Origin of the sequence: Mesorhizobium sp. M1050 (assembly GCF_040318715.1) — a bacterium.
Classification (GTDB): domain Bacteria; phylum Pseudomonadota; class Alphaproteobacteria; order Rhizobiales; family Rhizobiaceae; genus Mesorhizobium.
This window is the reverse complement of the sequence record NZ_JAMYMV010000015.1, coordinates 1-55,849: the sequence shown is the minus strand read 5'-3', so window position 1 is coordinate 55,849 and position 55,849 is coordinate 1. Positions and strand designations below refer to the sequence as shown.

Here is a 55,849-nt window from a genome sequence, read left to right as displayed (position 1 = left end):
GCGGCAAACTGGCAACCGAAGCCGATCCGACGCAGAATGTCTATCTGGTTCCGGCTTTCGTCGGCCTCGGCGCACCGCATTGGGACGCCGATGCACGTGGCGCCATTTTCGGCCTGACCCGCAATTCCGGTCCGGCGGAGTTCGCCCGCGCCGCGCTGGAGGCCGTGGCCTACCAGACGCGCGATTTGCTCGACGCCATGCGCAAGGACTGGAAGGGCGCCTCAGCCAGGACAGTGCTCAGGGTCGATGGCGGCATGGTGGCGTCGGACTGGACCATGCAGCGCCTCGCCGACATCCTCGATGCGCCGGTCGACCGTCCGACCATTCTCGAGACGACCGCGCTGGGCGCCGCATGGCTGGCCGGCTCGAAGGCCGGTGTGTGGCCGGATGCCAAGAAGTTCGCGAAAAGCTGGGCACTGGAGCGGAGGTTCCAGCCGGACATGGATGGCTCCGTGCGCATAGCCAAGCTTGCTGGCTGGCGCGATGCTGTTCGCAGAACGCTGAGTGTGTAATAAACGGCCATCAGTGGTCGGTGATGGGGCGGGCTGACCGAAAAGAAAGGCCCGCGCCACTTCTGGCACGGGTCTTCAATGGAGCGCTATCGCTCCCACTCACTCAATCAGTAAGGCGAACGGCACTCACGGCGCGGGCCATAATTCGGCTGGAACGTGTTGTCCGAAGCACGGTAGCTGCGATAGTGATCGTAGCACCACTGCACATGCGAATTGCCCTCATAGACGCGATTGCGTTCGTTGTTGATGATGGCGCCGGTGATCAGCGCGCCGGTAGCGAAGGCCGCGAGCGGGAACCAATAATCGCCGTGGCGGCGATAGCCGGGGCGATATTCGCGATAGCCGCGATGGCCGTTCCAATAGATCACGCGATTGCGGGAAAAATTGCGGTCACGCGAAAAGCTGCGATTGTAGCGGTTCTTGCGCCACTCCTGGTACTGGACTGTCTGCACATCCGGCACCGCGACCTGGGATTGCGGCACATAGTTCGGTTGGGCGTTGACGGGCAGCGCCTCCGCCGTAACGAATGTGGCCGAGAGCGTGGCTGCCAGCATACCCACTGTGATTCTGTTCATTGCTCTTCTCCTCAAGGGTTAGCGGACGTCCCCGTGCTGGAAAAACGAGTGGCCTATGCAATTGTTCCGGGGACAGGATGCCGCTGCGGGCAAAACGACTGAGCTCCTTAGTTGCTCTCTCCGCTGATGCGACGAGAGAGTGCCGCGACGGGGCGAAGCCATGTTTACGAACCCTCTTTTTCCGGTTGACCGGTCGAGGCACTCTCCCTATGTTCCGCGCAATTTCGAGGGCGGCTTTTGAGCCCGCGGGAGCGCGTAGCTCAGCCGGTAGAGCAACTGACTTTTAATCAGTAGGTCATGGGTTCGAATCCCATCGCGCTCACCAAATCGCAATAAATCCACCATAGCCTGCGGGGAGACTTTCCCACGCGCACGGCAGCAGCATTACGGCTCCGATCGATCCGACGGCTGTTGCCATCGACCGGTTGCCGACTGGCACGAAGCGTCAGCGCTTCCAGAAATCGCGGTGCGGCTCGTGCAACTCGTCCTCGATTTCGGGGAAGGGGCCAAAGACCTCGATCTTTTTCTGGCCGGAGCCGAACACGGTGCGCGAGGAGAGGCTCATCGTCGGGTTCTCAGGGTGATCCCCGGTCAGCGCAAGGATCTTGGTCTCATCGCACCCGTAGACCAACCGCCCGATATTCGCCCAATACATCGTGCCAGCGCACATCGCGCACGGCTCAAAGGTCGAGACCAGCGTGCATTGCCACAGGAACTCCGGCTCGTAGGCCGCCGCGGCGCGCCGGGCGATCTCGGTCTCGGCATGGCGCACCGTATCGAGATTGCCCTGCCGCATCAGGATGCGGTCGTCCGGCCCGACCAGGACGGCGCCGAAGGGATGATGCCCATGCGCCGCCGCCTCGCGCGCGACTTCATCGGCGGCGCGGAGGTGGGCGAGCATCTGATCGCGGGTCATGGCAAAATCCTGGCGCGCCGGCATCCACTCGTTGAGCGGCTCTATGAGCCGAGATTGCTGCCGAGGAACGCTCGTGGCAAGAGCTAACCGCCGCTTGAGACCTTTGCGCTGGGATATCGGACCTTTGCCCTACAATCGCCGGCCGGTCTTGGCATCGAACAGGTGAGCACAGGCGCGGTCGATTTCGATGCGCACCGGCTCGCCCTGCTTCAGCGCGAGCCGCTCGCGGAAAAGGCAGGAGATCTCTTCGCCGCCACAATCCACCTTGGCGAAGATTTCCGACCCCGTCGCTTCCAGGAGCGTAACCTTGCCATCGATGCCTTGGACAGTCGCACGAATATGTTCCGGGCGGATGCCATAGACGAGGTCGTTCCCCGAAGCATGGGCGGGGTGGATGCCTTCCGGCAGTGGCAGGATCAGCCCGCCGGTGCTGCGGAAAACGCCTTCCTCGATACGGCCGGCAATGAAGTTCATGGCGGGCGAGCCGATGAATCCGGCAACGAAGAGATTGGCAGGGCGGTCGTAAAGGTCGAGCGGCGCGCCGATCTGCTCGACGAGGCCGTCGTGCAGCACGACGATCTTGTCGGCCATGGTCATGGCCTCGATCTGGTCATGCGTGACATAGATCGTCGTGGTGCCCAGTCGCTGGTGCAGCGCCTTGATCTCGCCGCGCATCTGGACGCGCAATTTCGCGTCGAGATTGGAGAGCGGCTCGTCGAACAGGAAGACTTGCGGATCGCGCACGATCGCGCGGCCCATGGCTACGCGTTGGCGCTGGCCGCCGGAAAGCTGGCGCGGGTAGCGGTCGAGCAGCTTGTCGAGACCGAGAATGCTGGCGGCCCTGCCGACGCGGCTGGCGGTGTCGGCCGGATCGGCTTTCTTGATCTTCAGGGCAAAGCCCATATTGTCTGCCACCGTCATATGCGGATAGAGCGCGTAGTTCTGGAACACCATGGCGATGTTCCTGTCCCGCGCCCGCAGATTGTTGACGATGCGATCGCCAATGGCGATCCTGCCGCCCGAGATCGTTTCAAGTCCGGCAATCATGCGCAGCAGCGTCGACTTTCCGCAGCCCGACGGACCGACCAGGATGACGAACTCGCCATCGGCGATATCGACGCTGACATCGTGAATGATCTTGGCCGTTCCGAAAGCCTTCTGCACGTTGTTGATTGTCACCGAAGCCATTGGGTTTCCTCGAAAAAAATTGGATGTAGGGTAGCGCTCAGCCGCCCTTGACGGCGCCGGCGGTCAGTCCGGCGACAATCTGCCTTTGTGCGAACATGGTCAGCACCAGCACCGGCAGCGTCACCACAAGTGCGGCGGCGGCGAGCGGACCCCAGCTGACTTGCTCGTAGGACAGCATGTTGTAGACGGCGACCGGCAGCGTGCGCGTTTCGCGGCTGGCGAGCACCACGCCGAAAACGAAATTGTTCCATGAGAAGATGACGGACAGGATGAAGGCAACCACGATGCCCGGCTTGGCGATGGGCAAGGCGACCAGGCGGAACACCTGCCAGGAGCTGGCGCCATCGATGTTGGCCGCTTCCTCCAGCTCCATCGGCGTGGTCTCGAAATAGCCGATCATCACCCAGACGACGATCGGCACGGTCACCACCAGATGGATGATGATTTGCGGCCATAGCGTGCCGAGAATGCCGACCCATTGGAACAGCAGAAACAGCGGGATGAGATAGGAAAGCCCCGGCGTCATGCGGGCGATCATGATGACGACCGCCGACCGTTCGGCCTTGAGCCGTGCGATGCCATAGCCGGCCGGCACACCGATCAGCAGTGCCAAAATTGTCGCCGTGCCGGTCACCAGAACCGAATTCCAGAGATAGAGCAGGAAGTTGTTCTCCTCGAACACCTTTGCATAGTTCGACCAGGCGAGATGTTCGGGGATCAGGATCGGCGGATAGGCGCCGTTGTCGATCTCGAATTTCAGCGACAGCGAGATCATCCAGAGGAAGAACAGGATCGCCGGCGAGACGAAGACAAGGGCCGCGAAAAACAGCCCGATCTGGTTGAGCAGGCGTGAACTCATCTATTTGCCCTCCACGCCGATCCACTGGGAGCGCTGGCGCAACATCAAGAGGATGAAGGACAGGGCGACGATGACGATGAAAAACACGACGGCCATGGCCGAGCCATAGCCGATGTCGTAGTAGGAGAAGGCGGTGTTGTAGAGATAGATGTTGATGGTCTCCGAGGCGGTGCCGGGTCCGCCCTGGGTCATCGCGTAGATGATGTCGAAGCTCTTCAGCGCATCGATGGTGCGGATGATCACCGCGATCATCAGGAACGGCGCGATCATCGGCAAGGTAAGATAACGGAATTGCTGCCAGGCATTGGCGCCATCGATCTCGGCGCTCTCGAATGGCTCGCGCGGCACGGACGCCAGGCCGCCCAGCACGATCAGCATCACCAGCGGTGTCCACTGCCAGGTCTCGACCGCGACCAGCGAGGGGATGACCGTGTTGGCGTTGAAGATCCATTCCTGCGCCGGGATGCCAACCAGCGACAGCAGGTAGTTGAGGACACCGAGCTGAGGATGGAACATCATGGTCCAGACCAGCGCCACGGCGACGGGCGTTGCCATCATCGGCATCACGAAAACGCCGCGCAACAAGCCGCGCAGCGGAAACCTGGCGTCGAAGATCAGGGCGGCGACAGTGCCGAGCAACATCGGCGCGGCAACCGAGAGGAAGGTGTAGCTCAAGGTGTGGAGCAGCGATTCCCAGAAGCGTTGGTCGACTGCCAGCCGAAAATAGTTTTCCATCCCGGCAAAGCTTCGTGACTGACCGAGCGTCCAGCGGTTGACGCTCATCCAGAGCGTGAAGGCCCAGGGAAAGACGATCACTGCGCCGACGACGACGAGCGCCGGAACGACGAAGGGCCAGTAGTTGGGAGCCAGCCGGATCGTCTGGCTCCCTTCGATGGCTTGCGTCGTCACCCCGGTGCGTTCTGGGGCGGTGGCGTACATCAGCCTTGCTCGCTCCTGTCGAGAACCGGCTGGAACTGTTCGGTGGCCTTCTTCAGCTCCTCCGCCGGATCGGCGCCGGCGATCAAATTGGTCAGCGCCACGCCATAGATGTCGCGGAACTCGGTGACCGGGATGATGACCGGAAGCGACAGCCGGCTGACGTTGCCGGAGCCGACCACCGCATCGAGCCAGCTCGCCGGCATGGTGACGCCTTCGCGGACTTTTGGATCTTCAAGCACCGACTTGCGGAACGGGACGCCGGCGCCTGCCTGCCGCCGGCGCGCGCCCATGACCGGCGACACTGCCCACTGGCAGAACAGATAGGCGGCCTCCTTCTTCTCGCTGGCGGCCGTCACGCCGATGCCGTCGCCGAACGTGCCCGAGGCGTGCGCCTTGGGGCCCTTGGGCATGACACCATAGCCGACCTTGCCGACCACCCGCGATTTTTCAGGATTTTCCATCGGCGGGGCAAAGCCCACACCGTCGAACCACATGCCGATCTTGCCTTGCAGGAAGGCGGACTGCGCTTCGGCCCAGTTGAAGCCGGTGACGCCTGGAGGCGCGGATTTGGTCATCAGCCTCTGGTATAGGCTGGCGGCCTCGATCGCCTCGGGCGACGTCGTGCGCAGCTTGCCCTGACTATCGAGTGGCGTCATGTCGTAGCCGAGCATCAGTGACGTCCACACTGGCGTGTTGGCGTTCTTGATGCCTCGGGCGACGAAACCGTAGGTGTTGTTCGACGCGTCGGTCAGCGCCTCGGCGGCGGCCACCAGTTGCTCGAAGGTTTCGGGATATTTGAGGCCCTTGGCCTCGAAAAGCTCCTTGTTCCAGTAGACGATCCAATAGTCGACCGAGAAAGGCAGCGAGCGCAGCATGCCCTGGCTGTCCTTGGCGAACAGCATGCCGGCATCGGCGAAATCACTTTCGACCAGGCCGGGATCGGTCAGGGCGGGGTCAGTGAGATAGCCCGATATGTCGGCAAGCCAGCTGCCCTTTTCAAACTGCCGCTTCTGCACATGGTAGCTTAGATGCACGACGTCGAAGCTCGGCTTGCCGGAGCTCAGTTCGATCACCGTCTTCTGGCGCTGCTGCTGTTCGGGCGTCGCCTCGGCATTGACCTTGATCCCGGTCAGGTCCTCGAACTCGGCGAGATATTTTATGAGGGTGTCGCTGCGCGGGCTTTTGACCAGATTGACGTCGAGCGTCGTGCCGGCAAAGCGCTTCCAGTCGACGGCGGCGGCAAAGCTTGGGCGGACGCCGGCAAGCCCGGCGGCAGCGAATGCCGCGGTTCCTTGCAAGAGTTGCCTCCTGGTTGGGTTGAACAGATTGGACGACATTTCTTCCTCCCGGTTGCTGTCGTTGTCGATTGCGCCGCGACCGCGGCGCGGCTCATGTTTCCTCAGATTTGCAGCGCCAGCCGGCGCGCCTTGTCGATGTGCAGGCTGATCGCCTCGACCGCCTTTTGCGGGTCGCGGCTCTCCATGGCTTCGATGACCGCGAGGTGCTCACGCATGACCGGCACGACGCGCCCGTCGATGCGGAAGCGCTCCTGATGGATCAGCCGGATCTTCACGGAATTGACCAGATAGGCCTTGGCGATGATCTCGTTGCCCAGCGCATCGATGAAAGTGTCGTGCATCGCCCAGTCGATCTTTTGGGCCTTGGCTTCCATTTCCGGCGTCGGGGTCTGCGAAAGGGCTTGCGCCAGCATCTCCTCATGTTCGCGTCGCAGGCGGGCAAGTTCCTCGTCGGGGGCGCTGGTGGTGAACAGCGCCACCGCTTCGCGCTCCATGAACAGTCGGAACTGAAAAGCCTCGCGGATCAGACTGATGTCTATATGGGCGATCTGCATGCCGCGCTGCGGGATCGTCGTCAGAAGCCCTTCGGCCTCGAGACGCGGCACGATCTCGCGAATGGCACCGAGCGGCAGGCCGGTGAAGGCAACCAGTTCGCGCTGCGACACGAATTGCCCCGGCAACAAATCGCGAGCCAGCAAATGCCGCGTGAAGCTGGCATAGGCTTTTTCCCTAAGGGTGGTCGGTTCGCTGCCGTCTTCCATTTCAGCGCGCTTCCCTTTGCCGGTCAGGCTGATTCCCTGGCAAACAGACTGTCATAGGCGACGGCAAGCTGTTGGCGCCCCTGCGAAGCGATCGGCTCCAGCGGTGGGCGGACCGCCAGCCAGCGGTCGTCGCCGGTCTTGCGCGCCACCATGACCTTCACCGCCGGCGTGACCGGATCTTTGAGCAATTCGAGCACGAAACGCTCGACGCGGGTATCATCGCGCCCGTCCTCGGCCATGGCGCGGATTTCGCCGGTAACGAAATTGGCCATGCCGGAGATGGCGCCTTGAGCACCAATTCGCACCGCTCGCGCCAGATGCCGTTCGTCACCGATCAGGATGACCAGATCGCCATGGGCGCTGAGCAGCGCCTCGCTGTAGGCCCAGTCGCCGCCGGAATCCTTGACCCCCGCGACGACATCCGGAAAGGCGGTGCGCAAGCGGCCGATCAGGCCAAGCGAGAGCTTCACCATCGTGACAGATGGGATGTTGTAGAGAAGCACGTCACGGGCGAGCGGACCGAGCGCTGCAAAAACAGTGGAAAACCAGCCGAAAAGGCCGTCCTCGCCGACATTCTTGAAATAGCTCGGCGGCGCAAGCAGAATGTTGCGGGCGCCGCGGTGCAAGGCATGCCGTGCCTGTTCGGCGGCGTCCTCGGCCGCATCGACCAGCACGCCGGCAACAAGCTGATGTGGCAAGATGCCGGCAGCCAGCATGGCTTCGGTCACCGACCGCCGCTCCGAGGCGCCCACCGATGCGCCTTCGCCGGTGGTGCCGAAAAGCGTCACGCTGGTGCACCCCTCCGCCAGGCAACGCCTGGCCTGGGCGATCATCGGCGCGATGGCGATCTGCCCGGAGGCATCAAAAGGCGTGGTGAGGGCGGCTGAAAGGCCAAAGCGTGATGTCACCGGGAAGTCTCCGAAAGATGTTCGAAGGCAGTGATAGCCCACTAACATGTCAGTTGTAAATCTGGTTGGTGCGTTTTTTCAAGGGCTGCTGGATGGTGATGGTCGGGCCCTTCACAGATCGTCTGGAAGACGGAGGGCTGGGCTCTCCGCTACTTGTGCCTTGTGGCGTTTCCCGACACGAGTCGCTGGGCAACAGGCTGCACATTTTCCTTGTAGGTAATGCACCTGTCGTAAACCTTGTTCACCACGCGCTCCTTGCCAATTCGCTCCCACTCCGGCGTCCAAGGCGCATCCCAGTCAAAGTGCTGCGAGATGAGGAATTCTCTGTCGAAGCACTGCGGATCCCGATCCAGAATCTGGCGCGCTTCATCCGCCAATGGCGTATAGGCTTTGACCGCAGCCATCTTCCTGGTGCGAGCAGCCGAATCCAGTTGAGTTTCCACTTCGATAACCCCCGGCACATTGGGGACTGCGGCAGTGCAAAGCTGCTTGCGCCCTGGCCGTGTGCTTTGCAGCAGCCTATTGAGGGCATTGCCGAATGCATATGCCAGATCGTGCATCGGATTGTAGCCATCGACCGCGTCCGAGACGATTTGCACGTCCTTCATATCAGACACATCGAGGTTGATTCTCGCCAGCACATCGGCAAAGACTCCACAGTCCCTAGCCAACAGCGCTTTATACCAGGCGGCGTCCGGAATATCGCCAAACACCGCCCCAGCGGTTGCGCCAACAGCTTCCACCACGTCGCGTGAATATTGGGTTCGGGCAGAGTGGCGGCCGCCTGAACCATCCGTCAAAAGGTAGATTCGCGGTTTCTTGAGCTCAAGCCAGTGATGAATCCTAAGCTCATGCCCGGGATGTGCAAGGATCAGCACATATTGCAACTTTTCGGACAAGCTACGGCTCCAATCCGGGTTTCGGCACACATCCGCGCCTTGGATCGCATCAAGGCGACTAGGCATCAAAGGTTCCCAACATCGAGTTGGCGCGGTTCAATTTTGTACAAGCTTGTCGGGTCAATGCCTTCAAACTAAGAACGCTGCCTAGCATCTGTTATCCTCGCAGCCAATGCGCTTGCGAAACAGCTAAGGAGGCGGCATTGCGGGTTCTCATTACCAATCTGTTCGCGTCGCAAAACAGCGGTACCGAAGCCGTTGTCGAATTGCTGGCCGACGGGCTTCGCGGTGCCGGTCATCAAACCATGGTGCTGGCTCCAACCCTTGGCGATATGGCCGACAGAATGCGCCGACGAGGACACCATGTGGTCGACCGGATTGCAGAAATCGTCGAAAAGCCCGACATCATCCATGGCCAACATTTGACGCCTTGCCTGACCGCGCTGGCGCGGTTTCCCGATGTGCCAGCCGTGTTTTCCTGCCACAGCGCTTTCTTCGAAGTCGAAGCTCCCATGCTTCATCCACAGATACGCCGCTGGATCGCGGTCGATGAAGCCTGCAAGGCCAAATGCCTGTCACGCGGCGTACCGGCTGACAAATTGGACCTCATCTACAACGCGGTCGACCTTCAACGTTTCAAGCCCCGCCTGCCGCTGCCTTCCAGACCCGCCAGAGGGCTGCTGCTGACCAAGAATTTCGAACACCAGCAGGCAGTGCGCGAAGCCTGCTCGAAAAGCAACGTTCACCTGGATGAGTTGGGTCCGGCTACAGGACGCTTTTCTCATCAACTCGAAAAGGATTTGCTCGAATACGACATCGTGTTTGCAACCGCCCGTATGGCCATTGAAGCCGCCGCGGTGGGGTGCTCAGTCGCCGTCTGCGACGCGCGTGGCTTCGCCGGCTTGCTGGATACGGCAAACATGAAGGCATGGCGGCAAATGAACCTAGGCGTTGGCCTTTTGACCAAGCCGACCACCGTCACAAATCTGATGGAAGCGATCTCGCGGTTTGATGCCGGCGATGCCGCCAAGGTTTCCGCCTATTTTCGCGAAGTGGCTGATATCTCGCACTTCGTCGATGAGCATCTCAGGGTCTACAATCAGTCCATTGAGGCCGATACGGATACGACCGCTGACGAACGCTCGCTGGCCACCGCGTGCTGGATCGAGGAAATCGGCGTATCGCTTCCGCCGCGCAGATGGGCCGCCATCGTGAAGGAGATGCATGGATGGCAGACTTCGCCAGATCAGGCCGCGCTTGTGGAATTGCTGCGATCAAACACAAAAACGTTGGAGAGCAACATCGCAGCGTTGACGGAGCTTGGAAAACAGGTCGGATCCATTGGACCGGAAATTGGAAAAATTGGCCCGATCCTGGATGTCTCCATTTCGCTCAACAGTGCGGCTCAGGACAACCGGGCTGCATTGCATCGAATTGACAAGGAGCTTTCGAGCCTTTCAAGTTTCGTCAGCGAGACGAAACGGCTCTACAACGGCATGATCCCGCTGCTTATGAGAAAAATGTTTCTTCGGGCTCGCAGGCGAGGTTGAAGGGTGTGTGACGACTTACGCGGCTACGCAATTTGCACATCGCCGAGATCTGGCAGTAATTTCCTGTGCCAGCATCTCAGTGGCACTGGTGTGCTTGGACACCCGCTCGAATATTTCAATTGGCGGGGGCGCCGGTTTTTCGACGATCCAGACTTTCCCGAAAATGTAGTCGGGCAGGTCGAAAAAATTCTCACGATGGGCGCAACTCCCAATCGTATCTACGGTCTGAAAATCTTTGCTCACCAGCATGATTGGATTTCAGGACAGATCGACTGGTTCGATGCGCTTCCGAATCTCCAGTTCATCTTTCTTTCGAGGCGAGACCTTCTCGGGCAGGCTATATCCTGGGCGAGAGCTCTCCAGACCAGTCAGTACCGATCGACTCAGCAATCGAGTCAAACAGCGGTGTTCGATGCTGAGCTGATTCAGAGGCAACTCGACGCGCTGGTCCGGGAAAGGGCGCGCTGGGAGATGTTTTTTGCCCGAACCGGGATTAGCCCTCTCCGGCTCGAATACGAGTCGATAGTCGAAACTCCACCGTATGCCGTCCGTCAGGTCGCGGACATGATGGGCGTGGCGCTTCAACGCAGCCCGGATTCCATCAGCGTTGGGATCCAACAACAGCGAGATTCGATCAGTCTCGAATGGGCAGATCGTTTCAAAGGGGAACGCGGCAATCCAAATAGACTGGACCTTGTATAGACCTGTCTGCATGCAGCGGTGACGAGCGCCGAGCGGATCAGGGGCCAAGCTGCCCTTCAGGAGCCTTCGAACACCAGCGAAACGTTGCCTCCTGCATGTCGCTCGAGGCGGCCGGCGAGGTCGAGTTCCAGCAGCACCATGAAGACCTGGGCCGGGTGCAGGGCGGTGTGGCGGATGATCTCGTCGATCGGCACGGGCGTCGGGCCGAGCGCCTCGATGACTCGGGCGCGATCGCTTTCGCCGGGCGGCGGCGTGACCGATAAGTCGGGCGGCTCTTCGAACGGCGGCACGTCGGGCGCCCGCATGCCGGTCAGCGGGGCAATCGCCCTGGAAATGTCCGATGCCTCGGTGACCAGGGTGGCGCCGTCCTTGAGCAGGCCGTTGGTGCCGGCGGCGCGTGGGTCGAGCGGTGAGCCCGGGACGGCGAAGACCAGCCGGCCCATTTCGCCCGCGAGCCTGGCGCTGATCAACGATCCCGAGCGTTGTGCTGCCTCGACAACCACCAGCCCAAGGGCCGCGCCCGCGACGAGGCGGTTGCGGCGCGGGAAATCCTGTGCGCGCGGCTGCCAGCCGAACGGCATTTCCGATATGACGGCGCCGCGCTCAGCGATTTCCTCGCACAAGCCGGCATTTTCGGGCGGGTAGGGCAGGTCGAGGCCACCAGCCAGAACACCGATCGTACCGGTCGCAAGACTGCCCTGATGCGCCGCCGTGTCGATGCCGCGCGCCAGGCCGGAGACGATTGCGTAGCCGTCGCGTCCGAGTTCCGCCGCCAGCATGCGCGCCATCTTGATGCCGGCCAGCGATGCGTTGCGGGCGCCCACGATGGCGACCCCCGGCAGCCGGAACACTGCGGCATTGCCTTTGACCGCCAGCAGCGGTGGCGGATTGTCCATGTTGCGCAAAAGCGGCGGATAGTCTGTCTCACCGATGCCGACAAAGCGCGCGCCAGCCTTTCTGGCCGTTTCCAATTCGGCCTCGGCTTCGGTAATGGAAGGAATGCGGGCGATGCGTTTGGCGCCGCCTGAAATCATCAGCTCCGGCAGTATTTCGAGCGCCACTTCGGCTGAACCGAAGCGGTTGATCAGGTCGCGAAAAGAGGCGGGGCCGACATTCTGGGTGCGGATCAGCCGCAGCCAGCTCAGCCGCTGCCGGTCGCTGAGGCGCGGCCCGGCAGCCGGCTCGCTCACTCCCTGGCTCCGATCTTGCCCTCGGTGCCGGCAAGCAGGCGCGAAATGTTTTCCCGGTGCTTGATAAAGACGATGATGCTCATCACCACGAACAGGGCGGCATTCTGCGGCGTGCTGAAGAGATAGAGGGCGATCGGCACGACGACGGCTGCCGTCAGCGCCGCCAGCGAGGAATATCGGAACAGGAATGCCATCACCAGCCAGACGATGGCGAAGATCAGCGCTACCTGCCAGGCGAGGGCGATCAGCACGCCGAGATAGGTGGCGACGCCCTTGCCGCCCTTGAAACCCAGCCATACCGGGAAGAGATGGCCGAGAAAGGCGCCAAGGCCTGCCCAGATCGCCAGTTCAGGCGAAAAATGGCCTGATATCAGCACGGCGGCCGTGCCCTTCAGTGCGTCGAGCAGCAGCGTCGCGGCGGCAAGGCCCTTGTTGCCGGTGCGCAGAACATTGGTGGCGCCGATGTTGCCGGAGCCGATCTTGCGCACATCGCCAAGGCCGGCCGCGCGGGTGAGCAGAAGTCCGAACGGAATCGAACCGAGCAAATAGCCGAACACGAGAGCTAGGATAAGGCTGTAAGTCATTGTTCCCCCGCGTTTCCCCCAAGCTGGCCGGATCAGGCGCGCGGTGGCCGGCTCAGACGGAAAACACTGTGCGGCCCGCCACCAGCGTTTGCAAGACCTTGCCTTGCAGCCGCGCGCCTTCGAAACAGGTGTTTTTCGAGCGCGAACGAATGCCGCTCTCGCTGACGATCCAGGGTTCGTCGAGATCGACAAGCGCAAGATCGGCGACAGCGCCCGGCTTCAGCGTGCCGCCGGGCAGTCCGAACAATCTCGCCGGGGCGGTGGACAAGGTTTCGACCAGCCTCAGCAACGGCACGTCGCCATTGTGGTAGAGCCGCAATGCCGCGCCCAACAGGGTTTCGAGCCCGATGGCACCGGCCGCCGCATCGGCGAAGGGCAGGCGTTTGGTGTCGACATCCTGAGGATCATGTGAGGAGACGATGATGTCGATCGTGCCGTCCCTGACTGCCTCGATCATAGCCAGCCGGTCTTCCTCGGCGCGCAAGGGCGGCGTCAGGCGAAAGAAGGTGCGGTATTCGCCGACGTCGTTTTCATTCAGCGACAGATTGTGGATCGCGACGCCTGATGTCACGGCAGCACCGTCGGCTTTCGCACGCGTCACGGCGTTTGCCGCCATCGCCGTCGAGATCTTTGCCGCGTGATAGGAGCCGCGCGTCAGCCGCGCAAGGGCAAGATCACGTTCCAGCGGGATGGATTCGGCTTCACGCGGAATGCCGGAGAGGCCGAGCCAGCTGGCGTAGAGGCCTTCATTCATCACGCCGGACGAGCCGAGGTCGGCGTCCTGCGTCTCATGCACGATGGTGGCGCCGAAGTCGCGTGCATAGGTCAGCGCTCGGCGCATCATCAGCGCGCTCGATATGGTGTGGCGGCCATCGGTGAAGGCGACGGCGCCGGCTTCGCGCAGCAGGCCGAACTCCGTCATTTCGCGCCCGTCGAGGCCCTTGGTGATTGCCGCCGCCGGAAAGACGTTGACGCTTGCCGTCTCCTTGGCGGTGCGCAGCACGAACTCGACCAGCGCCACATTGTCGATCACCGGATCGGTGTCGGGCATCATGACGATAGAGGTGACGCCGCCGGCTGCCGCCGCGACACTTGCCGACGCAATGGTCTCGCGATGCTCGCCGCCTGGTTCGCCGATGAAGACGCGGCCGTCGATCAGGCCTGGAATGATCGCCTTGCTGGCGCAGTCGACGACGATAGCGCCCTCGGGCGTGCCCTGGTTCAGCGCCGCCTTGCCGGCGGCAACGATTTTGCGGCCATCGACTATGACGGTGCCGACTTCGTCCATACCGCGCGAGGGGTCGACGATGCGGGCGCGCTCAAAGACCGTTGTGCTCATGCGACACGGCCCTCTTGATTGCGACCCTCCTGATTGCGACGGGGGTCGAGCAGGGCTTCCATGACGGCCATGCGTACGGCAACGCCCATCTCGACCTGTTCCTGGATGACGCTCTGCGGACCGTCGGCGATTTCCGAGGCGATCTCGACGCCGCGGTTCATCGGACCGGGGTGCATCACCAGCGCGTCGTCCTTGGCAGCCTTCAACTTCTCGGCATCGAGGCCGAAATAGCGGAAATATTCACGCACCGAAGGCACGAAGGAGCCCTCCATGCGCTCGCGCTGCAAGCGCAGCATCATCACCACGTCGGCGCCCTTGAGGCCCTCGGCCATCGAGCGGGTGACGATCACGCCCATCTTCTCGATGCCCGACGGCAGCAGCGTAGACGGTGCGACGACGCGCACCTGCGCGCCAAGCGCGTTGAGCAGCATGATGTTCGAGCGCGCCACGCGCGAGTGCAGGATATCGCCGCAGATCGCCACGATCAGCTTCGACAGCGGGCCTTTGGCGCGGCGGATGGTCAGTGCGTCGAGCAGTGCCTGTGTCGGGTGCTCATGCGCGCCGTCGCCGGCATTGACGACGGAGCAACCGACCTTCTGCGCCAGAAGGGCTGCAGCGCCGGCCGATTGGTGGCGGATGATCAGGATGTCGGGGCGCATGGCGTTCAACGTCATCGCCGTGTCGATCAGCGTCTCGCCCTTCTTCACCGAGGAGCTCGCCACCGACATGTTCATGACATCGGCGCCCAGCCGCTTTCCGGCCAGTTCGAACGACGACTGCGTACGCGTCGACGCTTCATAGAACAGGTTGATCTGGGTGCGGCCGCGCAGCGTCGAGGTTTTTTTCTCGGACTGCCGCGAGATCGCGACCGCGCGGTCCGCACGGTCGAGCAATAGCTCTATGTCGGCGGGGGAAAGATCGCGGATGCCCAGAAGATGGCGGTGAGGGTAGGGTGGCAGGGACGAGGCGTCGGTCATCTCAAGGCGCTGCTATAGGGTGGAGATTTTGCGGCTGCAAGCGCCAGCTTTGGATTGGAGCCGTTCTCCTCAATTTTTTCGTGTAGATGGCCGATTAAATCGGCCGGTATTTTCATCGCGCGCGCCGCATGGCTTGGGCTATATCTAGCCGACGGCTTCGGATTCGTGGCTTTCTGACGAGAAGGGCCTTTCTGCCGATAGAAGGATTGGGCGTGACCGACGACGTGACGAACCAGCCGCCGCCGCTGACGGGCGGCAACGCCTGGCGGGGCGATCCGTTGCTGATCCAGCTCGCGGAACGTTTTTCCGATCCGGTGCGCAAGGATCTCGACGGGCTCGGCCGGTTCGTGCTGACGCAAGAGGCGCAGGAACTGGCCCGGCTCGCCAATGTCGAGACGCCGAAGCTCAGGACGCATGATCGCCAGGGACGGCGCATCGATGTGGTCGAGTTCCATCCCGCCTACCACGCCTTGATGCGCCGCTCGGTGGCCAACGGGCTGCATTCCTCGGTCTGGGAAAACGGCGACGCCGAGATCGGCCGCCGCCATCAGGTCCGTGCCGCCCGGGTCTATCTGACGGCGGAGCTCGAGACCGGGCATCTCTGCCCCATCACCATGACCAACGCCTCGCTGGCGGCTTTGATGGCCAGCCCAAAACTGTTTCGCGAATGGGCGCCGCGTGTGACGACGCGCAAATACGACCACAGCCAAAAGCCGCCGGTCGAGAAGACCGGGCTGACACTCGGCATGGGCATGACCGAGAAACAGGGCGGCACCGATGTGCGCGCCAATGTGACAAGGGCGGAACGTGCCGGCAGCGGGTTTTATCGCCTGACCGGACACAAATGGTTCATGTCGGCGCCGATGTCCGACGCGTTCCTGGTGCTGGCGCAGGCGCCGGAGGGATTGTCGTGCTTTCTGGTGCCGCGCGTTCTCGGTGACGGGTCGGGCAACGGCTTCCGTTTTCAGCGGCTGAAGGACAAGCTCGGCAACCGTTCCAACGCGTCCTCCGAAGTGGAATTCGTCAACGCCATAGGCGAGATGGTCGGCGAACCGGGTGCCGGCGTGAAGACGATCATGGACATGGTCACCCTGACCCGGCTGGATTGTGCCATCGCGTCCTCGGCGATCATGCGTGCGGGCCTCGCCGAGGCCGTTCATCACGCGCGCCACCGACAGGTGTTCGGCTCGACACTGATCGAGCAACCCTTGATGCAGCGCGTGCTGGCCGATATGGCGCTCGACGTGGCAGCAGCCACCGCGCTGTCGTTCCGACTGGCGAGGTCCTTCGACGAGGCGGCGAGCGATCGCGGTGAAGCGGCCTTTGCCCGCGCCATGACGCCCGTCGTCAAATACTGGGTCTGCAAGATCGCGCCGCCGCTGCTCTACGAGGCGATGGAGTGTCTCGGCGGCAATGGCTATGTCGAGGAGGCGCCGCTCGCCCGCTATTATCGCGAAGCCCCGGTCAACGCGATCTGGGAAGGCTCGGGCAATGTCATGGCGCTCGACGTGCTGCGCGTGCTTGGCCGCGCGCCTGGCCTGTTCGAGGACGTGCTGGCCGGCATCGACCGCGACCTCGGCACTGGCGGACGCGGCACGATCGGCGTGCTGAAGGCGGCGATGCAGGTTGCGTCAACCGATGAGGGCTCGGCCCGTCTGCTTACCGAACAACTGGCGCTGTCGGCTGCGGCAGCGGAGTTGCGCCGTCTCGGGGCAGGGCGGATCGCAGATGCTTTCGTCGAGACGCGTTTGGCCGGCCAATGGCGCAATACCTATGGCATGCTCGATTCGCGCCACGATGCGCGCATGATCATCGATACCCTCTATCCACCGGTGAATTGAGCGGCGAACCTCGCAAGAACCGGCGTTTGATGCGTCGGCGGGCATTCCCATGCGCATGGCTAATCGCCGTTAACCTTAACAAATGGTTTCCGTTGCGGTGTCGAGCGGCAGGGCCCACTGTCCCGGCGAAAGCAGGGAATGGTTCAACTTGGCCGGTCCTTGCTTTGCGAAGCAGGAACGCCGATGCGACACGTACTGACCTCTTTTCTGGCCTTGCACTGGGCGATCGTTTTCGCCCTGCTCGCACTCATCTGCATCGACGGAAGCCGTGGTGTGGTGACGGCTCTCGGCGTGTTGGGAGCCACAATCGAGGACAGCCGGCTCATCGACCTCGACAAATTTGTCGTCGTGGCGCCGCTCGCGACCGCATTGCTCGTCGTGGCGGTGCTGTTCTTCTGGGCCTTTGTCGAAACCCTGATCAACGACGCTACCAGCCAGGGCGTCGACAGCGTTGCACGGATCGCCTTCATCTGCGCGTCCGGCGTGTTGTCGCTGATCGTGGTCGGTGGCGCCGCGCAAGGCATCAAAGGGCTGTTCATGGTTGTCGCCGTGCAGTTGGCCGCACTTCAGGCGTCTTATGTCGCCATGCTTGCCGAGCGGCGGTCCGCGGTTGCGGCAGTTGCTTCGGGCGAGGGCGAGGTTCGCGCCGTCGCGCATGGCATGGCAAAGGCCGCGGCCCACAATTCGCTGCTTTCACTCATATCGGGCCGAACAGGCTCTAATTCCGGGGGAGACCGCTGATGCGTTACATCTTCGCATTCTGGGCGGCCCCCATGGCGATTTTCTGGGGCTGGTTCTATCTGTCGGCCAATGACATCAATTTTGGCTACACGATGCTCAGCCGACAGATGCACGACTTCTTCTTCCAGCTCTATGGTCAGATGCTCGGCATCGATCCGGTGACCATCCCCGACATGGTGGCAAAGGCCTGCGTCTTCGACGGGTTTCTGCTGATAGCGCTGTGGGCGTTCCGCCGCCGTCGCGAGATCACAGGCTGGGTCAGCCGGCGTTGGGCAGGTCCGGGTCCGTTCGACCGGATGCGTGGAGCGATTGAAGCCGGTCCAAAACTCCCTGCAGAATAAACGCGGCTGCCGCCGAATCGATCTTGCCGGCGCGTTTGCGGCGCGAGAAGTCCATCTCGATCAGCGTTCTTTCGGCCGCGACCGTCGATAGCCTTTCATCCCAGAGCACGAAGGGCAGGTCGCTGATCTGCGCCATGTTGCGAACGAAGGCACGCGATTTCTGCGCGCGCGGCCCTTCTGAACCGTCCATGTTGATCGGCAGCCCGATCACCACCGCGCCGGCGTTCTCCTTTTGCAGCAAGGCGAGCAGCACCGCCGCATCGAGCGAGAATTTCCTTCGCATGATGACTGGTCGCGGATGGGCGAAGGAAAACCCCTGGTCCGACACCGCGACGCCAATCGTCTTATCGCCGAGGTCGATCCCGGCCAGCGTCTTGCCTCCGGTTAACCGCGCCGGCAATTCCTCGATCGTGATAATGCCCACCGGCGTCCTTCACCTTCACCGCTATGTGTTCTCTCAAACGCACAACGGACACTGTAACCCTTTGATCTCCGGTCTATCGGCGTTCTATCCTTTGGCAAGCCAAAAATCGAGGAGTGCGTTCCATGAAACTGACCTGGTATGGCCACTCGGCCTTTCGCATTGAAACCGCTGACGCCAAGATCCTCATCGATCCCTACCTGATCGGCAATCCGTCCTGGACGGGCGGCTGGGAAGGGCCCGCCGAGGGCGTCACGCATGTGCTGCTGACGCATGGACACAGCGACCACATCAGCGGTGCGTTGGAAGTGCTTGGCAAAAGCGGCGCCCAATTGGTCGCGAATTTCGAGATCTGCATGTACCTGGTCGGCAAGGGCGTCAGCGACAAGAAGATCAATCCCGGCAACATCGGCGGCACCGTCGATTGCGGCAGCTTCACCACCACGTTCGTCCAGGCGCTGCATTCCTCCTCGTTTGGCGAAGAGGGTGGCAAGAACGTCTATCTCGGCAATCCCGGTGGCCTCGTCCTGCACTTCCCGGAGGACAAAACGCTGTACCACATGGGCGACACCGACATCTTCTCGGACATGGCGCTGATCAACGAATTGCACGAGCCGAAGATCGGCATCGTGCCGATCGGTGATCGCTTCACCATGGGTGGCGCGGTGGCGGCACTTGCCTGCCGCCGCTTCTTCAAGTTCGAGACCGTGGTTCCCTGTCACTTCGGCACATTTCCGATGATCGATCCGACCGCCGATAAGTTCGAGGCCGGCCTGGAAGGATCCGGTGTGACGGTGGCATTGCCTGACATCGGCGAGACGATTACGATTTAGAAGTAGCCAAGGCGGAATAAACCGGTGTTGGGGCGATCTCTTTACGTGTCCATGTTTGTCGCGGCGTCGCCCGCGCTCGCCGCGGATGATTTCATCGAGGGCGTCTACCTTCAATCCGAGGAGCTTTGCAAACAGGCCAAAAAGGACACGCTGCAAACGCTTGTCGAGGCGGGGAACATCGTGCTTTCGGCGCGCGGCCTGCAAGGGGTCGAATACAATTGCGAGTTTATGCAGATCAGCAAGGCGACGGCCTCGCCAAGCTGGGCGGTGACGGCAATCTGCCAGGAGCCGGGCTATGTCTTTCCGGATGTCCTCTCGGTGACGCAAATCAACTCGAAGCAGGTCGATCTCGTGTCGGTTCGGCCCACCGATAGCGAAAGCGAGGCAAGCGGCAACAGCGGCAGCTACTATCTGTGCGAGGGCGTTGCCCTGCCGTAGACAGCACCTTGCCCTTGGACCGATGGCCGAGAGCCGGGCCGCCACCACGGTCCGGTCTGCCGCATGATGCATGTTGCGCACCGCGCGCGGCGCCGCTATAGCCCGAACTGGTTTTCCCCGAGGCAAAAACATGTCCGTCGATCTGCAAACAGTGAAGCGCGTCGCGCATCTCGCCCGCATCGCGGTGAATGAAGAAGATGCCGAGCGCATGACTGGCGAGCTGAACGCCATCCTCGGCTTCGTCGAGCAGCTGAACGAGGTCGATGTTTCCGGCGTCGAGCCGATGACCTCGGTGACCCCGATGGAGATGAAGAAGCGCCAGGACGTTGTCACCGACGGCAGCAAGGCGACCGATATTGTCGCCAACGCGCCGGCGACCGACGAGAATTTCTTCCTCGTTCCGAAGGTCGTGGAGTAGCGGGCCGATGGCAATCGAGATCGCCATCGAGACGCCGCTGCAGGACGACGTGCGCGGCCTGGTCCAGGAACTCAACGAAACCTTGCTCGAATTGACGCCGCCGGAGCACTGCTACCACCTGACGGTCGAGCAGATGGCCGGCGACGACACGACCGTTTTCATCGCCCGCGAGGATGGTCTCGCTGTTGGCTGCGGCGCGCTGAAGCGCCATGACGGCGCCATCGGCGAGGTCAAGCGCATGTTCACGCGGCCTTCGCATCGCGGCCGCAAGATCGGCGCCAGGATCGTCGAGCGGGTCGAGGCGCTGGCGCGCAATGAGGGACTGACGCGCCTGGTGCTGGAGACGGGCGATCGCCATCCCGCCGCGTGGACCGTCTACGAACGTGCCGGGTTTTCGCGCTGCGGCCCGGTACTGGATTATCCCGATTCCAAGTGGTCGGTTTTTTACGAAAAGAGCCTTTGATGAGCGACCTGACCCAGCTGACGATTTCGCAAGCCCGCGCCAAGCTGCGCGGCAAGGAGATCACCGCGACCGAGATCACCGAGGCCTATCTGTCGGCCATCGATCGCGCCAATCCGGCCCTCAATGCCTACGTCGCGGTGACCGGCGACAAGGCGCGCGACATGGCCAAGGCCTCCGACGCAAAACTGGCGAAGGGCGAGGGCGGTGCGCTGGAAGGCATCCCGCTCGGCATCAAGGACCTGTTCGGCACCGAAGGCGTCCATACCCAGGCCTGCAGCCATGTGCTCGACGGTTTCAAGCCGCGCTATGAATCGACCGTCACCGCCAATCTGTGGGCCGACGGCGCGGTCATGCTGGGCAAGCTCAACATGGACGAATTCGCCATGGGCTCGTCCAACGAGACGTCATATTACGGGCCGGTCATCAACCCGTGGCGGCGCTCGCGCCTCGACACTGTGGTGATGCCGACGACGCATCAGGGCGACGGCGGCTTCGTCTCGGCCGGCGGCACAAGGACCGCGCGCAGCCTGGACAATGCGCAGCTGGTGCCGGGCGGTTCTTCCGGCGGCTCGGCGACCGCGGTCTCGGCCTTCCTGTGCGCCGGCGCCACGGCGACGGATACTGGCGGCTCGATCCGCCAGCCGGCCGCCTTCACCGGCACCGTCGGCATCAAGCCGACCTATGGCCGCTGCTCGCGCTGGGGCATCGTCGCCTTCGCCTCGTCGCTCGACCAAGCCGGACCGATCGCCCGCGACGTGCGCGACGCCGCGATCCTGTTGAAGTCGATGGCGTCCGTCGATCCGAAGGACACGACATCGGTCGACCGGCCCGTCCCAGACTATGAGGCGGTGATCGGCAAGCCGATCAAGGGCATGAAGGTCGGCATTCCCCGGGAATACCGCGTCGATGGCATGCCCGAAGAGATCGAGGCGCTGTGGCAAAAGGGCATTGCCTGGCTGAAGGAGGCCGGCGCAGAGATCGTCGATATTTCCCTGCCGCACACCAAATACGCGCTGCCGGCCTACTATATCGTGGCCCCCGCCGAGGCTTCGTCCAACCTCGCCCGCTATGATGGCGTCCGCTACGGGTTGCGCGTGCCGGGCAAGGATATCGTCGACATGTATGAGAAGACCCGCGCCGCCGGCTTCGGCCGCGAGGTCAAGCGCCGCATCATGATCGGCACCTATGTGCTGTCGGCCGGCTACTACGATGCCTACTATCTGCAGGCGCAGAAGGTGCGCAATCTGATCAAGCGCGACTTCGAGACCGTCTTCGCCGCCGGCGTCGATGTCATCCTGACTCCGGCAACGCCGTCCGCGGCCTTCGGCATCGCCGATGAGGACATGGCTGCCGATCCGGTCAAGATGTATCTCAACGACATTTTTACGGTCACGGTGAACATGGCCGGCTTGCCGGGCATTGCCGTGCCCGCCGGGCTCGACGCCAAGGGCCTGCCGCTCGGGCTGCAACTGATCGGCCGGCCGTTCGACGAGGAAACCCTGTTCCAGACCGCTGCCGTCATCGAGCAGGCGGCCGGCACATTTCAGCCGGAAAAGTGGTGGTAAGCATGCCGCTCGTCCGAGAGCGATGAGCGATGTTCTTCTATTTTTCCAAGATATTCTGGTTTTTCATCCAACCGCTCAATTTGGCGATCTTCCTGCTGCTGGCGGGATTGCTCGCGGCGATGATCGGCCGGCGGCGGCTGGCGGTCACCGGCTGCGTGCTGGCATTTCTGATCCTTGCGCTGTCAGCCTGGACGTCGCTTGGCGCCATGATGCTCAACCCACTGGAAGAGCGCTTTGCGCGCCCGAAGCTGCCGGAAAAGGTCGACGGCATCGTCGTGCTCGGCGGCGGTTTTGAAGGCTCCATCAATCTAGTGCGCGGCGGCTACGAGCTTAACAGCAGCGGCGATCGGATGGTCGAGGCCGCGATTCTGGCCCGGCGCTTCCCCACTGCCAAGGTGATCGTCTCGGGCGACACCGGCGAGTTGTTTCCCGACGGCGAGGGCGACGCCGCCACCGCGCCTCGTCTGTTCACCGCGCTGGGTGTGACGGCCGATCGCCTCATCCTGGAGAACAAATCCCGCAACACCTATGAGAATGCCGTCTTCAGCAAGGAATTGGTGACGCCGAAGCCCGGCGAGACCTGGCTGCTGGTGACCTCTGCCTTCCATATGCCGCGCGCCAAGGCGCTTTTCGACAAGGCCGGCTTTGCGACCGTTCCCTGGCCGGTCGACTATCGCACCTCGGGGCGGGAAGGCATCGGCCTGTTCCGCGACAATCCAGCCGATTCGTTGCAGGCTACCACCGTGGCGATCCGCGAATGGATCGGGTTGATCGCCTACTGGCTGTCGGGGCGGATCGATCGACCCTTTCCTGGCGGCTGACCGATAACCGCTTGCCTGGCCGCCGAGAAGAACTGGCGCCGCACCAGGACGGCCAGCAGCAACAGCGTCGACAACACGAAAACCATGGGGTCGACGAACCAGCCGAGATAGCCGATCGAGAAGAACACACCGCGCAGGCCGGCGTTGAAATGTTTTCCGGCGAGCATATTCATCTGTGTCGCGCGCCAGACCGCCGTTTCGGTAACCGGATTGCGCGAGGCTTCGCCATGCGGGATCGGCACGGCGCCGATCAGGATCGTGCAGTAGTTGAACAGCCGATAAGCCCAGCCGAATTTAAAGAACGAAAACGCCAGGATCAGCACCAGTCCGAACACCTTTATCTGGAAGGCCGCGCGTGACGGAGCGCCGCCCAGGGGCAGATCGCTGAGCACTTCAAGAACCCGGTCGGACGCGCCCAGCAAGGCAAAGCAGCCGCCGATCGCGATCAGTGAACTGGACGCGAAGAAGGCGGTGCCTTGCTGCAGACCGCTCATGATGGCGGTGTCGACGATGCGGATCTCGCGCTCGGCCATTGTCCGCATCCAGGCTTGCCGCTGTGCATTCATCGCCGTGGTCAGCGACACCCGGCTGGTCAGCTTGCCGTCGGAGGCAAGCGTGTGCAGCAGCCACGCGACGAGGAAGAAGGCCAGCGCAGCGAGATCGGCTGTCGAAAGATCGATAGAATCGCCCATGGGCTGAAGCTAGCACACTCGGTGCGGTCGCTTCGATGTCCGCAACCAGCGATCTAGGACTTCGAATCCAGGTGAACAAAAGACCTGACGACGGCCAGTTCGGCGGTGTCGGCAGCTTTTGTGCCGGTAGCTTTTCATGATAGGAATTTTTTCTTGATTTCGTGACCTCAGCTATGGTACATATTCATCCATGGTGCTGATTTGCGCCAGTGACCCGCCGTACCGGCGGGTTTTTCGTTTGATGCTCCGTCAGCCTACGCGCCGGCGATGGCTGCGAAGGAACCCGTTAACGCGGCCTTGACCAGCGATCGGCATCAATGTCGCTGCCGGAGCAAACAAGGTCGGCGGGTGCGGCGCCGCGATTTCCAAAAGAGCGGAAACATCTGGGAATTCCTATATGTAGTCCTCGACCTGACTCCAGGAGACAACGCCGCGTGTTCCTTTCGGTTTTCGACCTGTTCAAGATCGGCATCGGACCCTCGAGTTCTCATACGATGGGGCCGATGACCGCTGCGGCGCGCTTTCTCGATGAGGTCGCGGGAAATGACTGGCCGCGCCCGGCGGGCGTGAAGGTCGATCGGCTTGGCGCCAGCCTGCACGGATCACTCGCCTATACCGGCATTGGCCATGGCTCGGATCGCGCCGTCGTGCTCGGCCTTGCCGGCCTGACGCCACAGACGGTCGATCCCGACCAGGCCGATGGCATTGCCGGCCGCATCGCCGCCGAAAAGCGCATCTCGCCGCCCGGCCATCCCTCCTATCGCTTCGATCCGGCAACCGATCTGGTGCTGGACCGCAAAACTCCGCTCACCGGACACGCCAACGGCATGGCGTTCTACGCCTATGATTCAGGCGGCCGCCTGCTGCTCAAGCGCATCTACTATTCGATCGGCGGCGGCTTCGTGGTTTCGGAAGAAGAACTGCAGCGGATGAAGGCCAAGGGCTCGGTGACATCAGAAGGCAAGAAGGTGCCTTATCCGTTCAAGAACGCGGTCGAGATGCTGGCCATGGCCGGCAAAAGCGGCCTTTCCATCGCTGACATGAAGCGCGTCAACGAGGAGACGCAGATGTCGCGCGAGGAGCTCGATGCCGGCCTTGACGACATCTGGAGCGCCATGAAGGGCTGCATCGACCGTGGCCTGTCGCAGGACGGCATCATGCCGGGCGGATTGAAGGTGCGCCGCCGCGCGCGCATGCTGCATGACAAGCTGCAGGAGCAGTGGCAGCAGAACAGGCCCAACCCGCTGCTCGCCAATGACTGGCTGTCGATCTACGCCATGGCTGTCAATGAGGAGAATGCCGCCGGCGGTCGCGTCGTCACCGCGCCGACCAACGGTGCTGCCGGCACGCTGCCGGCGGTGCTGCGCTACTGGCTGCATTTCCATCCCGAGGCCGACCAGCCTAGCATCCGCGACTTCCTTCTCACGGCAGCCGCGGTTGGCGGCATCATCAAGACCAACGCCTCGATCTCGGGCGCCGAGGTCGGCTGTCAGGGCGAGGTGGGGTCAGCGTCGGCGATGGCGGCGGCAGGCCTGTGCGCCGTGATGGGCGGCACGCCTGAGCAGGTCGAAAACGCCGCCGAGATAGCGCTCGAACATCATCTCGGCATGACCTGCGATCCCGTCGGCGGGCTGGTGCAAGTGCCGTGTATCGAGCGCAATGCGCTGGGCGCCGTCAAGGCGGTGACGGCCGCGTCGCTGGCCATCAAGGGCGACGGCATCCATTTCGTACCGCTCGATGCGGCGATCGAGACCATGCGCCAGACCGGCCTCGACATGAACGAGAAGTACAAGGAAACCAGCCTTGGCGGGCTCGCCGTCAACGTCGTGGAATGCTGAGGGCTGGCCTAAACTGCTACTGTGGAGAAGTCGGTCATGCCGTTGACGCGTCCCCGCGGCGGATTAAACTTTAAGCCATGTCTCTCAATCTGATAAAACTGTGTGTAGGCTGCGACAGCGTTGAGGATCTCGAAGAGTGGATCGCCTTCCGTCTCGACGAACGGCGGCGCGCCGGTGAGCCGGTCGAGCAATATCACACCACCCGTATGATGCCGACGCGCGGTGCCGAAGTTACCGATGGCGGTTCGCTCTACTGGGTGATCAAGGGCAATGTGCAATGCCGCCAGCTGATCACCGAGATCCGGCCATTCACGGACGGTGAGGGCATCGGCCGTTGCCACCTGATTCTCGACCCCGAAGTTATTCGAACCGACTGGCAGCCGCGGCGGGCCTTTCAGGGCTGGCGCTATCTGAAGCCGGCGGACGCGCCGGCCGATCTCGGCCAGGGCAAGGCGGGGCTGATCGAGATGCCGCCGAAACTCAGGCGCGAGCTTGCCGATCTTGGTCTGCTCTGACCCCAGAGAATTCAAGCCTCTGGCCCTCAATGTTGCCTTGGGAAGGGCTTGCAAGCGGTGGCACAGCGCCACATCTTGTTTCCATGAACGACAAGAAGCAGCCCGTGCCCGCAAGGGCCAATCCTGCGCCGGTCAAACCTCAATCCAATGCCGGCGAGATCGAAGCCTTTCTTCGGCAGGCAAGGACGCTGGCTGCCTCGGCGAAGGGGTCGGGCGGGCTGATCCTTTCGCTCGACGCGACGATGAGCCGCCAGCCGACCTGGGATCTGGCGTGTGAGCTGCAGGGCCAGATGTTCGATGCCGTCGGCAAGGCCGGAATCCTCAGTGTCCAACTGGTCTATTTTCGCGGCCTGGGCGAGTGCCGTTCGTCCGCTTTCGTGACCGATACCAGTGCCTTGAAGCAGTTGATGACGCGTATCCAATGCCGCAGCGGCCACACCCAGATCGGCAAGGTGCTGACGCACGCGCTGAAACAGACCGCTACGGCCAAGGTCAATGCGCTGGTCTATATCGGCGATGCCATGGAAGAAAACATCGACGATCTGGCCGAAAAGGCTGGCAGCCTCGGCCTGCACGGCGTGCCTGTCTTCGTTTTCCAGGAAGGTCATGATTCCGGCGCAGAAAAAGCGTTTAAGGAAATCGCCCGGTTGTCCAAAGGGGCTTGGTTCCGATTTGATAGGCGGGCTGCCGCGACTCTAGCCGAACTGCTTTCGGCGGTTGCGGTGTTTGCAACCGGCGGGCTGGCGGCGCTCGAGGCCAGAGGCCGGCCGGAGGACCGGCTGATGATCGAGCATCTGCGGGGCAGCGGGAACTGATGGGCGCGGTTATCTTATTCGTTGCATTGCTTCTGGTGCTTCTCGGCGCGGTGACCAACTTTCTGCGCGCCGATCCGGGAAAACTGGCAAGCGGAATGCGCACGCTCGGGCCGGTTCTCCTGGCGCTGGTCGGCGTCACTTTGCTTGTGGTCGGGCGCGAAGGCATCGCCGGCATCATACTGGCCGCGGCAATTGCCTGGTACGGTTCTGTGCGGATGAAACACCAGACGGCCAGACCGGTGCAGGGCAAGCGTTCGACGGTGCGTACCGCCGCATTGGAAATGGAGCTTGATCACGCTACTGGCGGCCTGGAGGGCCTCGTGCTGGCCGGCCGCCATGAAGGCAAGATGCTTGGTGCGATGGGATTGGCCGAATTGCAGCAGCTCTACCGGGAACTCTCCGGCGACCCGGAAAGCCGACAGCTGCTAGAGACGTATCTTGACGGCAGATTTCCCGTCTGGCGCAAAAACACTGATGCGGACGGTGGCGAAGGGTTGGGTGTTGCGCCAGGTTCGGGCGCCATGACTAAGGAGGAGGCCTACAAGGTCCTTGGTCTTGAAGCGGGGGCCGCCGCGGCGGATGTCCGCAAAGCGCACCGCCGCCTGATGCAGCGCCTCCACCCCGATATCGGCGGCACGTCTTTCCTGGCGGCGCGGATTAACGAAGCCAAGGACGTCTTGCTCTCCAACCACAACTAGTCTCCTTCGACGCAGAAATTTTCCGGGAGATGGCTTCCACGCCGTCCTACTGCTGGACGGCGTAGCACTCGATGTTCTTCTTCTTCAGAGCGGTACAGGTCTTCCAGGCGGCGGTCTTCGAACCAAAGCCACCAAAGCGGGCGCGGTAATAGGTGACCCCGTCCTTGTCGAAGGCGACGGTGAAGCCGGACGCGTCGGCCAACACGTTGGGTGCCTTCTTGGCGGCCTTGTCGAGGAAAGCCTGGGCTTCAGACTGTTTCGGCGACGAGGCGACCTGAATGGCCCAGCCCGACGGCACCGACGCCGTGCTGACCGGATCGACAGGCGCAGCCGGCGTCGGCTCGGCAGCCGGCTCGGCGTAAGCAGCGACGACCTGGGCAGTGGCAATTTGAGGGGCCGAGACGATGACGGTCTTGACCTTCCTGGTCTTGATGGCCGGGGCTGCCTCTTCGGCCTGCGCGGTGTCGTCTTCCGCGACGGTGGCGTCCTCGGCAACCGTGGCATCATCTTGTGCCACCATCGGCTTGTCGTCCGGGGTCGGCGCGTCATGCTTGGGCAGGAGGACCTTGGCAAGCGCAGTGACTGGGTTGTTGCCGCTGGCCTTGGCAACCAGATCGCCGCCGCCTCGGGTAGAGGCCCTCGGCAAGTAGGTGTTGATCAACATCGCCATCTGGTTATCGCGGCTGCCGCCGGAGGTGCCGCCCATGACCACGCCGACGAGGCGGCGATTGCCGTCGGAAACCGACGAGACGAGATTGAAGCCGGAGGCGCGGGTGTAGCCCGTCTTGATGCCGTCGACACCCTTGATGCGTCCGAGCAGGCGGTTGTGGCCGTTGATGCGCTGGCGCCCGTAGAGAAAGGAACGCTGCGAGAAGTAACCGTAGTACTGCGGGAAATGCTCCCTCAGCGCGATGCCGAGCGTCGCCATGTCGCGCGCGGTGGTGAACTGGCCGGGGTCGGGCAGGCCATTAGCGTTGCGGAAGACGGTGCCGTTCATGCCCAGCGCCCGTGCCTTGGCGGTCATCATGCGGGCAAAAGTGGGTTCATTGCCGCCGAGCATTTCACCTAGCGCGGTGGCCGAGTCGTTCGCTGACTTGGTGACAATCGACAGGATCGCGGTCTCGACCGTGACAGAACCGCCCGGCTTAACCCCGAGTTTCGTCGGTGCCTCGGCGGATGCATGGGCCGAAAACACGACTGGCGAGTTCCTGCTGATCTTCCCCTTCGCCAGTGCTTCGAAGGTCAGATAGAGCGTCATCATCTTGGTCAGCGATGCCGGATAGCGCCTGCCGTCGGCGTCCGCCGAATACAGCACCTTGCCGGTCTTGGCGTCGATGACGATGGCCGCCGACCTCGCCGCCAGCGACGAGGCAACGTCGCCGCAAACGAATGCCATCGCCATCGCGATGATCATGATCGTTTTGAGAGGGGAGGTGGATTTGGAAACGATGCCCAACAACGCCTTACGCACTGGTACTTCCCTTGGATTCTTCGTTGCGCTGGAGGCGGCAAAGGGTCTTGCCTCGCTTCCGGCCAAGCTACCGGGGCAGCGTTACCAATCCGTTTATGGTAACCGCCGCGTTCACCATTTTCTTCGAGCTTGAAGCTCTCTTTATTCGATTTTTAGCCATTGGCTGCGCAGGCGGGTTCGCGCGCCGGTGGAATATTGACTTTTGTGCGGCGCACAATATATTAAGGTGCACTGCACAAGGGCGCCCCGAAGAAGGACGCCTCAACCGTCAAGGGAATTAGAAATGACCCAGACCTATGAGGATTTCAGCAAATACGGCAAAGAGTTTGCCGACACCGGATTGAAGAGCTTCGCGTCGCTCTCCAAGGGCGCCCAGGCGATCGCCACCGAGGCTGGCGAATACACCAAGAAGAGTTTTGAGTCAGGCAGCGCTACTATAGAGAAGCTGTTTTCGGCCAAGTCGCTGGAAAAGGCGATCGAGATCCAGTCGGATTATGCCAAGCAGTCCTACGAGGCGTTCGTCGCCGAGGCCACCAAGATTGGCGACCTTTATGCCGAACTCGCCAAGGAAGCTTACAAGCCCTTCGAATCGATCGTTGCCAAGGCGAAGTAATTTTCGCCCGGGCGAATTAACTTCGTCCAGACACGACCCTGAGTTGGCCCTTTGGGGCCCGTAAAAAACCCGGCAGCGGAAACGTGGCCGGGTTTTTCATGTCAACTGCCGATCAAAGGCCTCGCGCCCCTTCACGATTGCGAAAATCGTCCAAGTTTGGTCACCTAGCCATATTGTCAGCTAAACAGAAGGGCTTAAAATCGTCCATCGAACACCTACATGTCGAGTTCGCATGGGGATTCGAAAGAGGCAGGAATACGTGACGATCGGTTTGACTGCCACGAGATGCGTGGTGCGGATGCAAAACGGCGGCGGCGACGGCAATGAGGCCGGCCGCGGGACGGCCGTCATCACGCGCACGAAAACCAAAACCAAGAAGCCCAGCCTTTATCGGGTCCTCATCCTCAACGACGACTACACGCCCATGGAGTTCGTGGTTCACGTGCTGGAGCGTTTTTTCCAGAAGGACCGCGAAGCCGCCACACGCATCATGCTTCATGTTCACAATCATGGAGTGGGCGAGTGCGGGGTCTATACATTCGAGGTGGCCGAGACCAAAGTGTCCCAGGTCATGGATTTCGCCCGACAGAATCAGCATCCGCTGCAATGCGTGATGGAGAAGAAGTGAGGTAACATGCCGGCTTTCTCCCAAGGCCTGGAAAAGGCGCTTCACCAAGCGCTGACGCTCGCCAATGAGCGGCACCATGAATACGCAACCCTTGAACATCTGTTGCTCGCGCTCATCGACGACACCGAAGCGGCTGCCGTCATGCGCGCCTGCAATGTCGATCTCGATGAGCTCAAGCATACGGTTCTCACCTATATCGACACCGAACTCGACAATCTCGTCACCGGCTACGACGAGGACTCCAAGCCGACGGCCGGTTTCCAGCGCGTCATACAGCGCGCGGTGATCCATGTGCAGTCATCGGGCCGCGAGGAAGTGTCGGGCGCCAATGTGCTCGTCGCCATCTTCGCCGAACGCGAGAGCCATGCCGCCTATTTCCTGCAAGAACAGCAGATGACCCGCTACGACGCGGTCAACTACATCTCGCACGGCATTGCCAAGCGTCCGGGCGCGTCGGAAACACGCTCGCCGCGCGGCGCCGAAGACGAGCAGGGCGGCCAGAACGGCACCGAGCCGCAGGAGGAAGGCGGCAAGAAGAAGCAGCAACAGGACGCGCTGACCGCTTATTGCATCAACCTCAACAACAAGGCCAAGGCCGGCAAGATCGACCCGCTGATCGGCCGCGAGTCCGAGATCAACCGCACCATCCAGGTGCTGTGCCGCCGCTCCAAGAACAACCCGCTCTATGTCGGCGATCCCGGCGTCGGCAAGACGGCGATAGCCGAGGGCCTGGCCAAGCGCATCGTCGAGGGTGACGTTCCCGAAGTGCTGCACAACGCCACCATCTTTGCGCTCGACATGGGCACGTTGCTGGCAGGCACGCGCTATCGCGGTGACTTCGAGGAACGGCTGAAGCAGGTCGTCAAGGAGCTCGAGGACTACCCAGGTGCTGTGCTGTTCATCGACGAGATCCACACGGTGATCGGGGCAGGGGCCACATCAGGCGGCGCCATGGACGCGTCGAACCTGTTGAAGCCGGCCTTGTCGTCGGGTGCGATCCGCTGCATCGGTTCGACCACCTACAAGGAATTCCGCCAGTTCTTCGAGAAGGACCGCGCCCTGGTGCGACGCTTCCAGAAGATCGACGTCAACGAGCCGACTATCGAGGACGCCATCGCGATCATGAAGGGCCTGAAGCCCTACTACGAGGAATTCCACAAGGTGAAGTTCACCAACGAGGCGATCAAGGCCTCGGTGGAGCTGTCGGCGCGCTACATCAACGACCGCAAGCTGCCGGACAAGGCGATCGACGTGATCGACGAGACCGGCGCCTCGCAAATGCTGGTGCCGGAATCCAAGCGCAAGAAGACCATCGGTATCAAGGAGATCGAAGCCACGATCGCCACCATGGCGCGCATACCGCCGAAGACGGTTTCTGCCGACGACGAGAAGGTGCTGCAAGGCCTCGATATCGAGCTGAAGCGCGTCGTCTATGGCCAGGACACCGCGATCACCGCGTTGACCTCGGCCATCAAGCTGGCGCGTGCGGGCCTGCGTGAACCGGAAAAGCCAATCGGTTCCTACCTGTTCTCCGGCCCGACCGGCGTCGGCAAGACCGAAGTGGCCAAGCAGTTGGCCGCCTCTCTCGGCGTCGAGCTGATCCGCTTCGACATGTCGGAGTACATGGAACGTCACACCGTATCGCGGCTGATCGGCGCGCCTCCCGGCTATGTCGGCTTCGACCAGGGCGGTCTTTTGACCGACGGCGTCGACCAGCATCCGCACTGCGTGCTGTTGCTGGACGAAGTCGAGAAGGCGCATCCGGACCTGTTCAACATCCTGTTGCAGGTAATGGACCACGGCAAGCTGACGGACCACAACGGCAAGCAGATCGACTTCCGCAATGTGATCCTGATCATGACCACCAATGCGGGTGCGTCGGATGCGCAGCGCGCGGCGATCGGCTTCGGCTCGACCAAGCGCGAAGGCGACGATGTCGAGGCGATCAACCGCCTGTTCACGCCGGAGTTCCGCAATCGTCTCGATGCGATCATCCCGTTCGGCTCGCTGCCGGTACCGGTTATCCATCAGGTGGTGCAGAAGTTCGTCATGCAGCTCGAGGCCCAGCTTTCCGAGCGTGGCGTCACCTTCGACCTGTCGCCGGATGCGATCGCCTGGCTCGCCGACAAGGGTTATGACGAGCGCATGGGAGCGCGGCCGCTCGGCCGGGTGATCCAGGAGCACATCAAGAAGCCGCTGGCCGACGAGGTGCTGTTCGGCAAGCTCAAGAAGGGCGGCACGGTGCGCGTCACCGTCGAGAAGAAGGAAACCGGCGAAACCGGTCTGAAGCTCGAATCGCTCGCCGACGAGGCGCCGGTGAAGCCGAAGAAGGAAGAGCCGGAAGAAACGCCGAAGCCCAGAAAGGCCGTGGCGAAAAAGCCCGCGGCCAAGAAGCTGGTGGCTCAGAAGCCCGAAGCCAAAGGCAAGGACGGCGGCAAGCGCAGCCTCGTGCCGCAACTGCCCAGAAAGAACTGACCTTGATGAAAATGAAAAAAGCCCCGGAGACGGGGCTTTTTTCATTGGAGCGGAGCTGCTTGTCGGTGTTCGCTGCCCGGTCGAATCATCATGAAGAGGCGTGCGGCCATAGCGCTGCCGGCGGCTGGAGCAAGGCATCGCACGGCCGAGTGCGATCGAGCGATTGGCTCAGCCCGACTAAAACTGTTCCAGTTTGTCGGCGATTGCGGCGTCAGCCTTGCAGCGCTGCTCGTATCTTTTCTGCGTTTTCGGCCAACACCTCCGGCTTTTCCATCGCGCCCGTGTGTGGCTTCAGCGGGATGCCGTCGAAGCGCGGGATGACATGCACATGGAGATGATAAACGGTCTGGCCCGAGGCCGGCTCATTGAACTGCATGACGGTGACGCCGTCGGCGCCGAAGGCCTTTTTCACCGCCTGCGCCACTTTCTGAACGACCGCGAAGAGCGGACCGAAAATTGACGGATCGGCGTCGAGCAGGTTGCGCGACGGCACCTTTGGCACCACAAGCGTATGGCCAGGCCCCTGCGGCATCACATCCATGAAAGCTATGAACGCATCATCCTGGTAGACGCGGTGCGAGGGTATTTCGCCGCGCAGGATCTTCGCGAAGATGTTGTCGGTGTCATAGGCGGTTTCAGCCATGGCAAATGCTCCCGATTGTGACTGTGGTGTAGCGAAGCGGTCGAAAATCGGCAAGACGATCGTCGATCCTGCCCCTCCGGGCAGCCGGGTCGCTACTCCTCCAAATCCTTGCGGAACGGGGTATGCTCTTCGAGATATTCGCTCATCCGCTCCACCTCATGGCGTTCGCGCCTGAGATAGTCGGCAACGGCGTTGCGCAGGCCGGGATGGGCGATGTAGTGCGCGGAATGCATGGTCACCGGCCGGTAGCCGCGCGCCAGCTTGTGCTCGCCTTGCGCGCCTGCCTCGACCACTTTCAGCTTGCGCTCGATGGCGAAGTCGATCGCCTGATGGTAGCAGACCTCGAAATGCAGGAAGGGATGATCCTCGATGCAGCCCCAGTTGCGGCCATAGAGTGCATCGGAGCCGATGAAATTGATGGCGCCGGCAATGTAGCGCCCGTCGCGCCTGGCCATTACCAGCAGGATGTCGTCGGCCATGCGCTCGCCGATCAGCGAGAAGAACTGCCGGTTGAGATAGGGGCGGCCCCATTTGCGGCTGCCGGTGTCCATGTAGAAGGCGTAAAAATCGTCCCAGGCCTTCTCGGTGATATCCTTGCCGGTCAGCCGGTCGATCGAAATGCCATCTGCAAGCGCCTCGCGCCTTTCCTTCTTCATCGCCTTTCGCTTGCGCGAGGCAAGGGTGGCGAGGAAATCGTCGTAGGTTGAAAAGCCTTCATTGAAGAAATGGAATTGCTGGTCGGTGCGGTGCAGGAAACCTGCCGCTTCCAGCACCTTCACGTCGCTCTCTTGCGCGAAGGTGACATGCGCGGAAGAGACGCCGAGTTTTTGCGTGACCGCTTTCAGACCCGCCGCGAGACCGGCCTTCACCGTGGCGCTGTCCTCGCCCTTGCTGACCAGCAGGCGAGGGCCAGTGACCGGCGTGAACGGCACAGCACTTTGCAGTTTGGGATAGTAACGGCCGCCGGCCCGCTCGAAGGCATCCGACCAGCCATGATCGAAGACATATTCGCCCTGGCTGTGCGACTTGAGATAGCAGGGAACCGCACCGAGCAACGTGCCTTGCCCATCCTCCAGCCTGAGATGGTGGCCCTGCCAACCGGTGCGCCGCACGGCGCAGCCGGACTCCTCAAGCGCGCTCAGGAAAGCGAATGAAACGAGTGGGTTGTAGCCGTCTTCTGCGTCGCCGCGCGTGGTCCCACCGAGGCTGTTCCATTCATCGCAGGTGAAAGCGCCGATGCCCGCTGCGATGCGGATCGAATAGTCCGCATTTGCTGTTTGGCCATCGCCCTCGTCGCCTTGATCCATGAGGCTTATTTAAGCTCCGTCCGGTTCGGTACAAGTCACGTTTCAGTCCCGCAGGCGACTTTGACCAGATCGGGTTCGAACCCTTCGAATGTCATCTGGTCGGCGTATCTGAAGGTCAGGTCGACAGCCGGCTGGTCATGTACGGTCCAGGTGATGACAGGCATTTTCAGCTTTTCACGCACGAAGCTGACGAACCGGTTCGGCAGGTCACCAGCGGCATAGGAGGTGAAGGCGATCTCGTGCGCAAGCATGGCGAAATGCGCTTCGATCAACCTGACGTCGTTGCCGTAGGCGGTGAGTCCCCCCGGGATACCCGGCGCGTCCTTCGGGAAATCGCGGATCAGCCAGTGGTCGAACGACATGATCGCGGCTTTGCCCTTGTAGCGCTTGAGCATCTTGCCGACGCTTGCCACCAAGCCTTCGTCATAGCCTGGCACGCCCTTCAGTTCGACCACCAGCGGTACGCGGCCATCGATCAGGTCGAGCACTTCCTGCAGCGTCGGCACATGGTCCGCCGTGCCACCGATCTTGAGCGCCGCCAGTTCCGCCGCGCTGCGCTGCCAGACGAAGCCGTCCTGGCCGGTCAGGCGCTTGAGATCGCCATCATGGATGATGACGGGAACGCGGTCAGACGACAGGTGCACGTCGCATTCGATGGCATAGCCACGCTCGGCCGCGGCCGCAAAGGCGGAAAGCGTGTTTTCCCAGCGCTTCTTGTTCATGTCGTGAAAGCCGCGATGGGCGACGGGCCGGGCGGTCAGCCAGGATAGGTCGGTCATATCTGTCCTCTGGCTCATTCGACTTCGAAGACGGCTTCAATTTCCACTGCGGCATTAAGCGGCAGGCAGGCGGTACCGACGGCCGAGCGTGAATGCTTTCCGCGTTCGCCGAGGGCCGCAACCAGGAAATCGGAGGCGCCGTTGGCAACCAGATGCTGTTCGACAAACTCAGGTGTCGAAGCCACGAAAACGGTGATCTTCACCAGCCGGCGGATTTTCTCGAGGTCGCCGAGCGCTGCCTTGGCCTGCGCCAGGATGTTGATCGCGCAGTGCTTTGCCGCGTCCTTGCCGCCTGCCGTGTCGACATCGCGGCCAAGCAGTCCGCTCGCCTGCAGCTTGCCATCCTTGAGCGGCAACTGCCCGGCGGTGAACAGCAAATTGCCGGTCCTGCAATAGGGCACGTAGTTGGCGGCGGGCGCGGCGGCGACAGGAAGCGTCACGCCCAGATCGCTTAGCCGCTTTTCGATTGTTTCACTCATGGTATTTCCCTATTGCTTGGTGACGCCGCGCTGGCCGGGCCGAAATTGCTATTTTTGCCTCGCTTCCGCCATGACTTTTTTTAAGCTGGACCATCTTTCCCTGCGGCATGCCATCAGCCGCGACGATCGGAGTACCTTATGCGCGCAGCGCGCCTTGCATTCCATGCCGTCCTGTTGTCGGGGATCTTCTCGATCGGCCCGGCCTTTGCCGCGCCGGCGCTGCAAGCCCACCGCGCCGTCTACGACCTTACCTTGAAAAAGGCGTCCGATCAGTCCGGCATCACAGGCATATCCGGTCGCATGGTCTATGAGTTCAACGGCTCTGCCTGTGAAGGCTATACGGTGAAATTCCGTTTCGTGACCCAGATCGTGACCGCCGACAACACCAGGCTGACCGACCAGCAGACAACCACTTTCGAGGACGCCGAAGGCAAGACATTCTCGTTCGTGACGAAGTCCTTCGTCGATCAGAACCTCGACAAGGAGGTCAAGGGCATCGCCACGAAAGAGACCACGGGCCTGAAGGTGGATATCGACAAGCCGGAAAAGAACAGCGTCGAGCTATCGACCACCCAGTTCCCGACCCAGCATCTGGTCGAACTGATCGGCAAGGCCGAAAAGGGCGAGAACTTCTACGAAACCAACCTGTTCGACGGATCCGAAGATGCCAACAAGGTGATGACCACCACCGTCGTCGTAGGCAAGAAAACCGATGCCGACAAGGCCGATCCGGAGGCTCCGGCACTGGCGAAGCTCGCCACCGAAAAGTACTGGCCGGTCGACATCGCCTATTTCGATGACACCGGCAAGACAGGCGAAGAGGTGCCGGAATACCGCATCAGCTTCAAACTACATGAGAACGGCATCACCCGCGATCTCACCATGGACTATGGCGACTTCTCGATGACGGGCAAGCTGGTCAACCTGTCGCTGTTCGACCAGACGAAAGCCTGCCCGGCCAAATAGTGTTTCATCTCGCCAGTTGATTAACCACGACATGCCGTGTTCTTGGCGAACGACTTGAACGTGCCGCAATCTTCTCTCAACCTCTCCCTCAGCATCCAAGCGCAAGGGGGAGCAGCTTGAGCAAGATCGATGTCTTCATTGCGCCGAGACCTAGCCGGTTACTGATCAGGGCCATGACATCCGTTAACCGGATCGTCATGCTGCGCGGCATTCCCGGATTTCGCGATCTGTTGCCGTTCAACCGCCTGGCCGGTTTGCGCGGCGTCTCCAATGTCCGCCATATCGACTTGCCCGACGCCGACCTTGAGCGGCTGAAGGCCAGTTGCGGGACGGGGAAGGCGACCTTCATCACGCCCAATCACCCCGAGTTCTTCACCGACTGGATGATCGACAAGGAGATCGTCTCGCAGGTCAGCCCGCTCACTGCGTCATGGGCGACGAATGGCGTCGTCAACGGTCTCGGTAGAATTATGCAGAAATTCTGGCTGGCCAACAATCTGATCGCCCAGATTCCGGGCAACAGCGGGGCAGCCAAGGAACACTCCGTCGCCTGGGCCTTGAAGGGCCATGGCGTGCTGCTGCATCCCGAAGGCGGCGTCGGCTGGCATGCCAATGTCGTTGCGCCGCTGCTGCCGGGTGCCGTCGAGATGGGGCTTGAGGCTCTCCGGCGCGGCCGGGCCACGGATCCGGATTTCAGGGTCTGGATCGCGCCGGTCGTCTGGAAGCTCGCCTTCACCGGGAATGTCGAAGCGGCGCTGGCGAAGGAATGCGCCTATGTCGAGAAAAGCCTGAAGATGGAACGCCAGGCGACCGACACACTGCCGCAGCGCGTCCACCATGTCTATTCGACGCTGCTGACCCGCGATGAAGCCGCCTGCGGCATACAATCCGACGAAGGCGCGACATATGCCGAGCGCCGGAAGGCGTTGGTCACCGAGCTCGGCCACCGGCTCAGGGAGAGCATCTCGGCCGACACTGCCAGCATCGATACCGCCGAAATTCTGCGTCGGGCGCGTCGCTGGCAGCGCGAAAAAGCCGGCGATGCCGATGGGCAAAAGGAGGTTCGCGCGCTCGCCGACACCATTCAGAGGCTACAACGCGTTGGGACCTGGGCGTCGGCCAACCCGCGCATCACCCAGGAGGAGATCGCCGAACATCTGAAGCGGATCCGCAACGACTATTGCCGGAACGGACTACGTGACACGATGAACCGGTTCGTTCCGCAGCCGGCCGGGCCGCGTTGCGCCCACATCCGGGTGCCGGAGGCGCTGGGCCTGCATGCGTATGCGGGCTCGATCGATGATGCGGTTGCCGAACTGCACCGTCGCATGCAGGAAACCGTCACCAGCACGGTGACCGAGCTTGCGGCCAAAGGCAGCTTCATTTTCTATCCGAATCCATTCTATCGTCACTGACATCCGGACGGGCCATGTGGCCGACTGTCGTGAAAGATGGAAGGCAGACAGCAAGCTTCATGGCAGTCTATGTCGACGCAGCGATCTGGAATTGGGCTGGCCATCGCTGGTGCCATCTGTTGGCCGACGACACCGACGAACTGCATCGCTTCGCCGCGGAACTGGCGATCAAGCGTTCATCCTACCAGGGGCCGCCGAAGACATCGGCGCCGCATTATGACATAACCGGCTTCGAGCGCGACCGTGCGGTGCGGCTCGGCGCCATCGAATGCAGCCGCGAGGAGATCGTCGCGATCTTTCGGCGGGTGCGGGTGCCGAAGGGAAAGGTCCGATCGTGACGCTGACAGCATTTCTGACTTACTGCGCTGCGATCACTCTTGCCGCCGCGACGCCGGGACCGGCGATGTTCGCGGTCATCACCAACGGCGTGTCGCGCGGGTTCCTTCGCGCGTTCATGGCCGGAGTCGGTGTTGCCGCCGGCGATGCCGTGCTGGTCACACTGGCATTGCTCGGACTGGTGGCGCTGGCCCAGACGTTCGAATGGATTTTCCTGTTGCTGAAATATGCGGGTGCTGCCTATCTGATCTTTCTCGGCGTCAGGATGTGGCGCGCTGCCGCGCAATCGAATGAGCCGCAGGCGACGCAGGCAAGATTGTCGCGGTCGTTCTTCCTCGGTGCGTCTATTGCACTCGGCAATCCGAAGGCGATCCTGTTCCACGCCTCGATCATGCCGCTGATCCTGAACCTCGACACCATGACCCTTGCCGACGGCCTGCTGGTGATCCTGGTCGTGATCAGCGTCAACATCCTCACTATGGGTTTCTATGCTGCGCTCGCGGGCAGGGCTTCGGGCTGGTTCAGGACGCCGAGGCGCATGCGACTGATGAACCGGTTTGCCGGCAGTGCCATGATCGGCACCGGGGCGCTGATTGCCGCACGCTGAGCGTGAAGCGCCACACGGCTTGCGTTTGTCGCGTATCCCCTCTATATGCGCGCTCATTCCACACACGGACTTTGGTGTCTGCCCGGGAGAAATCCGGCTGAAACCTCCGGTGGCGTTCGAGGACAAAGTCCAAAAATGCCTGTGTCCGTGGAGGCTAACCGGAAAGGAACTTTGAATGGCACTGCCTGATTTCAGCATGCGCCAGCTTTTGGAAGCTGGCATTCACTTCGGCCACCAGACCCACCGCTGGAACCCGAAGATGGCGCCCTATATCTACGGCGCACGCAATAACATCCACATCATCGACCTCTCGCAGACGGTGCCTTTGCTGCACCAGGCGCTGAAGCAGGTTTCCGACACTGTCGCCAAAGGCGGCCGCGTGCTGTTCGTCGGCACCAAGCGCCAGGCGTCCGACATCGTCGCCGATGCGGCACAGCGTTCGGCTCAGTACTATGTCAACTCGCGTTGGCTCGGCGGCATGCTGACCAACTGGAAGACGATCTCGAATTCGATCCAGCGCCTGCGCAAGCTCGACGAGATGCTGGCCGGCGAGGCCCAGGGCCTGACCAAGAAGGAGCGCCTCAACCTCGATCGCGAGCGCGAGAAGCTCGACAAGGCGCTGGGCGGCATCAAGGACATGGGCTCGACGCCCGACCTGATGTTCGTCATCGACACCAACAAGGAAGCGATCGCCATCCTCGAGGCCAAGCGTCTCGGCATCCCGGTCGTCGCCATCATCGATTCGAACTGCGATCCGGACAAGATCGACTTCCCGATCCCCGGCAATGACGACGCGGCCCGCGCCATTCAGCTCTATTGCGACCTGATCGCCAAGGCTGCCATCGACGGCATCGCCCGCCAGCAAGGCGCGCTCGGTATCGACATCGGCGCTTCGGTCGAAGCCCCGGTCGAGCCGGCGCTCGAGCCGGCCCCGGCCCCGGCGTCGGAAGCCCCCGAAGCTTGACAAGCGAAGGCCGGTTGCGGCCTTCATCTTTCTCATATTTTGGCACGCTAAACAGACGCATCATCGAATATCGATGGTGCGTCGGTGCATTTAAAACCAAAGAGGCGACAATGAGCATTTCGGCTGCACAGGTCAAAGAACTCCGCGACTTGACCGGCGCGGGCATGATGGATTGCAAGGCGGCGTTGACCGAGACCAACGGCAACATGGAAGAAGCCGTCGACTGGCTGCGCAAGAAGGGTATTTCCAAGGCCGACAAGAAGGCTGGACGTACCGCGGCTGAAGGCCTGATCGGCGTCGATTCCGGCGTTCGCGAGGCTGCCGTCGTAGAAGTCAATTCCGAGACCGACTTCGTTGCCCGCAATGCCGCGTTCCAGGAAATCGTCGCCAAAATTGCCAAGGTTGCCCTGGCCTATGGCACGACAGAGGCTGTGGCTGCCGCAAAGTATCCGGGTTCGGACAAGTCGGTTGCCGACACCATCAAGGACGCTGTCGGCACCATTGGCGAGAACATGGGCTTCCGCCGTTCGGCCAAGCTGACCGTTCCGCATGGCGCCGTCGCGACCTACGTCCACAACGCGGTTGCCGATGGTCTCGGCAAGCTCGGCGTTCTGGTTGCCATCGAGACCACCGGCAACGAGCATGCAGCGCATGCTTTCGCTCGTCAGGTCGCCATGCATGTTGCCGCCACCAATCCGATGGCGCTGACCGCTGAGCAGATCGATCCGGCCGCGGTCGAACGCGAGAAGGCGATCTTCTCCGACCAGGCACGCCAATCCGGCAAGCCGGAAGCGATCATCGAGAAGATGGTCGAAGGCCGTCTGCGCAAGTTCTACGAGGAGGTCGTGCTCCTGAAGCAGGCCTTCGTGCTCAATCCCGACATCACCGTCGAGAAGGCGCTGAAGGATGCCGAGAAGGACATCGGCGCGCCGGCCAAGATCACGGCTTACCTGCGCTTTGCGCTGGGCGAGGGCATCGAGAAGGAAGAGACCGATTTCGCGGCGGAAGTCGCGGCCGCGGTCAAGAAGTAACTTCCTACCGCTTTATTCCGAAAGCGTTTTTCGGCCGGATGTCCGCAGGGATGTCCGGCCGATTTCTTGTGCGGTGTCGATAAAGGCCCGCAGTTTCGGCGCCATCGCCGCCCGGCGCGGGAAATAGAGGAAAAGGCCGGGTTCCTCGATTGCCGACTGCGGCAGAACCTGCACCAGGCGGCCGGCCGCAAGATCGGCGCGCGCCAGCGGCTCGAACATATAGGCAAGGCCCACTCCGGCAAGCGCCAGGTCAATCGCCGCGAGCGAATCCGTGACGATGGCCGTACCGCCGGTCTCCATGACGACATCCTCGCCATCTTCGGTCAAATCCCAGCGATAGAGGGCACCGGAGCGGACAAGCCGGTAGCCGATGCAATTGTGGTTGGCGAGATCGGCGACGCAACGAGGACGGCCGCGGCGTCCGATATAGTCGGGAGAGGCGACGATGACGGCTTTGAACGGAGGCGTGAGCCGCACAGCCACCATGTCCTGCGCGATCATCTCGCCCAGCCGGATGCCGGCATCAAAGCCTTCGCCGACGATGTCGACCAGCCCCTGGTCTGCGAAAATCTCCACCGTAACGTCCGGATAGCGCTCGGCCATCGCCGCGACGACAGGCGTCACCGCCAATGGAATCGCGATGGTGGAGGCGTTGATCCTGAGCAGGCCGGAGGGCCTGCCCTTGACGCTGCGGATTCGGTCGATCCGTTCACCAATATCCTGAAGGGCAGGGGCCGCGGTCTCCACCAACGCCTTTCCGGCTTCGGTCAGCGAAACGCTGCGCGTCGTGCGTGCGAACAAGGGCTGGCCGATACGCTCCTCGACCAGCCGCACGGCATGGCTGACCGCTGACGGGCTCATGCCGAGTTCGGCCGCCGCAAGCGCGAACCCGCCGCGCCGGGCAACGGCAACGATCACAGGCAAATGTATGAGGAGATCGCGGTCCATTCATGAGCAATATCGCATAGTCTTTGCGAACAATGCAATCTTATCGACGCCGAGTCAGTGGTCTACATTGTCGCCAACACATCGGCGCCCACACTTTGGCGATCGGCTGATGGCATCAAGGAGGAGAGACATGAATGCGTTGAAGCACGTAACGTTCGCGGCAGGCATGGCGCTGGCGCCCATTGATACCGGCGGGGCGGAACCTTCCGGTTGGCAGGCGCTAGCGGACGAACGCACGGTCATCCGGATAGCCGATGGCATCGACCGCGCCGTCGACGCGCAGGACTGGAAACTGGCGCGCAGCTATTTCGCGGATCGGGTCACCGCCGATTTCAGCAGCCTGTCCGGGCAGCCGGCGGCCAACATCGCCTCCGACGACCTGATCGGCGCCTGGGCCGGCAACCTCAAGGGTAGCAAGACAAGCCTGCATCTGCGCACCAACCATCAGGTCGCTCTCCAGGCGAACACGGCGACGGTCCGTTCGAACGGCTATGCCTGGAACCGGATGGAGGGCAATGGCGACCCGCTTTGGGAAGTCTGGGGCACCTATGAGCATCACTTGACGCGCTCCGCCGCCGGCTGGAAGGTCGACGGCTTCGCGTTCCACATGACGCATGAGCGCGGCAACCCGTGGGTCAAGGCAACCCCGGGCAATGACACGGCGGGCCAGTGACGCCGCGGCATTCACCAGCAAGCATTGGAAGACGATCATGACCATGACCTATTACACGCTCGGCAACAGCGGCCTCAGGGTCAGCCGGCTGGCGCTCGGCACGATGACTTTCGGCAAGGAATGGGGTTGGGGAGCAGACAGGGACACGGCCCGCGCCATGTTCGACGCCTATGTCGAGGCGGGCGGAAATTTCTTGGATACGGCGGACCTCTACACTGGCGGCACGGCCGAAGCCTGGCTTGGCGAATTCATCGCCGAGCGAGGTTTGCGCGACACCGCGGTGATCGCCAGCAAGTTCACCATGAACATGCAGCCGGGCAATCCGAATGCCGGCGGCAACGGCCGCAAGAACATTATGCGGGCGGTTGATGCCTCACTGAAGCGGTTGGGCACTGACTATATCGATCTCTATCTCATGCATGTGTGGGACAGGCTGACGCCGGCCGAAGAGGTCATGCGTACGCTGGATGACCTGGTGCGGATGGGCAAGGTGCGCCATGTCGGCCTGTCCGATGTGCCGGCCTGGTATGCGGGGCGCGCGCAGACGATTGCCGAACTGCGCGGATATGAGCCGGTTTCGGCCCTGCAACTCGAATATTCCCTGGCCGAACGCGCGATCGAGAACGAGTTCGTGCCTTTCGGCACGCGCCATGGCGCCGGCATCATGGTCTGGAGCCCGCTCGCCAGCGGGCTGCTCAGCGGCAAGTATCGGCCGGCCCGGGCCGGAAATGTGGGCCGGCTTGACGGGTTCCGCAATTCGACGCATCCGGGCTTCCAGAAATTCACTGAGCGTAACTGGGCCATCGTGGCCGAACTCGAGAAGGTTGCATCCGAGCTCGGCCGCAGCATGCCACAGGTCGCGCTCAACTGGGTGGCGACGCAGCCGGGGATCGCCACCGTCATCATTGGTGCGACCACGCTGGCCCAGATACAGGACAATCTTGGCGCGCTGGACTTCGAGATTCCGCCAGGGCTTCGCGACCGGCTGGATTCGGTCAGCAGAACGCCCGCGTCGTTTCCCTATTCCTATTTCGGGCCGCAGATACAGGCGCGCGTCGCAGGCGGTGCCGCAACCGGCGACAAGCCCTCCGGCTACGCATCGCCGGTGCTTGTCGAGGGCGAGCCAGCCAGCGTGTCCGCCGACTGATCGATCCGGCTGGTTACCACCAATTTGCCGGCCGGGGGGCGGGGGGCTGCGGGGCGCCCTTCGTGTATCGGAACGCGATTGTTCGGGGCGGTGACTGCGCGAGGGTTGCCACCCGGAGCGCGCCACACGCAAATGACGAGGACCAGATGACGGTGAAGCCCCTCTACCGACGTGTCTTGCTGAAAGCGTCGGGCGAAGCATTGATGGGCGAACAGCATTTCGGCATCGACGTTTCGGTCGTCGATCGCATCGCCGGCGACATCGCCGAGGCGCGTGCACTGGGCATCGAGGTCGGCGTCGTCATCGGCGGCGGCAATATCTTTCGTGGCGTGGCCGTTGCTTCCAAGGGCGGCGACCGTGTCACCGGCGACCACATGGGCATGCTTGCGACGGTCATCAATTCGCTGGCGCTGCGCACGTCATTGAACAAGATCGGTGTCGACGCCGTGGTGCTTTCGGCTATCGCCATGCCTGAGCTTTGCGAGAGTTTTTCGCAGCGCCAGGCGACCAGCTACATGAATCAGGGCAAGGTGGTGATCTTTGCCGGCGGCACCGGCAATCCGTTCTTTACCACTGATTCGGCCGCCGCACTTCGCGCGGCTGAAATCGGCGCCGACGCGCTGTTCAAGGGCACCCAGGTCGACGGGGTCTACTCGGCGGACCCGAAGAAGGACCCAAATGCAACACGTTTCGAGCGCATCAGCCATGGCGAAGTCATAAATCGCGGCCTTTCCATCATGGATACGGCAGCGATTGCACTTGCGCGCGAAAACAACATTCCGATAATCGTCTATTCGATCCACGAAAAAGGTGGTTTCGGCGATATTCTAAGGGGCGGCGGCCGCTGCACGGTCGTCACAGACGATTGACCCGGGCCTGATCCCGAAGAAAGGGAAGCAGGCTCGAACACGGCCCGAAGCAGTGAACCCGCGTCAGACGGGTCGAGGAGATTAAGATGAGTGGTGAGTACGACGATCTCAAGCGGCGCATGGATGGAGCAATCGCAGCGTTCAAGCATGATCTGGCTTCGCTGCGGACCGGTCGCGCCTCCAGCAATCTGCTCGATGCGGTCCAGGTGCAGGCCTATGGCACCACGATGCCGATCAACCAGGTCGCCAACGTCTCGGTGCCGGAGCCTCGTATGATCTCGGTATCGGTCTGGGACAAGTCGATGGTCTGGGCGGGCGACCCCGCCCACCCCGCATCCCAATATGGTGTTACTCCGATCGGTGACGGCACCAATCTCACGATTCCACTGCCCGAACTCAACGAACAGCGCCGCAAGGAACTGGTCAAGATCTCGCACACCTATGCCGAGAATGCCCGGGTCGCCGCGCGCCATGTGCGCCGCGACGGCATGGACTTCCTGAAGAAGGCGGAGAAGGACGGCGAGATCAGCGAAGACGATCAGCGCAAGCGCTCGGACCAGGTCCAGAAACTTACCGACGAGACGATCAGCACCATTGACCACCTGCTTTCCGATAAGGAAGCTGAAATCATGCAGGTTTAGGGTCGTGGCCATAGGCTGACCCGAAAGCGAGAACATGGCAACGCCCGCGCATGTCGCGATCATCATGGACGGAAACGGACGCTGGGCCAAGGCGCGCGGCATGCCTCGTCTTGCGGGCCATCGTGCCGGCGTCGAGGCGCTGCGCAAGACGGTGCGCGCCGCACCCGGGCTCGGCATCTCCTACCTGACCGTCTATGCGTTCTCGTCGGAGAACTGGTCGCGGCCGAAGTCCGAGGTCAGCGACCTGATGGGCCTCCTGAAAATGTTCATCCGCCGGGACCTGGCCGAACTGCACCAGAGTGGCGTGCGGATCAGAATCATCGGCGACAGGGCAGGGCTGCAGCCCGACATCAGGGGGCTGCTCGACGAGGCCGAATCGCTGACATCAGCCAATGAATCGCTGACGCTGGTGATCGCCTTCAACTATGGCGGACGCGACGAGATCGTGCGCGCGGCGCGCAAGCTTGCTTCGGCAGTGGCGCGTGGCGAACTCGACAGCGAGGCGATATCTGCCGAAAGCTTTGCCGGCGCTCTCGACACGCATGGCATTCCCGACCCCGAGCTGGTCATCCGCACCAGCGGCGAGCTCCGGCTGTCGAATTTCCTTTTGTGGCAGGCCGCCTATAGCGAGCTCGTCTTCCTGCCTTGCTATTGGCCCGACTTCAGCCGCGAGCATCTTGCCGAAGCCTTGCGTGAATTTGCCGGCCGCGAACGCCGATTCGGCGGACTTGGAGCCCAGGACGTCGCTTCGCGACCGGCCGCGGGATGAGCAATCTCCGGCTGCGCGTCATTTCGGCGATCGTGCTTGCCATCATCACCCTTGGCTTGACCTGGCTCGGCGGTCTGCCGTTCCGCTTGCTGTGCTCCGTGATCGCTGGGGTCATCTTCTATGAATGGACCCGCATGTCGCGCCCGGCCGGGGCCACGGGTCTGGGTTTCCTGCCGGAAGCGCTGCTGGTTGTCTTCATTGGCGCCTTGATTGGCGGCCTTGGCGCGTCCTGGCTGTTGCCATTTGTCGTGGTCATGGTTGCCACAACGGCGATTGCCGCATCGATTCGCAAGGCCGGGCAATGGGACGCGAGCGGTCTTGCCTATGCTGCCGTTTCAGGCCTGTCGCTCGCCTTGCTGCGCGACGGTGACCGTTCAGGCCTTGTCGCCATCCTGTTCCTGTTCGCGGTCGTCTGGGCCACTGATATCTTTGCCTATTTCGTTGGCCGTGCGGTTGGAGGCCCGAAGCTGGCGCCGGCGATCTCACCTGGCAAGACACGCAGCGGCGCGCTCGGCGGCGCTGTCGGAGGCGTCGTCGCGGGGCTGATCCTCGGCGCCATTGCCGGTGTCGGCAACCTGGCGTTGCTCAGCCTGGTGGCGCTCGTGTTGTCAATTGTCTCACAGGCCGGGGACCTGTTTGAATCCTGGGTCAAACGCCGCCACGGCCGCAAGGATTCGGGTACGCTGATCCCAGGCCATGGTGGCGTGATGGATCGCGTCGATGGGCTTGTCGCGGCGGCTTTCGCCCTATACGTCATTGGCTGGATTTCGGCGACCGCCGATCATCCGGCGCAGGGTCTGTTTCCCGTTTGAGTGGTGTCATTTCAGGTCCGATGCGCGATGCGCCTTGGATTCGCCCGGATTGGTGTCACAGTCACGGCGCAATCCGCGCCGTGGAAGAATTTGAGGGTTGGTCTTGAACGAGATTCTTCACGCGCTTTTCAGCACAGAAGGCTTTGTCCTCGGCACGCTGGTGCCGTTCCTCTTCGTGCTGACCGTGGTCGTATTCGTCCATGAGATGGGCCACTACCTTGTCGGGCGCTGGTGCGGCATCGGTGTCAAGGCCTTCTCGATCGGCTTCGGTCCCGAACTCTTCGGCTTCAACGACAGCCACGGCACGCGCTGGAAACTCTGCGCGATACCGCTTGGCGGCTATGTCAAATTCGTCGGCGACATGAGCGCCACCTCGAGCCAGCCCTCGACGGAAGAACTCAAGACCCTGACGGAGGAGGAGCGCAAGGTCGCCTTTCACACGCAGCCGATCTGGAAGCGCGCGGCAACAGTGGTGGCCGGGCCGGTGTTCAATTTCCTGCTGACGATCGTCGTCTTTGCCGTGCTGTTCACTGCCTATGGCCGTTATGTCGCGGAGCCGATGGTGGCCGAGGTGACGGCCGACAGCCCGGCGGCGAAGGCCGGCATCCTGCCCGGCGATCGATTCGTCAGCGTCGACGGCAACAAGGTCGAAACCTTTGGCGACGTCCAGCGCCTGGTCTCGGGCCGCGCCGACGACGTCATTACCTTCGTCATGCTGCGCGGCGGCAAGGAGGTCACGGTGACCGCGGCGCCGCGGCTGATGGAACAGGAAGACGCGCTCGGCAACAAGGTCAAGGTCGCCGTGATCGGCGTCGTCAACAACAAGGAACTCGGCCAGCCGCGGCTCGTCACCTACACACCCGTCCGGGCGGTTGCAGCGGCCGTCCAGGAAACCGGGCATGTCATCCAGCGCACCGGCCAGTTCCTGCAGCGCTTTGTCGTTGGGCGCGAGGACAAATGTCAGCTGGGCGGCCCGGTGAAGATCGCGGACATGGCCGGCAAGGCGGCGAAACTGGGATTCGAATGGCTCGTGCAGCTGGTTGCAATGCTGTCGGTTGGCATCGGGTTTCTCAACCTTTTGCCGATTCCCCCCCTCGACGGCGGCCATCTCCTGTTCTACGGGGTGGAGGCCGTCATTCGCCGTCCGGTGTCGGAACGGATGATGGAAATGGCCTATCGGGCCGGGTTGCTTCTGGTGCTGTGCTTCATGGGGTTCGTTTTCTGGAACGATCTGTTTGGATGCTGAAATCATGAAGAAATTCGGCTTCTGCATGGCCGGTGTTGAGACGCCGTTTACCATGCACCGGGATATGAGTGACGCGAAAGCCACGCCGCAAGGCTAAGTAAATACAAATTAACCAGAAGCCTTGCGTGTAGGGAAAATCCGGTTAATACGGTAGGGGAAATTACCGCACGTCCGGTTTTCTCGCCGTGGGGACTACGAGAAAAGGTTATTAAGCCCGATGAAGGCAGCATCCAAGTTTCTGAGCGCCGCTTCCGCGGTGACCCTGTCCGCGGCTCTTGTCGTGCCAGGCGCTCTCGCAGTGCAGTTCGTTGCCACATCGGCGGCCGAAGCCGCTGTCGTCAGCAGAGTCGAAGTGAGCGGCAACCAGCGTATCGACGCTGAGACAATCCGCAATTACATCACCATCAAGCCGGGCAAGGCGTTCTCCAGTTCCGATATTGATAGCGCCATCAAGGCGCTGTTCGGCACCGGCCTGTTCTCGGATGTGCAGATCAACCAGGTCGGATCGACCCTGGTGGTCAAGGTTGCCGAGTACCAGGTCGTCAACCAGGTGCTGTTCCAGAACAACAAGAAGCTCAAGGACAATGCGCTTGCGGCGGCGGTGCAGCTGAAGCCGCGCGGGACGTTCTCGCAGGCAACGCTCGATGCCGACGTCGAATCGATCAAGGCTGCCTACAAACGTATCGGCCGGGACGATGTGACGGTGACCACCCAGGTCATGCAGCTCGGCGACAACCGCGTGAACGTGGTCTTCAACATCACCGAAGGCGAACGTACGCAAATCGCGGCGATCAATTTCGTCGGCAACAGCGCCTATTCGAGCCGCCGCCTGTCGGATGTGATCAATACCAAGCGTTCGTCGTGGGTTTCGTTCATCCTGCGCGACGACGTCTATGACGAGGACAAGCTGCGCGCCGACCAGGAACTGCTGCGCCGCTTCTACTACAATCACGGCTATGCCGACTTCCAGGTCGTGTCCGCAGTCGGCGAACTCGACAGCGCGACGAACAAGTACACGGTCACCATTACCGTCCAGGAAGGCGACCGCTACACATTCGGTGACGTCAGCGTCGAAAGCACGATCCCGGAAGTAGACGGCAAGGCACTGGAATCGGTGATCGAGACCCGCAAGGGCGACGTCTACAACGCCAAGGACGTCGAGGATTCCATCATTGCCCTGACCGAGAAGGTGGCCGGTTCCGGCTATGCCTTCGCGCAGGTGACGCCACGCGGCGACCGCAATTTCGAAAACCACACCATTTCGGTGGTCTACACGATCGACCAAGGCACCAAAGCCTATATCGAGCGCATCGAGATCCGTGGCAACGACCGCACGCGCGATTATGTCATCCGTCGCGAGTTTGACGTCAGTGAGGGCGACGCCTTCAACCAGGTGCTCATCCAGCGCGCGAAGAAGCGTCTGGAAAACCTTAATTACTTTGACAAAGTCGATATCTCGACCGTTCCGGGCTCGCAGCCTGACCAGGTCGTTCTGGTGGTCGACGTGGTCGAGAAGTCGACCGGTGAATTCTCGGTTGGTGCTGGCTATTCGACCGGTGGCGATACGGCTGGCCCATCCGTCGAAGGGTCGATCACCGAGCGCAACTTCCTTGGTCGTGGCCAGTTCATCAAGGTGTCGGCAGGCGGCGGCAAGAATTCGCGCGATTACAGCCTGTCCTTCACCGAGCCCTATTTCCTCGGACGGCGTATCGCTGCCGGCTTCGACATCTTTAAGCAGACCCGGAACTACGATCACTACGACAGCGACACCACGGGTGCGACCGTTCGCTTCGGTCTGCCGATCACGGACAGCATCTCGACGCAGCTCGCGTACAACATCTCGCAAGAGAAATACAAGCTGGATGATGGTTGCGTGACCGATGGCGTTTATGACCCCCTTAAGTGCAAGGTTTCAGACGCTATCCTGGATGGCATAGAGCAAAGTCCATGGATCAAGTCTTCTGTCAGCCTGGGGCTGGTCTACAACACTATCGACGACATGAAGAACCCGCATGAGGGTATCTACGCCAACACGACTGTGGAGGTTGCAGGTCTCGGTGGCGATGCAAAGTTCGTCAAGATCACCGGACGGGGCAGCATCTACCAGACGTTGTCTGAGCAATATGATCTGGTCGGGCTTATTTCGGGCGGCGCCGGTCATGTCGAAGGCTACGGCGGCGATGGCGATCTGCGCGTGTTCGATCACTTCCAGAGCAGCGACCGAATGATCCGCGGCTTCGCTTACGGTGGCATTGGTCCCGTCGACAGTGATGGTGCGGGCGACCACCTGGGCGGCACCACCTATTTCAATGCTTCGGCGGAAGCCCAGTTCCCGCTGCCGGTAGTTCCGGAGAGTTTCGGCCTGCGCGGCGCGGTGTTTGCGGACGCGGCAACGCTCTACGGCAGCAAGGTCGCCCACGATTTGGTCGACCAGTCGTCGGTCGACATGAAGCTGCGCGCCTCGGTCGGTGTCGGCCTTATGTGGGCGTCGCCGTTCGGTCCGATCCGTATCGACTATGCGATCCCGGTCAAGAAGGAAGCGTCCGACGATGTGCAGGAATTCAACTTCGGCATATCGACCCGCTTCTGATCGGTGGCCAACGATGCTCCCGGGTCTTTAAGGTCCGGGAGAAAATGTTCCGATCTAGCTGGATATAGCTTCTGGAATGACCGATCCGGTGTTCTTCGCGCCATCACGCCGGTATACGGCGGGCGAAGTCGCGAATCTGACCGGCTCGGTGCTTGTCGATTCCGGCCAATCCGATATTTTCATCGATGCGCTCGCGCCGGCCAGCGAAGGCGGTGAGAATGCGCTCGTATTTGTCGACGGCAGGCGTAATTCCGCGCTGATGCCGTCGCTGCGGGCGGCCGCGGTGCTGTGTCCGGCGGAATTTGCCGGCAAGGCGCCGGCCGGCATGGCCGTTCTGGTTCATGCCCGTCCGCAGCAGGCCTTCGCGCTGGTCGGACGGCTGCTGTTTCCGAGGGCGGCGACGCCGGGACCGATGACCAGTGAAACCGGTATCTCGCCGCATGCTCATGTCGATGTGACCGCGCATGTCGAAGCAGGTGCCATCGTCGAGGCCGGAGCGGTCATCGGGCCGGGAGCGTCGATCGGCAGCGGTACCGTCATCGCGCCCAATGCGGTCATCGGACAATCCTGCCAGATCGGCCGCGACGGTTATGTCGGTCCCGGCGCCAGCATCCAGTATGCCTTGATCGGCAACCGCGTCATCATCCATGGCGGTGCCAGGATCGGCCAGGATGGTTTTGGCTTCGTCGGTGGCGCCAAGGGCCCGGAACGCGTGCCGCAGATCGGCCGTGTCGTCATTCAGGACGACGTCGAGATCGGCTCCAACACCACCGTCGATCGCGGCGCCATGTCCGATACGATCATCGGCCAGGGTACCAAAATCGACAATCTCGTGCAGATCGCCCATAACGTTCGCATCGGTCGCAATTGCATAATCGCCGGGCTTTCGGGTATTTCTGGGTCCGTGGTCGTAGGTGACAATGTCACAATGGGCGGTGGCGTCGGGCTTGCGGATCACCTAACCATCGGGACAGGGGCCAAGCTTGCCGCCAGAAGTGGATTTATGAGCAATGTCCCTGCAGGCGAGATCTGGGGCGGTTATCCGGCACAGCCGATGGCGGAAGCCATGCGGGAGATAGCCATGCTGCGCAAGCTCGCCAGGAGCCGCAAAAAGGGCGAGGGAGGCAATGGCTGACATGATCGCGTCGACGACGCTGGAAGCGGTCGACATTATGGGGCTGATAAAGCTCTTGCCGCACCGCTATCCGTTCCTGATGATCGATCGCATCGTCGACATCGATGGCGACGAGTCCGCCGTCGGCATCAAGAACGTGACCATAAACGAGCCACATTTTCAGGGGCATTTTCCAGAGCAGCCTGTGATGCCAGGTGTGCTTATCGTCGAAGCGATGGCGCAGACGGCTGGTGCCATCTGCATCCGTAGCCTCGGGACTGAAAAGCCGTCGCTGGTCTATTTCCTGACCATCGACAACGCCAAATTCCGCAAACCGGTCGTCCCCGGCGACCAGTTGAAGATCTATGTCAAGAAAATCAAGAAACGCGGCAATCTGCTCAAATTCGCTTGTGAAGCCATGGTCGACGGCGCCAAGGCGGCCGAGGCCGAGATTTCAGCCATGATGGTCACCAGCGACTGACGATCGAATGCTTATGAAAATCAAGACATCCATCCATGTTTCTTCCGTTGTGGAGGAAGGCGCCCAAATCGGCGACGGTGTGCGCATCGGACCGTTCTGCCACGTCGGCGCCGATGTCGTGATCGGCGACGGCGTCGAACTGGTCAGTCATATCTCGGTAATGGGCGCGACTTCAATCGGTGCTTCGACCAAGGTCTACCCAATGGCGACATTGGGCGCCCCACCACAGAACACCAAGCACAGGGGCGGCCGCACCACCCTGGTCATCGGCCAGAACTGCACGATCCGCGAAGGCGTGACCATGCATCTCGGCACCGATTCCAGCCGCGGCGAGACGACGGTCGGCGACAATGGCAATTTCCTTGCCTACGCCCACATCGCCCATGATTGCGTGGTGGGCAACAACGCGACGTTCGCCAACGGCGCGACGCTGGGCGGCCACTGCGAGGTCGGCAACAATGTCTATATCGGTGGGCTGACCGCCGTGCATCAGTTTGTCCGCATCGGCGACAACGCCTTTCTGGGCGGCTGCTCGGCGATCGTCGGCGACGTCATTCCCTATGCCATCGCGGTCGGCAACCGTGCCAGCCTGCGCGGCCTCAACATCATAGGCCTGAAGCGCTCCGGCCTGCCGAGATCCGAGATCCATGTGCTGCGCAAGGCCTACAGGATGATCTTCGACCGTTCCCGCACAGTTGGCGAGAACATCGAATTCGCCAAGGCGGAGTTCGCGTCTTCGCCGACCGCCATGAAAATCATCGATTTCATCTCCAGTCGCGGCAAGCGGCACTACGCTGTGCCGTCGCTCAAGGGCGGCGATGGCGACGATGTCGATGACGAAGACTGAGACAGCGGCAGCGCGTCTTGATCTCCCGCCAGGCGCCAGGGTCGGCATTATCGCCGGCGGTGGCAGTCTGCCCGTAGAGGTCGCGGCCGGTTCGGCTGAACAAGGCTATCCGCCCTTTGTCATCCTGATGGACGGCGAGGTCGACCGCACGGCGGAGCTCTCCCGGTATGAGCATGAAAGCCTCGCTCTGGAAGGCATCGGCTCGCTGATATCGTTGCTGCGGCGGCACCGGATCACCCATCTGGTGCTTGCCGGGGAGATCAAGCGCCGGCCAAGACTGACACAGCTGCATCCAAGTCTCGGTCTGCTCGCAGTGATACCGGTCGTTGTCGCGGCGCTGGCGCGTGGCGATGATGGCCTGCTGAAGGTCTTGGCGCGAGGCCTCGAAGCGCGGGGAATAAAGGTCGTCGGCGCCCATGAGATCGTGCCGAACCTTGTCGCTGCCGAAGGCGTGCTGACGAAAGCCTCGCCAAGGAAATCCGACTGGCGCGACATCGAGGCCGGCCTTGCGGCGGCAAAGGCCATAGGGGCGCTCGATATTGGCCAGGCGGCGATCGCCGTCGGCGGCCGGACCATCGCGTTGGAAGGTATCGAGGGAACAGCAGGACTGCTCGACCGTGCGAAGCTGCTGCGTGGCCACGGCCGTATTGCCGGCAAGACCCGCGGTGTCCTGGTCAAGTGCGCCAAGCCTGGTCAGGAACTGCGCGCGGATCTTCCCTCCATCGGCCCGCAAACGGTCGAAGCCGTGCATGCGGCCGGGCTTGCCGGCATTGCCGTGGAAGCGGGACGTTCGCTGGTTCTCGAAGGCCCGGAAACCATCGCGTGCGCCAACGCGCTTGGTCTGTTCGTCATTGGTCTGCCTGCCGCGACGGAGCCACGCAATGGTTGACAGGGCATTGAAGATCGCAATCGTTGCCGGCGAGGAGTCCGGCGATCTGCTCGGTGCCGACATCGTGCGTTCGCTCAAGCAGGCTACCGGGCGCGACGTGCGACTCGTCGGCCTCGGCGGTCGCCATTTGCAGGCACAGGGACTGGTCCCGCCATTCGATGCCGGTGAGATCGCCCTCATGGGCTTCAGCGCCATCCTGCGCGACCTGCCGCGGCTGATGCGGCGGATCAACGAGCTGGCCAGGAGCGTTGCGGACGAGAAGCCTGATTGCCTCATCACCATCGACAGCCCGGACTTTTCGTTGCGCGTCGCCAAAAAGGTCCGTGCGGCCAATCCGTCGATCCCGATCATCCACTATGTCTGCCCGAGCGTCTGGGCGTGGCGGCCGGGCAGGGCGGCGGCGATGAAGCCCTATGTCGACCATATCCTCTGCATCCTGCCGTTCGAGGTGAAGGAGCTTGAGCGGCTGGGCGGCCCCCTGGGCACCTATGTCGGGCATCGCCTCATGCATGATGCGGGCGTGCTCAGCGCGGCCAAGGCACAGGACCTGCCGCGCGACCTTGCTGCGGACCGCGTGAAGACGCTGCTCGTTCTGCCCGGCTCGCGGCGCGGCGAGGTGCGTCGGCTGCTCGATCCGTTTGGCGAAACCGTGTCGATGCTGCGCGCGCGCGGGCACCGCCTGCGGCTGTTGCTGCCGACAGTTCCGCATGTCGCCGACCTGGTCAAATCCTCGGTAAACCGTTGGGATGAAAAGCCTGAGATCATCATCGATCCGCAGCGCAAATGGCAAGCGTTCGGCAAAGCCGATGCCGCACTCATCGCGTCCGGGACGGTGTCCCTGGAACTGGCGCTGGCCGGTGTGCCGATGATCTCCTGCTATCGGCTCGATCCTGTCGCGCGCGTCGTCGCGCCGTATATGGTTTCGGTCTGGTCGGCACTGCTGCCCAATCTGATCTCGGATCGAGCGTTGATCCCTGAATTCTACAATGAGTACGTCAAGCCGAACAATTTGGCTCGGCAATTGGAGGCGCTGTTTGCCGACAGCGGCATGCGGGCCTGGCAGAAGCAAGGCTTCGCCGAGATCACGCGGCGCATGGCGACCGAGAAGCCATCCGGAGAGATCGCTGCGCAGGTCGTGATGCGGTACATTAAGAGAGCGAATAGCGAATAGGAAGAAGGCCGTTCTCACCGCCTCGGTCTATATGAGGGCATAGCGTTGGTTTCCCGCTAAACAACGCCAAGGGAGATCAAATCGCGAACACGAACCGGATGGTGTGCTGAACTTCTCTGTGGGTGGAACGTTGCCCTTCTCTCGTCGGTGGGAACGAGCAAGCAGCGCCACTTCCGGTCATTTGCGGTTATGGCGAACAAGGTCGCATGTATATCCGCAAGCAGACTTTCGGGCTTTTGCGGCATTTTGGAGTTCACTTGACGACCGAAAACTCGAACTGGTCCCCGCGGTAAACGGCCTT

59 protein-coding genes and 1 tRNA gene (1 of these 60 cut by a window edge) are annotated in these 55,849 nt (G+C 62.0%); 39 read left to right on the top strand and 21 right to left on the bottom strand.

Annotated elements, in window-relative coordinates:
• Positions 1 to 512 carry the end of a glycerol kinase GlpK gene (glpK, locus tag NKH57_RS11670; protein ID WP_352944316.1) on the top strand. Its footprint begins 979 nt before the window's first position, so only the last 512 of its 1,491 coding nucleotides appear in the window; the start codon falls outside the window, past its left edge; the stop codon is at positions 510 to 512.
• 107 nt (positions 513 to 619) lie between these two features.
• Here the strand turns inward: glpK and NKH57_RS11665 are convergent, their stop codons facing one another.
• Complete coding sequence (locus NKH57_RS11665; RefSeq protein WP_352606182.1) at positions 620 to 1,087, bottom strand: BA14K family protein; 468 nt, start codon at positions 1,085 to 1,087, stop codon at positions 620 to 622.
• 249 nt (positions 1,088 to 1,336) lie between these two features.
• Here NKH57_RS11665 and NKH57_RS11660 point away from each other — a divergent pair.
• Positions 1,337 to 1,412 (top strand) — tRNA-Lys (locus NKH57_RS11660).
• Positions 1,413 to 1,532: 120 nt separating this feature from the next.
• Here the strand turns inward: NKH57_RS11660 and NKH57_RS11655 are convergent.
• From NKH57_RS11655 to NKH57_RS11620, 8 genes are all read right to left on the bottom strand, one after another.
• Entirely contained in the window at positions 1,533 to 2,003 is a 471-nt protein-coding gene (locus NKH57_RS11655; protein ID WP_352944364.1) for a nucleoside deaminase, read from the bottom strand.
• Between the two features lie 129 nt (positions 2,004 to 2,132).
• Positions 2,133 to 3,191 carry an ABC transporter ATP-binding protein gene (locus NKH57_RS11650; RefSeq protein WP_352944314.1) on the bottom strand — a complete coding sequence of 353 codons (1,059 nt, stop codon included), beginning with the start codon at positions 3,189 to 3,191 and terminating at the stop codon, positions 2,133 to 2,135.
• A 37-nt stretch (positions 3,192 to 3,228) separates the two neighbouring features.
• Complete coding sequence (locus NKH57_RS11645; protein WP_352944312.1) at positions 3,229 to 4,050, bottom strand: carbohydrate ABC transporter permease; 822 nt, start codon at positions 4,048 to 4,050, stop codon at positions 3,229 to 3,231.
• On the bottom strand, positions 4,051 to 4,989 hold the full coding sequence (locus tag NKH57_RS11640) for a carbohydrate ABC transporter permease (protein ID WP_352944310.1): 939 nt from the start codon (positions 4,987 to 4,989) through the stop codon (positions 4,051 to 4,053).
• Positions 4,989 to 6,326: an ABC transporter substrate-binding protein gene (locus tag NKH57_RS11635; RefSeq protein ID WP_352944308.1), complete on the bottom strand. Its 1,338-nt coding sequence runs from the start codon at positions 6,324 to 6,326 to the stop codon at positions 4,989 to 4,991. Before NKH57_RS11635 ends, NKH57_RS11640 begins: the two co-directional genes overlap by 1 nt.
• A 62-nt stretch (positions 6,327 to 6,388) precedes the next feature.
• On the bottom strand, positions 6,389 to 7,048 hold the full coding sequence (locus tag NKH57_RS11630) for a GntR family transcriptional regulator (RefSeq protein ID WP_023759287.1): 660 nt from the start codon (positions 7,046 to 7,048) through the stop codon (positions 6,389 to 6,391).
• A gap of 23 nt (positions 7,049 to 7,071) precedes the next feature.
• Positions 7,072 to 7,956 (bottom strand): dihydrodipicolinate synthase family protein, encoded by an 885-nt coding sequence (locus tag NKH57_RS11625; protein ID WP_352944306.1) that lies wholly within the window; start codon positions 7,954 to 7,956, stop codon positions 7,072 to 7,074.
• A 149-nt stretch (positions 7,957 to 8,105) separates the two neighbouring features.
• Positions 8,106 to 8,855: a hypothetical protein gene (locus NKH57_RS11620; protein WP_245266604.1), complete on the bottom strand. Its 750-nt coding sequence runs from the start codon at positions 8,853 to 8,855 to the stop codon at positions 8,106 to 8,108.
• 203 nt (positions 8,856 to 9,058) lie between these two features.
• Between NKH57_RS11620 and NKH57_RS11615 the strand changes: the two genes are divergently transcribed.
• Together NKH57_RS11615 and NKH57_RS11610 are read left to right on the top strand one after the other, a co-directional pair.
• Complete coding sequence (locus NKH57_RS11615; RefSeq protein ID WP_023759284.1) at positions 9,059 to 10,405, top strand: glycosyltransferase; 1,347 nt, start codon at positions 9,059 to 9,061, stop codon at positions 10,403 to 10,405.
• A gap of 3 nt (positions 10,406 to 10,408) precedes the next feature.
• Positions 10,409 to 11,107, top strand: coding sequence for a Stf0 family sulfotransferase (locus NKH57_RS11610; RefSeq protein ID WP_084025411.1), 699 nt, complete (start codon positions 10,409 to 10,411; stop codon positions 11,105 to 11,107).
• A gap of 56 nt (positions 11,108 to 11,163) precedes the next feature.
• Here the strand turns inward: NKH57_RS11610 and dprA are convergent, their stop codons facing one another.
• Genes dprA through NKH57_RS11590 form a run of 4 tightly spaced genes read right to left on the bottom strand, consistent with a single transcriptional unit; the run spans position 11,164 to position 15,197 of the window.
• Positions 11,164 to 12,297: a DNA-processing protein DprA gene (dprA, locus tag NKH57_RS11605; RefSeq protein WP_352944303.1), complete on the bottom strand. Its 1,134-nt coding sequence runs from the start codon at positions 12,295 to 12,297 to the stop codon at positions 11,164 to 11,166.
• On the bottom strand, positions 12,294 to 12,881 hold the full coding sequence (gene plsY / locus NKH57_RS11600; protein WP_352944301.1) for a glycerol-3-phosphate 1-O-acyltransferase PlsY: 588 nt from the start codon (positions 12,879 to 12,881) through the stop codon (positions 12,294 to 12,296). The genes dprA and plsY overlap by 4 nt, the downstream gene beginning before the upstream one ends.
• Positions 12,882 to 12,933: 52 nt before the next feature.
• Positions 12,934 to 14,220, bottom strand: coding sequence for a dihydroorotase (locus tag NKH57_RS11595; protein WP_352944299.1), 1,287 nt, complete (start codon positions 14,218 to 14,220; stop codon positions 12,934 to 12,936).
• Positions 14,217 to 15,197: an aspartate carbamoyltransferase catalytic subunit gene (locus tag NKH57_RS11590; protein ID WP_352944297.1), complete on the bottom strand. Its 981-nt coding sequence runs from the start codon at positions 15,195 to 15,197 to the stop codon at positions 14,217 to 14,219. The genes NKH57_RS11595 and NKH57_RS11590 overlap by 4 nt, the downstream gene beginning before the upstream one ends.
• Before the next feature lie 212 nt (positions 15,198 to 15,409).
• Between NKH57_RS11590 and NKH57_RS11585 the strand changes: the two genes are divergently transcribed.
• The 3 genes from NKH57_RS11585 (at position 15,410) to NKH57_RS11575 (ending at position 18,120) form a co-directional block, all read left to right on the top strand.
• Positions 15,410 to 17,038, top strand: a complete 1,629-nt coding sequence (locus NKH57_RS11585; RefSeq protein ID WP_352944295.1) for a DNA alkylation response protein — start codon at positions 15,410 to 15,412, stop codon at positions 17,036 to 17,038.
• A gap of 183 nt (positions 17,039 to 17,221) precedes the next feature.
• A complete protein-coding gene (locus NKH57_RS11580) occupies positions 17,222 to 17,779 on the top strand; it encodes a hypothetical protein (RefSeq protein ID WP_352944293.1) in 558 nt (185 codons plus the stop codon).
• Positions 17,779 to 18,120, top strand: a complete 342-nt coding sequence (locus NKH57_RS11575) for a DUF6105 family protein (RefSeq protein WP_352944291.1) — start codon at positions 17,779 to 17,781, stop codon at positions 18,118 to 18,120. Before NKH57_RS11580 ends, NKH57_RS11575 begins: the two co-directional genes overlap by 1 nt.
• Here the strand turns inward: NKH57_RS11575 and ruvX are convergent.
• On the bottom strand, positions 18,038 to 18,544 hold the full coding sequence (gene ruvX, locus NKH57_RS11570) for a Holliday junction resolvase RuvX (protein ID WP_023759276.1): 507 nt from the start codon (positions 18,542 to 18,544) through the stop codon (positions 18,038 to 18,040). The two genes, NKH57_RS11575 and ruvX, sit on opposite strands and share 83 nt — an antisense overlap.
• 122 nt (positions 18,545 to 18,666) lie before the next feature.
• On the opposite strand from ruvX, the gene NKH57_RS11565 reads away from it, so the two are divergent.
• From NKH57_RS11565 to NKH57_RS11540, 6 genes are all read left to right on the top strand, one after another.
• Positions 18,667 to 19,374, top strand: a complete 708-nt coding sequence (locus NKH57_RS11565) for a metal-dependent hydrolase (RefSeq protein ID WP_023759275.1) — start codon at positions 18,667 to 18,669, stop codon at positions 19,372 to 19,374.
• Positions 19,375 to 19,425: 51 nt separating this feature from the next.
• Complete coding sequence (locus tag NKH57_RS11560) at positions 19,426 to 19,812, top strand: hypothetical protein (RefSeq protein ID WP_352944362.1); 387 nt, start codon at positions 19,426 to 19,428, stop codon at positions 19,810 to 19,812.
• A 130-nt stretch (positions 19,813 to 19,942) separates the two neighbouring features.
• Positions 19,943 to 20,230: an Asp-tRNA(Asn)/Glu-tRNA(Gln) amidotransferase subunit GatC gene (gene gatC / locus NKH57_RS11555; RefSeq protein ID WP_023759273.1), complete on the top strand. Its 288-nt coding sequence runs from the start codon at positions 19,943 to 19,945 to the stop codon at positions 20,228 to 20,230.
• Positions 20,231 to 20,237: 7 nt separating this feature from the next.
• Positions 20,238 to 20,693, top strand: a complete 456-nt coding sequence (locus NKH57_RS11550) for a GNAT family N-acetyltransferase (RefSeq protein ID WP_352606210.1) — start codon at positions 20,238 to 20,240, stop codon at positions 20,691 to 20,693.
• A complete protein-coding gene (locus NKH57_RS11545; RefSeq protein ID WP_352831873.1) occupies positions 20,693 to 22,258 on the top strand; it encodes an amidase in 1,566 nt (521 codons plus the stop codon). Before NKH57_RS11550 ends, NKH57_RS11545 begins: the two co-directional genes overlap by 1 nt.
• A 29-nt stretch (positions 22,259 to 22,287) precedes the next feature.
• The gene (locus NKH57_RS11540) at positions 22,288 to 23,079 is read left to right on the top strand and encodes a YdcF family protein (RefSeq protein ID WP_352944287.1); all 792 of its coding nucleotides are present in this window, start codon (positions 22,288 to 22,290) and stop codon (positions 23,077 to 23,079) included.
• On the opposite strand, the gene NKH57_RS11535 is transcribed toward NKH57_RS11540, so the two are convergent.
• Positions 23,034 to 23,771 (bottom strand): DUF599 domain-containing protein, encoded by a 738-nt coding sequence (locus tag NKH57_RS11535; protein WP_352606216.1) that lies wholly within the window; start codon positions 23,769 to 23,771, stop codon positions 23,034 to 23,036. The genes NKH57_RS11540 and NKH57_RS11535 overlap by 46 nt on opposite strands.
• A 434-nt stretch (positions 23,772 to 24,205) precedes the next feature.
• Here NKH57_RS11535 and NKH57_RS11530 point away from each other — a divergent pair, with 434 nt between their 5' ends.
• The 4 genes from NKH57_RS11530 (at position 24,206) to NKH57_RS11515 (ending at position 27,637) form a co-directional block, all read left to right on the top strand.
• Entirely contained in the window at positions 24,206 to 25,609 is a 1,404-nt protein-coding gene (locus NKH57_RS11530; RefSeq protein WP_352606218.1) for an L-serine ammonia-lyase, read from the top strand.
• A gap of 77 nt (positions 25,610 to 25,686) precedes the next feature.
• Complete coding sequence (locus NKH57_RS11525) at positions 25,687 to 26,124, top strand: DUF1489 family protein (protein ID WP_352606220.1); 438 nt, start codon at positions 25,687 to 25,689, stop codon at positions 26,122 to 26,124.
• 83 nt (positions 26,125 to 26,207) lie between these two features.
• Complete coding sequence (locus NKH57_RS11520) at positions 26,208 to 26,939, top strand: vWA domain-containing protein (protein WP_352606222.1); 732 nt, start codon at positions 26,208 to 26,210, stop codon at positions 26,937 to 26,939.
• Entirely contained in the window at positions 26,939 to 27,637 is a 699-nt protein-coding gene (locus tag NKH57_RS11515) for a DnaJ domain-containing protein (protein WP_352944284.1), read from the top strand. Before NKH57_RS11520 ends, NKH57_RS11515 begins: the two co-directional genes overlap by 1 nt.
• Positions 27,638 to 27,683: 46 nt before the next feature.
• Here NKH57_RS11515 and NKH57_RS11510 read toward each other — a convergent pair whose 3' ends face one another.
• On the bottom strand, positions 27,684 to 29,108 hold the full coding sequence (locus NKH57_RS11510; RefSeq protein WP_352944282.1) for an SPOR domain-containing protein: 1,425 nt from the start codon (positions 29,106 to 29,108) through the stop codon (positions 27,684 to 27,686).
• 283 nt (positions 29,109 to 29,391) lie between these two features.
• On the opposite strand from NKH57_RS11510, the gene NKH57_RS11505 reads away from it, so the two are divergent.
• From NKH57_RS11505 to clpA, 3 genes are all read left to right on the top strand, one after another.
• Positions 29,392 to 29,721 carry a phasin family protein gene (locus NKH57_RS11505; protein WP_023759263.1) on the top strand — a complete coding sequence of 110 codons (330 nt, stop codon included), beginning with the start codon at positions 29,392 to 29,394 and terminating at the stop codon, positions 29,719 to 29,721.
• A gap of 298 nt (positions 29,722 to 30,019) precedes the next feature.
• The gene (gene clpS / locus NKH57_RS11500; protein WP_010909565.1) at positions 30,020 to 30,349 is read left to right on the top strand and encodes an ATP-dependent Clp protease adapter ClpS; all 330 of its coding nucleotides are present in this window, start codon (positions 30,020 to 30,022) and stop codon (positions 30,347 to 30,349) included.
• 6 nt (positions 30,350 to 30,355) lie between these two features.
• Positions 30,356 to 32,824, top strand: coding sequence for an ATP-dependent Clp protease ATP-binding subunit ClpA (gene clpA / locus NKH57_RS11495; RefSeq protein ID WP_352944280.1), 2,469 nt, complete (start codon positions 30,356 to 30,358; stop codon positions 32,822 to 32,824).
• 211 nt (positions 32,825 to 33,035) lie between these two features.
• Here clpA and NKH57_RS11490 read toward each other — a convergent pair whose 3' ends face one another.
• From NKH57_RS11490 to NKH57_RS11475, 4 genes are all read right to left on the bottom strand, one after another.
• Positions 33,036 to 33,467, bottom strand: coding sequence for an HIT family protein (locus NKH57_RS11490; RefSeq protein WP_352944278.1), 432 nt, complete (start codon positions 33,465 to 33,467; stop codon positions 33,036 to 33,038).
• Between the two features lie 92 nt (positions 33,468 to 33,559).
• Positions 33,560 to 34,774, bottom strand: a complete 1,215-nt coding sequence (locus NKH57_RS11485) for a GNAT family N-acetyltransferase (protein WP_352944276.1) — start codon at positions 34,772 to 34,774, stop codon at positions 33,560 to 33,562.
• Positions 34,775 to 34,809: 35 nt separating this feature from the next.
• Positions 34,810 to 35,553, bottom strand: coding sequence for a glycerophosphodiester phosphodiesterase (locus tag NKH57_RS11480; RefSeq protein ID WP_352831888.1), 744 nt, complete (start codon positions 35,551 to 35,553; stop codon positions 34,810 to 34,812).
• 14 nt (positions 35,554 to 35,567) lie between these two features.
• Positions 35,568 to 36,032 (bottom strand): RidA family protein, encoded by a 465-nt coding sequence (locus NKH57_RS11475; RefSeq protein WP_352606234.1) that lies wholly within the window; start codon positions 36,030 to 36,032, stop codon positions 35,568 to 35,570.
• A 138-nt stretch (positions 36,033 to 36,170) separates the two neighbouring features.
• On the opposite strand from NKH57_RS11475, the gene NKH57_RS11470 reads away from it, so the two are divergent.
• The 6 genes from NKH57_RS11470 to tsf all read left to right on the top strand — a co-directional run bounded on the left by NKH57_RS11470 (position 36,171) and on the right by tsf (position 41,351).
• Positions 36,171 to 36,998: a cell envelope integrity EipB family protein gene (locus tag NKH57_RS11470; RefSeq protein ID WP_352944274.1), complete on the top strand. Its 828-nt coding sequence runs from the start codon at positions 36,171 to 36,173 to the stop codon at positions 36,996 to 36,998.
• 116 nt (positions 36,999 to 37,114) lie between these two features.
• Positions 37,115 to 38,413: a lysophospholipid acyltransferase family protein gene (locus tag NKH57_RS11465; RefSeq protein WP_502907277.1), complete on the top strand. Its 1,299-nt coding sequence runs from the start codon at positions 37,115 to 37,117 to the stop codon at positions 38,411 to 38,413.
• Positions 38,414 to 38,472: 59 nt separating this feature from the next.
• Entirely contained in the window at positions 38,473 to 38,751 is a 279-nt protein-coding gene (locus NKH57_RS11460; protein ID WP_352606238.1) for a DUF4031 domain-containing protein, read from the top strand.
• Positions 38,748 to 39,356: a LysE family translocator gene (locus NKH57_RS11455; RefSeq protein ID WP_023759254.1), complete on the top strand. Its 609-nt coding sequence runs from the start codon at positions 38,748 to 38,750 to the stop codon at positions 39,354 to 39,356. The genes NKH57_RS11460 and NKH57_RS11455 overlap by 4 nt, the downstream gene beginning before the upstream one ends.
• A gap of 175 nt (positions 39,357 to 39,531) precedes the next feature.
• A complete protein-coding gene (rpsB, locus tag NKH57_RS11450; RefSeq protein WP_023759253.1) occupies positions 39,532 to 40,320 on the top strand; it encodes a 30S ribosomal protein S2 in 789 nt (262 codons plus the stop codon).
• Between the two features lie 110 nt (positions 40,321 to 40,430).
• Positions 40,431 to 41,351, top strand: coding sequence for a translation elongation factor Ts (gene tsf / locus NKH57_RS11445; protein ID WP_352606242.1), 921 nt, complete (start codon positions 40,431 to 40,433; stop codon positions 41,349 to 41,351).
• A gap of 12 nt (positions 41,352 to 41,363) precedes the next feature.
• Here the strand turns inward: tsf and NKH57_RS11440 are convergent, their stop codons facing one another.
• The gene (locus NKH57_RS11440; RefSeq protein WP_352944269.1) at positions 41,364 to 42,299 is read right to left on the bottom strand and encodes a LysR family transcriptional regulator; all 936 of its coding nucleotides are present in this window, start codon (positions 42,297 to 42,299) and stop codon (positions 41,364 to 41,366) included.
• Positions 42,300 to 42,429: 130 nt separating this feature from the next.
• Between NKH57_RS11440 and NKH57_RS11435 the strand changes: the two genes are divergently transcribed.
• The 13 genes from NKH57_RS11435 to lpxB all read left to right on the top strand — a co-directional run bounded on the left by NKH57_RS11435 (position 42,430) and on the right by lpxB (position 55,548).
• The gene (locus NKH57_RS11435) at positions 42,430 to 42,972 is read left to right on the top strand and encodes a nuclear transport factor 2 family protein (protein ID WP_352944267.1); all 543 of its coding nucleotides are present in this window, start codon (positions 42,430 to 42,432) and stop codon (positions 42,970 to 42,972) included.
• Positions 42,973 to 43,009: 37 nt separating this feature from the next.
• Positions 43,010 to 44,119: an aldo/keto reductase gene (locus NKH57_RS11430; RefSeq protein WP_352944265.1), complete on the top strand. Its 1,110-nt coding sequence runs from the start codon at positions 43,010 to 43,012 to the stop codon at positions 44,117 to 44,119.
• Between the two features lie 146 nt (positions 44,120 to 44,265).
• Positions 44,266 to 44,988 (top strand): UMP kinase, encoded by a 723-nt coding sequence (gene pyrH / locus NKH57_RS11425; RefSeq protein ID WP_023759248.1) that lies wholly within the window; start codon positions 44,266 to 44,268, stop codon positions 44,986 to 44,988.
• 86 nt (positions 44,989 to 45,074) lie between these two features.
• Positions 45,075 to 45,629: a ribosome recycling factor gene (gene frr, locus NKH57_RS11420; protein WP_352944263.1), complete on the top strand. Its 555-nt coding sequence runs from the start codon at positions 45,075 to 45,077 to the stop codon at positions 45,627 to 45,629.
• 34 nt (positions 45,630 to 45,663) lie between these two features.
• A complete protein-coding gene (locus NKH57_RS11415) occupies positions 45,664 to 46,398 on the top strand; it encodes an isoprenyl transferase (protein ID WP_352944261.1) in 735 nt (244 codons plus the stop codon).
• Positions 46,395 to 47,210, top strand: a complete 816-nt coding sequence (locus tag NKH57_RS11410) for a phosphatidate cytidylyltransferase (RefSeq protein WP_352944259.1) — start codon at positions 46,395 to 46,397, stop codon at positions 47,208 to 47,210. Before NKH57_RS11415 ends, NKH57_RS11410 begins: the two co-directional genes overlap by 4 nt.
• 103 nt (positions 47,211 to 47,313) lie before the next feature.
• Positions 47,314 to 48,456 carry an RIP metalloprotease RseP gene (gene rseP, locus NKH57_RS11405; protein WP_352835993.1) on the top strand — a complete coding sequence of 381 codons (1,143 nt, stop codon included), beginning with the start codon at positions 47,314 to 47,316 and terminating at the stop codon, positions 48,454 to 48,456.
• 217 nt (positions 48,457 to 48,673) lie between these two features.
• Positions 48,674 to 51,046, top strand: coding sequence for an outer membrane protein assembly factor BamA (gene bamA / locus NKH57_RS11400; protein ID WP_352607478.1), 2,373 nt, complete (start codon positions 48,674 to 48,676; stop codon positions 51,044 to 51,046).
• A gap of 76 nt (positions 51,047 to 51,122) precedes the next feature.
• Positions 51,123 to 52,181, top strand: a complete 1,059-nt coding sequence (gene lpxD / locus NKH57_RS11395) for a UDP-3-O-(3-hydroxymyristoyl)glucosamine N-acyltransferase (RefSeq protein ID WP_352944257.1) — start codon at positions 51,123 to 51,125, stop codon at positions 52,179 to 52,181.
• Positions 52,174 to 52,641, top strand: coding sequence for a 3-hydroxyacyl-ACP dehydratase FabZ (gene fabZ / locus NKH57_RS11390; protein ID WP_023759240.1), 468 nt, complete (start codon positions 52,174 to 52,176; stop codon positions 52,639 to 52,641). Before lpxD ends, fabZ begins: the two co-directional genes overlap by 8 nt.
• A 13-nt stretch (positions 52,642 to 52,654) precedes the next feature.
• On the top strand, positions 52,655 to 53,488 hold the full coding sequence (lpxA, locus tag NKH57_RS11385) for an acyl-ACP--UDP-N-acetylglucosamine O-acyltransferase (RefSeq protein WP_023759239.1): 834 nt from the start codon (positions 52,655 to 52,657) through the stop codon (positions 53,486 to 53,488).
• The gene (locus tag NKH57_RS11380; protein WP_352944254.1) at positions 53,460 to 54,377 is read left to right on the top strand and encodes an LpxI family protein; all 918 of its coding nucleotides are present in this window, start codon (positions 53,460 to 53,462) and stop codon (positions 54,375 to 54,377) included. The genes lpxA and NKH57_RS11380 overlap by 29 nt, the downstream gene beginning before the upstream one ends.
• The gene (gene lpxB / locus NKH57_RS11375) at positions 54,370 to 55,548 is read left to right on the top strand and encodes a lipid-A-disaccharide synthase (RefSeq protein ID WP_352944252.1); all 1,179 of its coding nucleotides are present in this window, start codon (positions 54,370 to 54,372) and stop codon (positions 55,546 to 55,548) included. The genes NKH57_RS11380 and lpxB overlap by 8 nt, the downstream gene beginning before the upstream one ends.
• The last annotated feature ends 301 nt before the right edge of the window (positions 55,549 to 55,849 follow it).

Coding starts and splice junctions, on each gene's coding strand:
- NKH57_RS11665 (WP_352606182.1), bottom strand. CDS start 1,087: ATGAACAGAATCACAGTGGGTATGCTGGCAGCCACGCTCTCGGCCACA.
- NKH57_RS11655 (WP_352944364.1), bottom strand. CDS start 2,003: ATGACCCGCGATCAGATGCTCGCCCACCTCCGCGCCGCCGATGAAGTC.
- NKH57_RS11650 (WP_352944314.1), bottom strand. CDS start 3,191: ATGGCTTCGGTGACAATCAACAACGTGCAGAAGGCTTTCGGAACGGCC.
- NKH57_RS11645 (WP_352944312.1), bottom strand. CDS start 4,050: ATGAGTTCACGCCTGCTCAACCAGATCGGGCTGTTTTTCGCGGCCCTT.
- NKH57_RS11640 (WP_352944310.1), bottom strand. CDS start 4,989: ATGTACGCCACCGCCCCAGAACGCACCGGGGTGACGACGCAAGCCATC.
- NKH57_RS11635 (WP_352944308.1), bottom strand. CDS start 6,326: ATGTCGTCCAATCTGTTCAACCCAACCAGGAGGCAACTCTTGCAAGGA.
- NKH57_RS11630 (WP_023759287.1), bottom strand. CDS start 7,048: ATGGAAGACGGCAGCGAACCGACCACCCTTAGGGAAAAAGCCTATGCC.
- plsY (WP_352944301.1), bottom strand. CDS start 12,881: ATGACTTACAGCCTTATCCTAGCTCTCGTGTTCGGCTATTTGCTCGGT.
- NKH57_RS11595 (WP_352944299.1), bottom strand. CDS start 14,220: ATGAGCACAACGGTCTTTGAGCGCGCCCGCATCGTCGACCCCTCGCGC.
- NKH57_RS11590 (WP_352944297.1), bottom strand. CDS start 15,197: ATGACCGACGCCTCGTCCCTGCCACCCTACCCTCACCGCCATCTTCTG.
- NKH57_RS11580 (WP_352944293.1), top strand. CDS start 17,222: ATGCGACACGTACTGACCTCTTTTCTGGCCTTGCACTGGGCGATCGTT.
- NKH57_RS11575 (WP_352944291.1), top strand. CDS start 17,779: ATGCGTTACATCTTCGCATTCTGGGCGGCCCCCATGGCGATTTTCTGG.
- NKH57_RS11565 (WP_023759275.1), top strand. CDS start 18,667: ATGAAACTGACCTGGTATGGCCACTCGGCCTTTCGCATTGAAACCGCT.
- NKH57_RS11560 (WP_352944362.1), top strand. CDS start 19,426: ATGTTTGTCGCGGCGTCGCCCGCGCTCGCCGCGGATGATTTCATCGAG.
- gatC (WP_023759273.1), top strand. CDS start 19,943: ATGTCCGTCGATCTGCAAACAGTGAAGCGCGTCGCGCATCTCGCCCGC.
- NKH57_RS11550 (WP_352606210.1), top strand. CDS start 20,238: ATGGCAATCGAGATCGCCATCGAGACGCCGCTGCAGGACGACGTGCGC.
- NKH57_RS11545 (WP_352831873.1), top strand. CDS start 20,693: ATGAGCGACCTGACCCAGCTGACGATTTCGCAAGCCCGCGCCAAGCTG.
- NKH57_RS11540 (WP_352944287.1), top strand. CDS start 22,288: ATGTTCTTCTATTTTTCCAAGATATTCTGGTTTTTCATCCAACCGCTC.
- NKH57_RS11535 (WP_352606216.1), bottom strand. CDS start 23,771: ATGGGCGATTCTATCGATCTTTCGACAGCCGATCTCGCTGCGCTGGCC.
- NKH57_RS11525 (WP_352606220.1), top strand. CDS start 25,687: ATGTCTCTCAATCTGATAAAACTGTGTGTAGGCTGCGACAGCGTTGAG.
- NKH57_RS11520 (WP_352606222.1), top strand. CDS start 26,208: ATGAACGACAAGAAGCAGCCCGTGCCCGCAAGGGCCAATCCTGCGCCG.
- NKH57_RS11515 (WP_352944284.1), top strand. CDS start 26,939: ATGGGCGCGGTTATCTTATTCGTTGCATTGCTTCTGGTGCTTCTCGGC.
- NKH57_RS11505 (WP_023759263.1), top strand. CDS start 29,392: ATGACCCAGACCTATGAGGATTTCAGCAAATACGGCAAAGAGTTTGCC.
- clpS (WP_010909565.1), top strand. CDS start 30,020: ATGCAAAACGGCGGCGGCGACGGCAATGAGGCCGGCCGCGGGACGGCC.
- clpA (WP_352944280.1), top strand. CDS start 30,356: ATGCCGGCTTTCTCCCAAGGCCTGGAAAAGGCGCTTCACCAAGCGCTG.
- NKH57_RS11490 (WP_352944278.1), bottom strand. CDS start 33,467: ATGGCTGAAACCGCCTATGACACCGACAACATCTTCGCGAAGATCCTG.
- NKH57_RS11485 (WP_352944276.1), bottom strand. CDS start 34,774: ATGGATCAAGGCGACGAGGGCGATGGCCAAACAGCAAATGCGGACTAT.
- NKH57_RS11480 (WP_352831888.1), bottom strand. CDS start 35,553: ATGACCGACCTATCCTGGCTGACCGCCCGGCCCGTCGCCCATCGCGGC.
- NKH57_RS11475 (WP_352606234.1), bottom strand. CDS start 36,032: ATGAGTGAAACAATCGAAAAGCGGCTAAGCGATCTGGGCGTGACGCTT.
- NKH57_RS11470 (WP_352944274.1), top strand. CDS start 36,171: ATGCGCGCAGCGCGCCTTGCATTCCATGCCGTCCTGTTGTCGGGGATC.
- NKH57_RS11460 (WP_352606238.1), top strand. CDS start 38,473: ATGGCAGTCTATGTCGACGCAGCGATCTGGAATTGGGCTGGCCATCGC.
- rpsB (WP_023759253.1), top strand. CDS start 39,532: ATGGCACTGCCTGATTTCAGCATGCGCCAGCTTTTGGAAGCTGGCATT.
- tsf (WP_352606242.1), top strand. CDS start 40,431: ATGAGCATTTCGGCTGCACAGGTCAAAGAACTCCGCGACTTGACCGGC.
- NKH57_RS11440 (WP_352944269.1), bottom strand. CDS start 42,299: ATGGACCGCGATCTCCTCATACATTTGCCTGTGATCGTTGCCGTTGCC.
- NKH57_RS11435 (WP_352944267.1), top strand. CDS start 42,430: ATGAATGCGTTGAAGCACGTAACGTTCGCGGCAGGCATGGCGCTGGCG.
- NKH57_RS11430 (WP_352944265.1), top strand. CDS start 43,010: ATGACCATGACCTATTACACGCTCGGCAACAGCGGCCTCAGGGTCAGC.
- pyrH (WP_023759248.1), top strand. CDS start 44,266: ATGACGGTGAAGCCCCTCTACCGACGTGTCTTGCTGAAAGCGTCGGGC.
- frr (WP_352944263.1), top strand. CDS start 45,075: ATGAGTGGTGAGTACGACGATCTCAAGCGGCGCATGGATGGAGCAATC.
- NKH57_RS11415 (WP_352944261.1), top strand. CDS start 45,664: ATGGCAACGCCCGCGCATGTCGCGATCATCATGGACGGAAACGGACGC.
- NKH57_RS11410 (WP_352944259.1), top strand. CDS start 46,395: ATGAGCAATCTCCGGCTGCGCGTCATTTCGGCGATCGTGCTTGCCATC.
- bamA (WP_352607478.1), top strand. CDS start 48,674: ATGAAGGCAGCATCCAAGTTTCTGAGCGCCGCTTCCGCGGTGACCCTG.
- lpxD (WP_352944257.1), top strand. CDS start 51,123: ATGACCGATCCGGTGTTCTTCGCGCCATCACGCCGGTATACGGCGGGC.
- fabZ (WP_023759240.1), top strand. CDS start 52,174: ATGGCTGACATGATCGCGTCGACGACGCTGGAAGCGGTCGACATTATG.
- lpxA (WP_023759239.1), top strand. CDS start 52,655: ATGAAAATCAAGACATCCATCCATGTTTCTTCCGTTGTGGAGGAAGGC.
- NKH57_RS11380 (WP_352944254.1), top strand. CDS start 53,460: ATGGCGACGATGTCGATGACGAAGACTGAGACAGCGGCAGCGCGTCTT.
- lpxB (WP_352944252.1), top strand. CDS start 54,370: ATGGTTGACAGGGCATTGAAGATCGCAATCGTTGCCGGCGAGGAGTCC.